Origin of the sequence: uncultured Kocuria sp., from assembly GCF_947500125.1 — a bacterium.
Taxonomy (GTDB): Bacteria; Actinomycetota; Actinomycetes; order Actinomycetales; family Micrococcaceae; genus Kocuria.
In genome coordinates this window covers 56507-113098 of the sequence record NZ_CANMRA010000010.1, presented here as the reverse complement: position 1 = coordinate 113098, position 56592 = coordinate 56507, and the positions used below count along the sequence as shown (strand labels likewise).

The following is a 56592-nucleotide window of genomic DNA, read 5'->3' as shown; positions in this document are numbered from 1 at the left end:
CGGTCAGGTAGCCCGGGGCGGTGCGCTCCGGGTCCCGGGCGACGGAGGAGCCCAGGCGCACGAGCATCCCGGGGACCGGGCCGAGCACGGTCCGCAGCACGCGCACGAGGCCGGCGGTGGCCCGGACGGTGCCCGCGGCGTTGCTGCGCCCGACCTGGCGGGGCGAGACCCCGGTGAGGACGAAGCCGACCGCGGCCATCACCACGGTGGCCAGCAGACCGGCCAGCCAGACGTCGTCGAGGCCGTCGAACATCGCCAGGGCGACCGCCACGGCGGAGGCCGTCTCGAACCACACGCTCCAGAAGCGCAGGGCCTGCAGGTGCGCCGTGGGCGTGGCCAGGATCCTCGCGGCGGAGGAGTCGGGGGCGTCCCGGGAGATGGCCTCGGCGTCCGCGCGGGGCAGATAGGTGAGGCCCGTCTCGGCGGCCGTGAGGACGAAGGCCGTGCCCAGGAACACGATCGCCGCGACGACCAGGACGGCAGTGGTCATCATGGGGCGCTACTCCATGGTCTCGACCGGCGCGGGCCGGCCGAGGAAATCGGTCAGCAGGTCCCGCTGGAGGGCGAACATGACCCGCCGCTCCTCGGGCTCGGCGTGGTCGTGACCCAGCAGGTGCAGGATGCCGTGGGTGGTGAGCAGGCACAGCTCGTCCGCGACGGAGTGCCCGGCGGCCTCGGCCTGCCGGCGTGCCACCGGGGGGCACAGCACGATGTCCCCCAGGGTGCCCTCCGCCGGCTCCTCCGGGGTCCCCGGCCGCAGCTCGTCCATGGGGAAGGACAGGACGTCCGTGGGGCCGGGCAGGTCCATCCACTCGACGTGCAGGCGCGCCATCTCGTCCTCGTCCACGACCGCGATCGACAGCTCCGCCTCGGGGTGCACGTGCAGCCGCTCCAGGACGTGGTCCGCGAGCCGGCCCAGCAGCTCGACGTCGACCGCGGCCCAGGCCGGGCGCTCCCCGGCGGGGACGTCCTGCGGGTCGACCTGGAGGTCGAACTCGACGGCCATCAGGCCTCCGCCCCGTCCTCGTCCGGACCGGCCGGCGCGGCGTCGCGGGCGGCGCGGGCGTCGTCCTTGCGCCGGCGCCGCTCGTTGCGGTGCCGGTTGGTCGTGTCGAAGGCGTCGTAGGCGCTGACGATCCGGCTCACCAGCTCGTGGCGCACCACGTCCTCCGCGGTCATCTCCGTGAACGCGACGTCCTCGACGCCGCCCAGCACGTGCTGGACCTGGCGCAGCCCGGAGGCGGCGCTGCCCGGCAGGTCCACCTGGGTGACGTCCCCGGTGACGACCATCCGGGAGCCGAAGCCGAGCCGGGTGAGGAACATCTTCATCTGCTCGGGCGTGGTGTTCTGCGCCTCGTCGAGGATGATGAACGCGTCGTTGAGGGTGCGGCCGCGCATGTAGGCGAGCGGAGCCACCTCGATGGTGCCGGCCTCCATGAGGCGCGGGATCGAGTCCGGGTCCATCATGTCGTGCAGCGCGTCGTAGAGCGGGCGCAGGTACGGGTCGATCTTCTCGCTGAGCGTCCCGGGCAGGAAGCCGAGCCGCTCCCCCGCCTCCACGGCCGGGCGGGTGAGGATGATCCGGGACACCTCCTTGGCCTGCAGGGCCTGGACGGCCTTGGCCATGGCCAGGTAGGTCTTGCCCGTGCCGGCGGGGCCGATGCCGAAGACCACGGTGTGCTCGTCGATGGCGTCGACGTAGGCCTTCTGGTGGAGCGTCTTGGGGCGGATCTTGCGGCCGCGGCTCGAGAGGATGTTCTGGGTCAGGGCGCCGCTGGGCCGGGCGGTGAGGTCCCGGCCGATCAGCTCGAGCAGCTGGGCGATGACCTGGGGGGTGATCGAGGTCTCGCGGCCGGCCAGGACCTTGAGCTCGTCGAAGAGGGTGGCGGCGATCTGCACGGGCCCGCTCGGGCCCTCGATGCCGAGCTCGAGACCGCGCGGGCTGGTCGCGAGGCCCGGGAACGCCGTCTCCACCTGGCGCAGGGTGTCGTCCCCGGATCCGAGGCAGCGGACCATCGTCTCGCGGTCGGGGAAGGTGATGACGGTGCGGGCCGTCAGTGGGTGCGTGGTGCCGGGCAGCGTCTCAGTCATGGGTCCGGCCGCGCGGGCCGTGCTCTCGCTCTCAAGTGGGTTGCCGTGGAAGGGTCGGCGGACGGTGCTCGTCCTCCGTCCAGGGTACCGCGCGGTTCCGGCGCCGAAGGGCGCGGAGGCCCACATTCCGATTTGGTATCGGTCACGGCCGCCGGGCCTCCTCGGCTGGGGGCGCCACCGGCCGCTGTGCTGGAATGGTCCGGTCCTCCGGCAGGGGGACAGGTGCGGCCTCCCCCCGGTGCCGGCACCGCCCCCAGCAGATCCCGGAAAGCCGAGGTGCGCGTCCCCCCATGTCCACTGCCCGTTCCCGGCACTCGCCCGCCCGCGGCCGGCTCCCCGTGCTCGCGCTGTCCGCCGTGGGCGTCCTCGTCCTCGGCGCGTGCGCCGCCGGTCCGGGGAGCTCCCTCGACGGCGCGGTCCCCGCGTCGGGCACGGCGCCGGCCGCGCCCGCCGCGACGAGCACCGCCGACGGGACGGTGGCCACCACGAAGCTGCCCGTCTACTGGGTGGGCCGTGTGGCCGGCGAGGAGCGGCTGTTCCGGGAGTTCCGGGACGCCTCGGAGGCGGCCGCGGCCGTGGACCCCATCGCGGCGGCGGCGGCGCTGATGACGGCGGCGAGCCCGGAGGACCCGGACTACCGGACGCTCTGGTCCCCGGTGGACCGGGTGGGCGCCTCGACGTCCCCGGAGGGGACCATCACGGTGGACCTGCCGTCCGAGGCCTTCCGCCCGGGACTGGACGAGCGCGAGGCCCGGCTGGCCCTCCAGCAGCTCGCGCACACGGTGACCGCCGCCGCCGGGACGGCGGGCCTGCTGCCCGAGGGCTCCGAGGCCGAGGTGGTGGTGCTCGTGGACGGGCGTCCCGACGAGGAGGTCTTCGGGTCCGTGCGCCTCGATGCCCCGCTGCGTCCCGACGAGGGAGTGGAGGCGCCGATCTGGCTCGACGAACCGCGGCAGGACGCACGCTCCGAGGGGTCCCTCACCGTCTCGGGCCGGGCGCTGGACGGGGTCCGGGGCGGGCGGTGGACCGTGGCCGCTCCGGACGGGGAGCGCGTCTCGAGCGGTGCGGCGGCCGTCGTCCCGCGCAGCGACGGGACCACCGGGTTCCGGGCGGAGCTCGAGCTGGAGCCGGGCGACTACGTGGTGACGGTCGTCGGCCGGGACGCCGAGGGCGGGACCGTGCGCGACGACAAGGACGTGGAGGTCCTGCCCGGCTGAACCGCCCGGCGCCGCCGGCCCGGACGGGCCCGGCTCAGCGCGGTCCGGACGACCAGCGGCCGAGGCCCGCGCTGAGCACCGCCAGCGCGGCCGGGCCGGCGGTCGAGCTGCGCAGCACCTCCGGGCCGAGCCGGACCGCGAGGGCCCCTGCACCGGCCAGGACGTCGAGCTCCGCGGGGGCGATGCCCCCTTCGGGGCCCACCACCAGGACGATCCGCTCGGCGCCCTCCCACGGCGCCCCGGGGACGCCGGTCAGCTCGGCGAGGGGCTCGCTCGCCTCCTCGTGCAGGACGAGGCCCCGGGTCCCCGGCTCCCCCAGCAGGCGGGCCAGCTCCCGGGTGCTGCACAGGGGCAGCACCTGGGGCCAGGCCGCCCGGCGGGACTGCTTCGCGGCGGCCGCGGCGGTGTGGACCCACTTCTCGTGGCTCTTGGCGGCGCGCTCCTTCTTCCACCGCACGATCGAGCGGTCCGCCTGCCAGGGCACCACGGCGTCGACGCCCAGCTCGGTGGCCGTCTCCACGGCCAGCAGGTCCCGGTCGCCCTTCGCGAGGGCCTGGGCGAGGACGAGCCGGGGCGTGCGGACGGGTTCGGTGGTCACCGAGACGACGCCGACCTCCATGCTGTCGCGGTCCGCCGCGCGCAGCTCCCCGGTGGCCCGGGCCCCCGCGCCGTCGACGAGCTCGAGGCGCTCGCCGGGCGCGAGACGGCGCACGGTGACGGCGTGCCGGGCCTCCGGGCCGGTGACGGTGAGCGCCGCGCCGGGGCCGAGGCCGGCGAGCCGGCCCGGCTCGACCTTGAAGACCGGCAGGCTCACAGGTCGGAGAACCTGTCCCGGAGCCGGGAGAAGAAGCTGCCGGAGCCGGCCGGGGAGTTCAGGGTCGTGCCGGTGGACTGGTCCTCGCCGCGCAGCCGGGACAGCTGCTCGAGCAGCTCGCGCTGCTCGTCGTCGAGTGCTGTGGGGGTCTCGACCTCGAGGTGGACGAACAGCTCGCCCCGGCCGCCGCCGCGCAGCCGGGTGGCCCCGAGCTCGTGCAGGGTCACGGTGTGGCCGGTCTGCGTGCCGGGGGCCACGGGCACCTCGCGCTCGCCGTCGAAGGTCTCGAGGGTCACGGTGGTGCCGAGGGCCGCGGAGGTCATGGGCACCCGGACGCGGGCGTGCAGGTCGTCGCCCTGGCGCTCGAACGTGGGGTCGGGGTCGACCTTGAGCTCGACGTAGAGGTCGCCGTTGGGCCCGCCGGCGGTGCCGGCCTCGCCCTGGCCGGAGAGGCGGATCCGGTTGCCGGTCGAGACGCCGGCGGGGATCTTGACGGTCAGCGGACGGCGGTCGCGCACGCGGCCCTCGCCGTAGCACTCGTGGCAGGGGTGCTTGATGACGGTCCCGAAGCCCTGGCAGGTGGCGCACGGCGCCGCCGTGACCACGGTGCCGAGGATCGACTGGACCTGGCGCTGGACCTGGCCGGACCCGTGGCAGACGTCGCAGGTCTGGGGCTGGGTCCCCGCCTGGCAGCAGCTGCCCTCGCAGGTGGGGCAGACCACGGCAGTGTCCACGGTGATCTTCTTCTCGGTCCCGAAGACCGCGTCCTGGAGGGAGACCCGGACGTTGATCAGGGCGTCCTGGCCCTGCCGGGTGCGGGACGCGGGACCGCGCCGGCCGGAGCCGGCGCCGCCGGCGCCCTGGAAGAACGTGTCGAAGATGTCGGCGAAGCCGAAGCCCGAGCCGGGGAAGCCCCCGCCGAACCCGGTGTCGGTGCCGTTCTCGTTGCCGGTGGCGTCGTAGACGCGGCGCTTCTCGGGGTCGGAGAGGACGTCGTTGGCGTGGGAGAGGCGCTTGAAGTCCTCGGCGGCCTCGGGGCCGGGGTTGACGTCGGGGTGCAGCCGGCGGGCCTTTTTGCGGTAGGCCTTCTTGATCTCTTCCTGGCTGGCGTCCCGGGACACGCCCAGGGTCTCGTAGTGATCGCTCACCGTGGTCCGTTCTGTCGAGAGGTCTGTGGTGGGTTTCGCTGGAGGGCCCCGGGGGACGGGGCCCGTGGGGGCTCAGCCCCCGAGGATACGGGAGAGGTAGCGGGCGACGGCGCGCACGGCGGCCATCGTGGACGGGTAGTCCATGCGCATCGGGCCCACGACCCCCACCTTCGACTGCGGCCCGTAGCCGGTGGCCACGACCGCGGCCTCGGACAGGGGGCCCTCGGCGTTCTCCGTGCCGATCCGCACGGCGACGCCGCGGGCGTCCTGCTCCATCTCGGAGAGCAGCCGGAGCATCACCACCTGCTCCTCGAGGGCCTCGAGGACCGGGCCGATGCTCAGGTGGAAGTCACCCGTGGCGCGGGCGAGGTTGGCGGTGCCGGCCATGACCATGCGGTGCTCGGCCCCGCCCGCCGCGAGGGCGCCGACGGCCTCCCCCACGGCCGCCGCGGCCGGCTGGAGCGGCGGGGCGGTGCCCGCCACCATCACCGCGAGGGCGTCCGGCACCGCGGTCAGGGAGCGTCCGACGACGGCGGCCAGCACCCGGGCGCGCAGCTCGAGCAGCTGGGACTCCTCGAGGGGCGACCGCAGCACGGCCACGCGCTGGGCCACCCGGCCGTTGGTCGGGATGAGCACCACGAGCACCCGTCCGGCCCCGAGGTCCACGACCTCGACGTGACGCACGGTCACCCCGGACGCGTGCGGGTACTGCACGACCGCGACCTGCTGGGTGAGCTGCGCGAGCAGCCGCACGGTGCGCTCCATGACGTCGTCGATGTCCGCGGCGTCGTCGAGCAGCCGCTGGATGGCCCGCCGTTCCGGGCCTGAGAGCGGCTTGACGGCCGCGATCTGGTCGACGAACGTGCGGTAGCCCTTGTCCGTGGGGATCCGGCCCGAGCTCGTGTGGGGGGCCGTGATCAGGCCCTCCTCCTCGAGCGCGGCCATGTCGTTGCGCACGGTGGCCGAGGAGACGCCGAGCCGGTACCGGTCCACCAGGGCCTTGGAGCCCACGGGCTCCCGGAAGTGCACGTAGTCCTCCACGATGGCCTGCAGGATCTGCAGTCGTCTCGGATGGTTCACGTCGCTCCTCCCGGGTGAGTTCTCGCCGCCCGGCCTCCCTGGCACTCGGGCGGCCACAGTGCTAACGCCGTCCAGTGTAGCCCCCGTGTCCGACGGCCGGTCCGCCGCCCTCGGTTTGGTACGCTTCCGGCTGATCCGCGCCGGACGCGCGGCACGGCGACCCGGGAGGACGACCATGAGCGACCACGGCTGGGGGCCGCGCAGCCTCGACGACGACGCCCTCGCCCGCCGCCGGCCGGTCTCCGCGGAGGTCCCGGTCGCCCCCGGGATGCTCCTGGAGGACGTCACGACCGGCTGGGTGGGCGCGGTCGTGTCCCTGGAGACCATCGGCGGCATGCGCGTGATGGGCCTGGAGGACCGGAGAGGGCGGGTCAAGGCGTTCCCCCTGGGGCCGGGCTTCCTGCTCGAGGGCGAGCCCGTGGTCGTCGTCGAGCCCCGCCGGGCCCCGGCGGCGAAGCGGCCGGCCCGCACGCGGTCGGGGTCCGTGGCCGTCGAGGGGCTGCGCGCGAGCACCGCGAAGGCCTCCCGCGTCTGGGTCGAGGGCTACCACGACGCCGAGCTCGTGGCCAAGGTGTGGGGCCACGACCTGGCTGTGGAGGGCATCGTCGTGGAGCCGCTGCACGGCATCGACGACCTGCCCGCCGCCGTGCGGGAGTTCGGCCCGGGGCCCGGGCGGCGGCTCGGGATCCTCGTGGACCACCTCGTGGCCGGCTCCAAGGAGTCCCGGATCGCGGCCGAGACCATGCGCCTGCCCGGCGCCGCGGGCAACGTCCTGGTGCTGGGCCACCCGTACGTCGACATCTGGCAGGCGGTCAAGCCGCGCACGCTCGGCGTCGACGCCTGGCCCGTGGTCCCGCGGGGCACCGACTGGAAGACCGGCACCGCCGCCGCCCTCGGCTGGCCGCACCGCACCCCCGGGGACCTGGGGCGGGCCTGGCAGCACATCCTCTCCCGCGTGGACAGCTACGCCGATCTGGAGCCGTCCCTGCTGGGCCGGGTCGAGGAGCTCATCGACTTCCTCACGGCCCCCGGGGCCTGATCCGGCGGGCTCCGCCGGCCCCCGCGCACCCGGTCCGGCGTCACAAAGGCACACGTGCGCGGGCGCGATCCGCCGCCGTCCGGACCGGTCGGTAGGATGGTGGTGTCCCACCCACCGGCCGCGGCTCCGCCGCGGTCCCACCGCCGAAGGACTTCCGTGCCCGTGCAGACCGACCCCCGATCGAGCCGCGAGAACGCCGGGGCCCCGTTCGAGGGCCTCTCCCCCGTGGCCCAGCCGCTGACCGTCACCGAGGACCACCAGTGGGCGACCCTGGCGCACTTCGGCGGAGTCATCGGCTTCGTCCCGTCGTTCCTCGTCCACCGCGTCTTCCGCGGCCGGGGGCCCTTCACGGAGCAGGAGTCCATGGAGGCCATGAACTTCACCCTGCTGCCGACCCTGGTGGTGGTGGCGGGGATCCTGCTCGCACCGGTGCCGTTCATCGGCTGGTTCTTCGCGCTCGCGGCCACCGCCGCGTGGCTGCTGCTCGCCGTCGGCTCCCTGATCGGCGGGGTCCGCGTCAACCGCGGTGAGCCGCACCAGTACCGCTTCAACGCCCGGCTCTACGACCGGCTCGCCGAGAAGCTCCGCGAGCGGTCCCGGGAGCGCGCCCAGCGCGGCTGACACCGTTCCCCGTGCCGGGGCGCTGCTCCTCCGCCGTCCCCGCTCCGGGGCCCGTGGTCAGGCGAGCAGCCGCCGCACCACGGCGTCGCCGAGGAGCCGGCCCCGCAGGGTCAGCACCACCGAGCCGCGCAGCGCCGCCGCGGGCTCCACCAGCCCGTCGGCGATCAGCCCGGCCACCGCGGCGCGCCCGTCCTCGGCCAGGGCGGCCGTGGGCAGCCCGTCGCGGATCCGGGCCTCCAGCATCACCCGCTCGAGGTGCCGGGTGCCCTCGTCGAGGTTCTCGCGCCCGGCCGCGGGCGACTGCCCCGCGCGCACCCGGTTCGTGTAGGGCACGGGGTGCTTGAGGTTCCACCAACGGGTCCCGCCCACGTGCGAGTGCGCGCCGGGGCCGATCCCCCACCAGTCCTGGTTGCGCCAGTACGCGAGGTTGTGCCGGCTGCGGTGGGCCCCGGCGTCCGCGCCGCCGGCGGGCCGGGCCCAGTTGCTCACCTCGTACCACTCGAAGCCGGCCTCCCCGAGGACCCGGTCCGCGAGCTCGTACTTGTCGGCCTGGTCGTCCTCGTCGATCGGCGGGACCTCCCCGCGCCGCATCCGCGCCGCGAGTCTCGTGCCGTCCTCGATGATCAGCGAGTACGCGGAGACGTGGTCCGGCTCGTAGCCCACGGCCGTGCGCACGGAGCGCTCCCAGTCGGCCAGGGACTCCCCCGGGGTGCCGTAGATGAGGTCCACACTGACGCCCAGGCCCGCCTCGCGCGCCCACCGGACGGCGCGCGGCACGTTGTCCGGGTCGTGCGTGCGGTCCAGGACGGCGAGCACGTGCGGGACGGCCGACTGCATCCCGAAGGACACCCGGGTCACCCCGGCCGCCGCGAGCACCGCGAGGGACTCGGGCGTCACGGAGTCCGGATTGGCCTCGGTGGTCACCTCCGCGCCGTCGGCGAGCCCGAAGCTCTCCCGGGCCTGGGCCAGGATCGCGGCGAGGTCCTCGGCGGGCAGCAGGGTGGGGGTGCCGCCGCCGAAGAACACGCTGTGCAGCGGGCGGGGGGCCGCGCCGGAGTCCTCCAGCACCCGGCGCGCCCAGCGGACCTCCGCCGCGGCGTCGCCGGCGTAGGCGTCCTGGGACACCCCGGGGCCCAGCTCCACGGCCGTGTAGGTGTTGAAGTCGCAGTACCCGCACCGGACCGCGCAGAACGGCACGTGCACGTAGAGGCTGAGCGTGCGCTCGGCGGAGCCCGCCGCGGCGGAGGCCGGCAGCAGGCCGTCGAGGGGGCCGGGCAGGCCCTCCGGCTGTGCGGGGGCCACTACTTCTTCTTGTCCTTCGCCCCGGCCTCGTCGGAGGACAGCGCCGCGACGAACGCCTCCTGGGGGACCTCCACGCGGCCCACCATCTTCATCCGCTTCTTGCCCTCCTTCTGCTTCTCGAGCAGCTTGCGCTTGCGCGAGATGTCGCCGCCGTAGCACTTGGAGAGCACGTCCTTGCGGATCGCCCGGATGTTCTCGCGGGCGATCACCCGGGAGCCGATGGCCGCCTGGATGGGGACCTCGAACTGCTGGCGCGGGATGAGCTCGCGCAGCTTCCCGGTCATCATCACCCCGTAGGCGTAGGCCTTGTCCCGGTGGGTGATCGCGCTGAAGGCGTCCACCGGCTCGCCCTGCAGGAGGATGTCCACCTTGACGAGGTCGGCGGCCTCCTCCCCCTCGGCCTTCCAGTCCAGGGACGCGTAGCCCTTGGTGCGCGACTTCAGCTGGTCGAAGAAGTCGAAGACGATCTCGGCCAGGGGCAGCCGGTAGCGCAGCTCCACCCGGTCCTCGGAGAGGTAGTCCATGCCCTTGAGCTGACCGCGCTTGGACTGGCACAGCTCCATGATCGCGCCGATGAACTCGGACGGCGCCAGCACCGTCGCGGCGACCATGGGCTCGCGGATCTCGGCGATCTTCCCCTCGGGGAACTCGGACGGGTTGGTGACCACGCGCTCGGAGTGGTCCTCGAGGGTGACGTTGTAGCTCACGGAGGGCGCCGTGGAGATCAGGTCGAGGTCGAACTCCCGCTCCAGCCGGTCCCGGGTGATCTCCAGGTGGAGCAGGCCCAGGAACCCGCAGCGGAAGCCGAAGCCCAGGGCCGCGGAGTTCTCGGGCTCGTAGACCAGGGCGGCGTCGTTGAGCTGCAGCTTGTCGAGGGCGTCGCGCAGCACCGGGTAGTCGGAGCCGTCGATGGGGAACAGCCCCGAGAAGACCATGGGCTTGGGGTCCTCGTAGCCGCCCAGGTTCTCGGCCGCCGGCCGCTGGTGGTTGGTCACGGTGTCGCCCACCCGGGACTGGCGGACGTCCTTGACCCCGGTGATGAGATAGCCGACCTCGCCCACGCCCAGTCCCTGCGTGGGCTTCGGCTCGGGCGAGATGACGCCGATCTCCAGCAGTTCGTGCTGGGCGCCGGTGGACATCATCCGGATCCGCTCGCGCGGGGTCAGCTTGCCGTCGACCACGCGGATGTAGGTGACCACGCCGCGGTAGGTGTCGTAGACGGAGTCGAAGATCATGGCCCGCGACGGCGCGTCGGCCCGGCCCTCCGGGGGCGGGACCTCCCGGACGATCCGGTCCAGGAGCGCCTCCACGCCCTCACCGGTCTTGCCCGAGACCCGCAGCACGTCGTCGGGGTCCACGCCGATGAGGTTGCCCAGCTCCTGGGCGTACTTCTCCGGCTGGGCCGCGGGCAGGTCGATCTTGTTCAGCACCGGGATGATCGTGAGGTCGTTCTCCATGGCCAGGTAGAGGTTGGCCAGGGTCTGCGCCTCGATGCCCTGCGCGGCGTCCACCAGCAGCAGGGCCCCCTCGCACGCGGCCAGGGAGCGGGAGACCTCGTAGGTGAAGTCGACGTGGCCCGGGGTGTCGATCATGTTCAGGGCGTAGTCGGTGCCCGCCACGTTCCAGGGCATGCGCACCGCCTGGGACTTGATGGTGATCCCGCGCTCGCGCTCGATGTCCATCCGGTCCAGGTACTGGGCCTTCATCTCCCGGGGCGTCACCACGCCGGTGGCCTGCAGCATCCGGTCCGCGAGCGTGGACTTCCCGTGGTCGATGTGGGCGATGATGCAGAAGTTGCGGAGGATCGACGGGTCGGTCGAGGCGGGAACCGGGGCATTGACGGCCAGCGGTGACACGGGCGGTCCTTTCTCCGGGAGATCGTCGCTTCCGGCAGGTCCTGGGGCTACCGGCGGGTGGACCGCGCCGGGGATTCAACTGTCCAGTTTCCCACGTTTGGACGAGGGGGGCCATTTCGCCCCGCGGGGCCCCGACGACGCCGGGCGGCCGCTGGCTAGAGTGGGCGCATGAAGCTGAACCTCGGCGGCCTGGCCCGGCTCGCCGCCCGCGCCGTGGACGTCTACCAGCGCTCCGGACGGCGTCGGCCGGAGCACCGCCGCCCGCACGGACGTGTCGCCTCCCGCACCGCCCGGCCCACCGTGCCGTCCCGGGCCGGCGACGGCCGCCCCGAGGGGCTCTCCAGGCCCTACCCCGGGGACTGGACCGGACCGGTCCGGCCCGTCTACCGCCCGCTGTCCGACGGCGAGGCCGATCCCGGCGAGATCGTGTGGACCTGGGTGCCGTTCGAGGAGGACCACCGCCGCGGCAAGGACCGGCCGGTGCTGGTCGTGGACCGGGCCGGGGACCACCTGCTGTGCCTGATGCTCACCTCCCGGGACCGCAACAACGGGCTGGAGCAGGACCCCGCCTACGTGGACGTCGGGACGGGACCGTGGGACTCCCGCGGCCGGCCCTCCGAGGTCAAGCTCGACCGCGTGGTCCAGGTGCTGCCCGCGGACGTCCGGCGCGAGGGCGCGGTCCTGCCCGAGCACCTCTTCGACCGGGTGGCCGGACGCCTCCACCGTCTGCGCGGCTGAGCGCGCCGCCCCGCGGCGCGGCGCGTGTCGGGTCCGCCCGGCGGCGGGGCGCGGTCTGCTAGACTTTTCTGCTGTGTGTCCGCGCTGGTCGTCGGGCACTGCAGGGCGGTCGCCACACGGGCGTCCCCACTCCCACTCAGTCACATGACTGTCCTGTTTGCCCTCACTGACCGAATTCCGCACCCATCGCCAAGGAGTTATACGTGGCCAACATCAAGTCCCAGAAGAAGCGCAACCTCACCAACGAGAAGGCGCGTCTGCGCAACAACGCCTACAAGTCCGAGCTGAAGACGCTGGTCCGCCGCGTCGACGAGGCCGTCGGCGCCTCCGACAAGGAGACCGCCCAGGACGCCCTGCGTGTCGTCTCCCGCAAGCTCGACAAGGCCGTCAGCAAGGGCGTCCTGCACAAGAACAACGCGGCCAACAAGAAGTCCGGTCTGGCCAAGCTGGTCGCCAAGATCTGATCCCGGTTCCCCGCGAACCGCGCCCGCCGCACCGGCGGGCCGCACGGAGGCCCCGTCCCGCTCAGGGACGGGGCCTCCGTCGTGCCCGCGGCGTCCCGGCTCAGCGCCGGCCGGACAGGGCGATCGTGGTGATGGCCCGTTCCACCGCGTAGGCGGGGGCCCGGCCCTCGCCCTTGACCTGCGCGTCGGCCTCGGCCAGCGCCCGCAGCGCCTGCACGAGGTCCTCCTCCGAGAAGCGCCGGGACTCCTCCTGCGCCCGCTCCACCTGCCACGGGGCCGCCCCGATGCGCTGGGCGAGCTGGCCCGCGCCGCCGCGGGTCCCGTGCACCTGGGCGATCGTGCGCAGTTTGGCGGCCAGCGCCCCGACCATCGGGACGGGGTCCACCCCGGTGTCGAGGGCCTGGCGCCACAGCTTGAGGGCGCTCTCGGCGCGCCCGGCCAGGGCGGCGTCCGCGACCTTGAACGCGGTGGCCTCCACGCGCCCGCCGTAGTACTTCTCGACGTCGTCGAAGCTGATGCTCTCGGGCCCGTCGGAGAGCAGCTGGGCGCACGCGGCGGCCAGCTCCGCCGTACTGCTGCCCACGGCGGCCGCGAGCGCACGGGCGGCGTCGGGATCGATGCGGCGCCGGTGGGTGCGGAACTCGGTGACGATGAAGTCGGTCTTGTCGCGGTCGTTCTTCAGCGGCTTGCACTCGACGACGGCGGCGCCGGCGGCCTTGAGGGCGTCGAGGAGCTTCTTGCCGCGATTGCCGCCGCTGTGCTCCCACAGCACGACGACGTCCGGGTCGGGGGCCTGGACGTAGGCGAGGCCGTCGGCGAGGCAGTCGTCGTTCATGGCCGCGAGATTGGTGACGTGGATGAGCTTGGCGTCGTCGAACAGGGAGGGGCTGGCGAGCGCGGCGAGCTGTCCGGGGGCGTAGGCGGCGGCGTCGACGGTGGAGAGCTCGACGGGTCCGCGCTGGTCCTTGAGGGCGGTGCGGACGCGGTCCCGGGCGCGGGCGGCGAGGTAGTCCTCGGGGCCGGTGAGCAGGATGAGCGGGGTGGGCTCGACGTCGCGCCAGGTGGGTCCGGCGGTGGGTGCGGGGCGCCTCGGTGGGGTCATGGCCGCGTCCTCCTGTGGTGGCGGCCGGGAGGGGCCGCGTGCTGGGGTGGGGTGGTCTCCAGCTTCCCACGTCCGGGCGACATGTGGTGGCGTGGCGCCGGGCGGTGGGGTCATGATCGTGGCATGAGGCGGGGTCGCGGGGAACGGGTGTCCGGCCGGGTGCTGACCGCGGCCGCCGTCGTCTTCCTGCTGGCGTGGGCGTGGCCCGTCCTCGACCCGGGGCTGGACCCCCGGGTGGTGCTGGCGTGCCGGGTGGTGCTGGGGACGGTGTGGGCGCTGTTCGTCGTGGACTACGTGGTGCGCCTGCTGGGGGCGGAGGACCGGCGGGCGTTCGTCGCCCGCCATCTGCTGGACCTGGTGGTGCTGATCTTCCCGGTGTTCCGGCAGCTGGAGCTGCTGCGGCTGGTCGCCCTCGTGCTCGTCGTCAACCGCCGGGCCTCGGCGGATCTGCGGGGGCGGGTGGCCGTGCACCTGGCCGGCGGGGCGCTCCTGCTCGGGCTGGTCGGGTCGCTGGCCGTGCTGGACGCGGAGCGGGGCGCCCCCGGGGCGAGCATCACGAGCTTCGGGGAGGCCGTCTGGTGGACGGTGACGACCATGAGCACGGTGGGCTACGGGGACCTGTACCCGGTCACTGTCCTGGGGCGCGGTGTCGCGGTGGTCCTGATGCTGGCCGGGGTGGCGGTGCTGGGCCTGGTCACGGCCCTGCTGGCCTCCTGGCTGGTGGAGGCGGTGGCCGTCCGCGCGGGCCGTGACCTCTCCGCGGAGGTGTCGGCGCTGCGGGCCCAGGTGGCGGAGCTCTCCGAGCAGCTGCGCCGGCGCGACGGTCGCGGACCCGGTCCGCGGGACTAGAGCTCGCACAGGACCGGGGCTCGCGCGGGGCTGGGGTCCCACGGGCTGGGATCCCACGGGCTGGGGTCCCACGGGCTGGGGTCCCATGAGCTGGGACGCGCGGGTCCGGTGCGCGTGCGGGGCTAGGGGTCGGCGGGGACCGCTCGCAGGTGCCCGCCCTCGCGCAGGAGGTAGGCGCCGCCGTGCTCGTCGGTGCGCACGAGCGGGACGCCCCGGCCGCGCAGGTGGGAGACGATTCGGGGGTGGGGGTGGCCGTAGTCGTTGTCCCGGCCGGCCGAGACGACGGCCAGCCCGGGGCTGGCGGCGTCGATGATGGCGGTGCCCCCGTTGCGGGCGCCGTGGTGGGAGACCTTGAGGACGTCGACGTCCAGGAGCGGGCCGGCGGTGCGCACGAGGGCGCGGGCGCCCTCCTCCTCGAGATCCCCCGCGAGCAGCCAGGAGGTGGTCCCGCTGTCCGGGCCGGTGAGCTCGGCGCGCAGCACGAGGGAGGCGTTGTTCTCGTCGGAGGAGGACGGGTCGCTCCAGCGCCCCGGTGCGGTCGGCTCGGGGGCGAGGACGGTCAGGCGCAGCCCGCCCAGCGTCCGGGTCTCCCCCGGAGGCGGGCGGCGGGCAGGCGTCCCGGGCAGGCTCCGGGTCAGCTCCTCCGGCGGCCCGGCGGCCGCGGTGGCGTACCAGACCTCGTCGATCCGCCCGTGCCGGGCGAGGGCGGGCAGGCCGCCGGTGTGGTCGGCGTGGGCGTGGCTGAGGACCACGAGGTCCAGGTGCTCGACCCCGCTGCGGCGCAGGCACCGTTCCAGGGCCCTCGGCTCGGGGCCGGTGTCCACGAGGACGGCCCGTCCGGGCCCGGTGCGCAGGAGCACGGCGTCGCCCTGGCCGACGTCGCACACTACGGCCTCCCACGCCGGCGGGGGGCGGCGGGCATCCACGGCGGCGCGGACGGCGAGCAGCACGACCAGGAGCAGCACGGCCGCGGAGGCGGCCGTGCGTCGTCTGCGGCGCCGGCGGGCCTGTGCCCGCCAGTGCTCCTCCGGGACCGGGGCCGGGGCGGGGTCCGCGCGCAGGGTCCCGGCGGTCGGTGCGGGGCGTCGGCGGCGCACGTCCAGGGCGTGCACGGTGAGCAGGGCCGCCGCGCTCGCCAGGACCATCAGGAGCACGCCCGGCGGGCCCTCGGGCCACGGGGCCAGCGCCCCGGGGGCCCCGGCCAGCGACCGGGCGGTCCCGGCCACGAGCCGCGCCGCCATCGCCCCCGCCCCCAGGGGCAGCACGGCCGCCGCGGCTCCGGTCCCGTCGGGCAGGCTCAGCAGCAGCAGGCCCGCGAGGCCGCACACGGTCACCGCCGGCACCAGCGGGGCGGCGAGCACGTTGGCCGGCAGGGAGTACACGGGCACGGCCGGCTGGAGGAGCACCAGCACCGGGGCGCACCACAGCTGGGCCGCCGCCGGGATCGCGACCGCCACGGCGAGCACGTCCGGGACCCGGGTGCCCAGCCACCGGGTCAGGGGCCGTCCGCTGACCACGATCCCCGCGGTCGCCAGCACCGACAGGACGAAGCCGTACTCGGCGGCGAGCGCCGGACGGACGACGACGAGGACGATCACGGCGCCCGAGAGGGTGGCCAGGGACACGGCCGTGCGCCCCGTGAGGAGGCTCAGGGCGGCGAGTCCGCCCATCACGGCGGCGCGCAGCACGGAGGGGTCGGGGCCCACGAGGAGCACGAACGCCGCCAGCGCACCGAGTCCGACGGTCAGGCAGCTGCGCCGCCCGGCGCCGAGGGACAGGGCCGCGTGCCCGGCCAGGGCCGTGACGAGGGCGCAGTTGGCGCCGGAGACGGCCGTCAGGTGGGTCAGTCCGGTGTCCCGCATGGCCTGGTCGAGCTCGGGGCCGATCCCGGAGCGCTCGCCGAAGGTCATCCCGGGCAGCAGTCCCGCGGCGTCGGGGCCGAGGCCGGCCGTGGCGAGCACGAAGCGCTCCCGGACCTGCTCCCGGCGGCCGGGCTCCTCCGCCGGCAGGTGCGCGGGTGGCGCGGCGGCGCGCAGCACCGGGGGTCCGGGTTCCGGCGGGCCGGCGGTGAGCAGCGCAGTGATCCGCTGTCCCGGGACCAGCGCGGCCCACGCGGGCCCGTCCGCGAAGACCGTGGCCGTGACGTCGACGGATCCGCCGCGGCCCCGGTGGGTGACGTGGTCGAGGCGCAGCTGGAGGACCACGCCGGCGCGGTCCTCGTCCTCGTGGGCGGCGCCGGGGGCGGGGGCCGCCCACCGGCGCGGCGGCTCGGCCACCTCCGCGGTGACGGCCAGCGTCCCACCCCGGGCGAGGGCCTCCCCGAGCGGGCCGTGGGTGGTGTCGTGCCGGGCGGCGGTGCTGCTCAGCAGCACGGCCGCGACGGCCAGCGTGCTCAGGGCCACGGCCGACCACGGCACGGCCCGCCACGCCCCGGGGGCGCCGTGCCGCCCGAGTGGGGGCTCCTCGCGCCGGAGGCCGCGGGCCGCGGCGAGGACCAGGGCGGGGCCGAGCACCAGCGCCATCAGGTAGAGCGCGCCGCCGGCCGCAGCCCGTTCCGGGGACAGCCGGCCGGCGAGCAGCCCCGTGAGCCACGCGCCCAGGGCGGCGGGGACGAGCCGCAGGTCCCACGTGCGCCCCGGGGCCCGGGCGTCACGGTGCTCCTGGTGCTCCAGGGCGCCGGCCCACCAGGCGGCGGGGTGCTTCACACGCTCACCAGCGGCGCGAGAGCCTCCATCAGGGCGGGGCCGATCCCCGGCACGGCGTCGAGGTCGGTGACGGCGGCGAACCCGCCGTGCTGCTGCCGGAACTCCACGATCCGTCCGGCCAGCACCGGGCCGACCCGTGGGAGGGTCTCCAGCTCCGCCGCGGTGGCCGTGTTGAGGTTCATCGTCCCGCCCGGGGCCGCGGCGCTCGGTTCCGACGGCCCGGGCGGCGCCCCCGGGGTGCCGGACGCGGCTGCGGCCCCGGGGGCGGCGGGGACTGCCGGGACCGGCGCCGCGTCCGCGCCGGGGACGAGGACCTGCTGGCCGTCCGTCACCGGGGCGGCCAGGTTCACGGTGTGCGTCACGGCGGCGTCCGTGAGCCCTCCGGCGGCCTCGACCGCGTCGACGACCCGAGCGCCGGCCTCGACGGACACGACGCCGGGGCGGGCCACCTCCCCGGTCACGTGCACGTACAGCGTCTGTTCCTGGGAGGGCGCCGGAGCGGAGGTGGGCGCCGGTGGGACCGTCCCGGGTCCGGGCCCGGTGTCCGCAGCCGTGTCCGCACTTGTGTCCGCGCCGGCCGCGTCGCCGTGCTCCTCCTCCTGGCCGGTGCCGGTGCCCAGCTCCGCCTCGGCGAGGACGGGACGCCCGGCGGCGTCCGGGGTCCCGGCGCCGTCCCGCCCTGGCCCCAGCACCGTCCAGGCGAGCCCGGTGAGCGCGGCCAGGGCGATCAGCAGCAGCGATGCCGGCACCCGGGTCCGGGCGGCGGTCTGACGGCGGTGGGCGGGGACCGTCCCGGACACTGCGGCCTCGGGGGACGTGGCCTCAGGGGACGGCGGCCGGGCAGGCGCCGTGGGGCCGGTCTCGGCCAGCAGCGCCGCCAGCCGTTCGGCCGGCGGGGCGCCGGGCGCCGCCGTGCTCCCGGTGCCGGGCTCCGTGGCGGATGGGGGTGGGGCGGGGGTCGCCCGCCGTCGGGCGGGCGGCACGGTACCGGTCATGCCCCCAGCTCACCCCGGCCGGGCGGGCAGGCGTCCCGGCCGGGGCCCCGTTGGGGACGCGCGCGGACCCGGGGGCGGCTGTGCAGCCCGGACACCGGCACGGCCCGCCGACGGGACGCCCCCGAACGCGGCACGGCCGTCGCAGCTCCGCGGTGTCCGAGGTGCTGCGACGGCCGCCGGCCCCCGCGCCCGGGAGGGCGAGGGCTGTCCGTGGTCGTGCTCCCTGGCGCGGGAGCCCGGGCTCAGGCCACGATGTTGACGAGCTTGGGCGCGCGCACGATCACCTTGCGGATCTCGGCGTCGCCGAGCTGGCGGCGGATCGTCTCCGAGCCCAGGGCCAGCTCGCGCAGGGCGTCCTCGCCGATGTCGGCGGGCACCTCGAGCCGGTCCCGGACCTTGCCCTTGATCTGCACCACGGCGGTGACGGTGTCGTCCACGAGCAGCTCCGGGTCGACCTCGGGCCAGCCCGCGACGACGACGGAGCCCTCGTGGCCCAGCGCGTGCCACATGTCCTCGGCCGTGTACGGGGCGACCAGCGACAGCAGGACCGCCACGGCCTCCGCCGCCTCGCGCACGGCCGGGTCTGCGGGCCCGCAGCCGGAGTCGATGGCCTTGCGGACCACGTTGACCAGCTCCATGGTCTTGGCGATCACCACGTTGAACTTCGCGGCGTCGAGCAGCTGGGCGGCGTCGTCGACGGCCCGGTGGGTCGCCCGCCGCACGGACGGGTCACCGGCGGCCGGGTCCGCCCCCGGTGCGGAGTCCACGTCCTGGGCCAGGCGCCAGGCGCGGGCCAGGAACTTCTGGGAGCCCTGCGGGGAGACGTCGGCCCAGTCCACGTCGTCCTCGGGCGGGGAGGCGAAGACCATGGTCAGGCGCACGGCGTCCACGCCGAACCGGTCCAGCTGCTCGCCCAGGTCCACGCCGTTGCCGAGGGACTTGGACATCGCCCGGCCCCCGTTGAGCACCTGGCCCTGGTTCAGCAGCGCCTTGAACGGCTCGGTGAAGTCCACGAGCCCCAGGTCGAAGAGCACCTTGGTGAAGAACCGCGAGTAGAGCAGGTGCAGGATCGCGTGCTCCACGCCGCCCACGTACTGGTCCACGGGCATCCACTTGCGGGTCTCCTCCAGGTCGAACGCGGCGTTCTCGTCGTTCGGGGAGACGAAGCGCAGGTAGTACCAGGAGGAGTCCACGAAGGTGTCCATGGTGTCGGTGTCGCGCTGGGCGGGGCCGCCGCAGGCGGGGCACTCGACGTTGACCCAGTCCTCGACCGCCGCGAGCGGGGACCGGCCCTTGGGCGCGAGCTGCTCGCCGCGCAGGTCGTCGGGCAGCCGCACGGGCAGCTGCTCCTCGGGCACGGGCACCTCGCCGCACGCGGGGCAGTGCACGATCGGGATGGGCGCCCCCCAGAACCGCTGGCGGGACAGCAGCCAGTCGCGCAGCCGGAAGTTGACCTGGCGGTTGCCCGTCCCGGCGGCCTCGACCAGGCCGATGGCGCGCTCGACGGCCTCGTCCTTCGCCAGCCCGGACAGCTCGCCCGAGTTGATCAGGGTGCCCTCGCCCGTGGTGGCGGTCCCGGTCTCGGCGGGGTCCTCCTCCCCGGTGTCCAGGACCGCGCGCACGGGCAGGTCGAAGGTGCGCGCGAAGTCGAGGTCGCGCTGGTCGTGGGCGGGCACGGCCATGATCGCGCCGGTGCCGTAGTCGGCCAGCACGTAGTCCGCGGCCCACACGGGCAGCTTCTCGCCGTTGAGCGGGTTGACGGCGTGGCGGCCCAGGAACACCCCGGTCTTCTGCCGGTCGGTGGCCTGGCGCTCGATGTCGGACAGCGCCTTGACCTGCTCGCGGTAGGCGGCCAGCTCCGCGGCGTGCTCGGGGGCGACGATCTCCCCGGCCAGCTCCGCGTCCGCGGCGACCACGAAGAACGTGGCGCCGTAGAGGGTGTCGGGGCGGGTCGTGAACACGGTGACCTCCCGGTCCGTCCCGCCCTCGCCGGCGCCCTCGATGGCGAAGCGCACGTGGGCGCCCTCGGAGCGCCCGATCCAGTTGCGCTGCATGGCCAGCACGCGCTCGGGCCAGTGGCCCTCGAGCGCGGCCATGTCCTCGAGCAGCCGGTCGGCGTAGTCGGTGATCCTGAAGTACCACTGGTTCAGGGCCTTCTTGGTCACCGGGGTGTGGCAGCGCTCGCACGCCCCGTTGACGACCTGCTCGTTGGCGAGCACCGTCTGGTCCTTGGGGCACCAGTTGACCGGCGAGTTCTTCCGGTACGCCAGGCCCTTGGCGTGGAACTGCAGGAACAGCCACTGCGTCCACCGGTAGTACTCCGGGTCGGAGGTGTGGATCTCCCGGGACCAGTCCGCGCTGATCGCGTAGCGCTGGAAGGAGGCCTTCTGCGTCTCGATGTTGGCGTAGGTCCACTCCGCCGGGTGGGCGTCACGCTTGATCGCCGCGTTCTCCGCGGGCAGCCCGAAGGAGTCCCAGCCGATCGGGTGCAGCACGTCGTAGCCGCGCTGGCGCCAGTACCGGGCGACCACGTCGCCCATCGCGAAGGCCTCCGCGTGCCCCATGTGCAGGTCGCCCGAGGGGTACGGGAACATGTCCAGGACGTAGCGGCGCTCCCGCGAGCCGTCGTCGACGGGCGCGTAGACCTGCTGCTCCGCCCAGAACGACGGCCACGCCGCCTCCATGGCGCGGAAGTCGTACCCGGTGCTCTCGGTCGTGTGCTGCTGTTCGGTCACGGTCCTCGCCTTCGCGGTCGTGGACCGCCGCCGGCCTTCGGAACGGGCGGCGCGCGGTCGCGTGGGCGGCACCCGGGCATCACGGATGCCCGGCGGTGCGCCGACGGTGGTGGAATCCGTCCCATCCTAGCCCAGGGCCGCCCGGCGTCCCGGTCCGCAGCCGATAGCATCGACAGCGGGCCGGGACGCACCGGGCGTCCGGCGGGCCCGCAGGGAGGAACCATGACGGCAGCGGCCGGCGCGCGGCACGGAGCACCGGACGGCGGCGAGCGCCCCGCAGCGGGGCGGCAGGCCGAGGTGCCGGGCAGCGCCGTGCAGAACCCCTGGGCCGAGCGGCGCAGCATGGTCCTGGACGGGCACAAGGTGCGCTACTGGTTCTACGACGTCGACCGGACCCCCAAGCCGCTGCTCGTGCTGGTCCACGGCTTCCGCGGCGACCACCACGGCCTGCAGCTGATCGCCGACCGGCTGCGCGAGCGCTACCACGTCGTCGTCCCCGACCTGCCCGGCTTCGGCCGCTCCGAGCCCTTCCCCGACCGCCCCCACGACATCGCCGGGTACGCGGACTTCCTGCGCGGCTTCGTCGAGGCCCTCACCGACGGCGCGGTGCACGACGGCGCCCGGCACGGCGTCGCCGTCCTGGGCCACTCCTTCGGCTCCGTGGTCGCCGCGCACTTCGCCGCCGCCCACCCGGCGATGGTCGAGCGGCTGGTGCTCGTCAACCCGATCTGCGAGCCCGCCCTGGAGGGCGGACCGGCGCTGCTGAGCCGTCTGACGACGACCTACTACCGGGTGGGCCGGGTCCTGCCGCGGCGGCTGGGCCACCGGCTGCTCTCCAGCTGGCTCGTCACGGACGCGATGAGCGGGGTCATGACCACGTCGCAGGACCCCCGGGTCCGCGGCTACGTGCGCCACCAGCACCGGGCGTACTTCTCGGCCTTCGCGGACCGGGACGTGCTGCTGGAGGCCTACGAGGCCTCCGTCTCGCACACGGTCGCGGAGGTCGCCATGCAGCTGTCCATGCCGACCCTGCTGGTCGTGGGCGCGCAGGACCAGCTGGGCTCGGTCGCCGCGCAGCGGACGATGGCGTCCTGGATCCCCCGGCACCGTCTCGAGGTCCTGGACGGGGTGGGCCACCTCATCCACTACGAGGCTCCCGGGCGCACGGCCGAGCTGGTCCACGACTTCCTCTCCTCCCCCGCTCCCGAGCCGGCTCCCGCGCCGGAGGGCGAGCCGTCCGCGCTGCACGCCCAGGCGCCCCCCGCCGACGTCGCGGCGCCCGACACCGCACCGTTCACCGGGCTGCAGCGCATCGTGCGCCGAGGGGCCCGAGGGCCCCGGGGGCGGCGTCGGCGCCGAGGACGCGGCCGGTGAGACTGCTCCTGGACGCCCGCTACACCCGTCTCGGCCGCCACGACGGGATCAGCCGCTACGGGGCGAGCCTGGCCGAGTCCGTGGCCGGTCTCGCCGGCGGGACCCCCGGGCTGGACGTGGCCCTGCTCGTCAGCGACCCCCGTCAGCTCACCATGCTGCCGGACCTCCCCCACGTCACCGGTCCCTCCCCCGTCTCGGCCGCCGAGGCCGCCACGGCGCTGGTGCTTAACCGGTACGCGCCCGACGTCGTGTTCTCCCCGATGCAGACCATGGGCTCCGCGGGCCGCCGGCACGGGCTGATCCTCACCCTGCACGACCTCATCTACTACGACCACCCCCAGCCGCCCGCGGACCTGCCCGCCGCCGTGCGCGCGGGCTGGCGGCTCTACCACCGGGCCTGGTGGCCCCAGCGGGTCCTGCTGGACCGCGCCGACGCCGTGGTGACCGTCTCGCACACCACCCGCGAGCTCATCGCCGCCCACCGGCTCACCCGCCGCCCCGTGCACGTGGTGCCCAACGCCCCCCAGCCCGGCTCCGTGCTCTCCGCCGGGACGGCGCTGGAGCGGCTGCCCCGGCGCGGGCGGAAGCTGCTCTACATGGGCTCCTTCCTGCCCTACAAGAACGTGGAGACCCTGCTGCGCGCGGCCGGGCGGCTCCCGGACCACGAGCTGCACCTGCTCTCCCGGATCTCCCCCGCCCGCCGGGCCCAGCTGGAGGCCCTCGTCCCGGCCGGGGCGCGGGTCGTCTTCCACGACGGGGTGGACGAGGCCGAGTACACGGCCCTGCTCGCCGAGGCCGCCGCCCTGGTGCACGCCTCGCGGGCCGAGGGCTACGGTCTGCCGCTCGTGGAGGCGCTCGCGGCGGGCACGCCCGTGGTGTGCAGCGACCTGCCGATCTTCCGGGAGGTCGCTGGGGACGCCGCGGCCTTCGCGGCGCCCGACGACGACGCCGGGTTCGCCGCCGCGGTGCGCGCCCTCGAGGACCCGGCCCGGGCCCGCACCCGGGTGCTGGCCGGCCTCGACCGCGCCCGGGGCCACTCGTGGGAGGACTCGGCGCGGGAGCTGCTGGCGGTCGCCCGCGGGGTCCACGAGCGCCGCACCCACCGATGAATCCGCCTTCCGCGACGGGTTCAGTTCTCACATTCGGTCGACAGCGCGGACAGGAGTTGAACAGATGTGAGAGATCCCGTGGCTTGGATCGCCGACGGGCAGCCATATGTCAAGCGGTCCCTGCCCATCAACGGTGCCGTTCAGCAACCACCTTCGCGGCAGACTTCAAGGGCCGATCTCCTCGCGGTGTGACCCGGGTGAGGCGAACTGCTGCCGGTCGGCTCGCGCCCCCATCATGTAGCTGAAGCTCATCAGGAAGAACGCCAGGAAAGCCCCCAGCGACTGCCAGTCCCGCCCGACCGCGGAGAGCACACCGAAAGCGCCGAAGAGCACGGAGCCAGCCACACCGATACCGATCATGGCCTGCGCCCGGTGCGGACGGGTAGCGATGAGCTGGGCGTACCGCTGCTGTTGCCGCGGTTGCTCGAACAGCGCCGCCACGGGGAACGCCACCAGGAAGGGGAACAGCGCGACACCGGCCATGGTGGGCTCATCCCAGCTGCTGAGCAGCATCAGCACCCCGGCGATCGGCCACCACACCAGCATGATCCAGGTGGACCGTCGACGGCTCAGCTGCCGGGGAGCCCGGCGAAGAACACCACCGATGAGCAGGACCCCCAGAACGACCGCCATCGCCCCGGTCAGCACGCCCAGCCAGGGGGCGAAGAACTCCGAGGTCGCCGACGAGGTCAGGTGCCCGATGCTCCACCACAGGGGCACTGCTCCTACGGCGATCATGAACAACCCACCCAAGAGCGTGAGTTGCGCCCACCGTCGCTGTTGCACCCACCACCCCCAGGTCTGGGCAGTCTTTCGTCTTACCGCCCGGTACAAACATCCATCATATGTGCATACGTGAACGGTTGTTGTGGTGGCGGAGAGAAAGCCACCGCCAGCCATCGGGGCACGTCAACAGCCCCTGCTGCAGTACTGAGTCCCGGCTTTCGACAGGAGTCCAACGGGCCCATCGGGTTGCGGATCACTCTTTCTCCTTCGCTGCATCACCGGGCACCGAGGTCGACGCCCTCTCCTCCACAGACACAGCCCTCAAGACCCGGATGGCCAACACCGCTGTGAATGCCATCCCGAAAAGGCCCGAGCCGACAAAGGTCTCAGCGAACCAGGGATGAACCCAATGCTCGAGAGCCAATCCCATCAGCACGAGAAACACGCTGGCCCCACCCAGGAGGAGAAGTATCCGGTGTGCCTTCTTCCGTCCCGCATGGGTGAAGCGCAACGGCCCCTTCCGCCGCGGCGCCTCGGATCCTGCCGGCACGAACAGCATGCACACAGCAAGACCCACCAACCACGCGGCACACCCGGGCAGGACCAGCGGACCCACGTCCTCGCCCTCACCGGCCACGGGTCGGGCGAACACCACGAAGGACGCGAAGTAGAGCACCGCCATGACTGCCCAGAGCCCCAAGCGCCACGGGTGGTCCGAGAACACGAGAGGCTTTCCGCGCCACCGGCCCACCACCAGCCAGACACCCATGAGCGCAGTCACCGCCCCCAGGGCCGGGAAGATCCATCCCCAGCCCTGATCGGCAGGTGCCAGGGCACGGAAGGCCGGCCAGGTGAAAGCCACCGCGACGCCGCCCAGCCCGAGGACGAAGCAGCCCAACAGGACCCGCAACCGGATGCCCGTGCGCTGCGAGATGGCGGCCATGTGCGCTACCGCCCGTCTGCTGAAGGAGTCCTGCAGGATGTTCGGATGCAAACGGGACTCGTGTACTGCACGTCTACCGGACCGAACAACTCGTGGCCAGACGCTCTTGCACCGACACGCTGTGAGGCACCCCCAAGACCATGACATCAGTCCCCACTTCAAGGTCGAGCAGCAGGCATGTCCCGGGCGCCGGCGATCGCCGCGGAGTACTCGTGCGGGGACCCCTGTTGCACCGCTCCAGGTCCGAAGCCACTCGGCGCCCCATCTACCCCATGGGTCCGGCCGCAGACGATCCGGGAAGTCAGTCGCTGTTCCCCGGCGGAGTAGAGCCGGTGGCCGGGGGCCGCTTCTCTCTGTGGTCGTAGGTCCTGATGATGTTCCCGGGCTCCTGAGCCTGTCCGCGCTTGTAGAGGCGGCGGCCCACCACGAACGACGGGATCACAACAGCAAGGAGCAGCACACCGTAGAGCGTGAGCCCGGCGCGAAAAGCCTGGAACGCGGGGTAGACCATCGAACATGCAAGCAGCTGCAGCAGCTGTCCCCCGGTCAGGTTCCAGTTCGTCTTGTCCGCGGCCATAGCTCCTCTTCCCCGGCGGTTCCGATTCCTGTCCTCAGGCAAGCACGCACTGTGACAGAAGCGAACGTCGCACATGTGGTCTCTTTGGCGGCCTCACGCCAAGACCTGCACCCGCGGGCGGCATCGCGTGGCCGTTGCGGCGCCGTCGAGCCGGAAGAGCGGACGGACTCGAGGCCGTCCGTCGTGGAAGGATCCAGGTTGATGGAGACCGAGGCGCAGACCCGTCCCGCCGTGGCGCATACGACGAAAGGATGTGCCCCGTGAGCACAGGTGATCACCGCGGCAGTCCGTTCTCCGGTCCGGCCTCAGGCTGGGACGCCATGCCCCCGAAGCGGCGATGCTTCTACCTGTGGGTGCTGCTGTGGTGGGTACTGGGCGGCTTCATCGGCATCTTGCTCCAGCTGCTGGGAGTCCACTACTTCGTAGCCTCGTTAATCGTCCTCGTCCTGGCAACCCTGCATCTGGCGCCGCTGGGTCGCGCCGCGTTGGAAGAACTGCGGCAACGCCGTGCCAGCGGAGAGGAACCCCGTCAGCCGGTCACCACCGGGGCCGTGGTGGGCTGGGCTGTGGCAACCGTCTTCTTCTGGGCGCTGGTAGCCGTGCTGGTGCTGACCTCTGAGGCACTGTTCGTTCCCCTGTTGCCGCTCATCGTGACCGTGATCGCCATCATCAGACGCCGTCAGTGGCTCGCCCAGAAAGCCACGCCTGAACACAATGGCTCCCTCGGCACATAGGTCCCTCGGTGCAACACTGCAGTCCGCTTCGACAAAGGACAGCCGATGAAGCTTTCTGCGCAAGCCCGGCGATTCCTACGCCTCCCGTTGCTCGTGATCACCCTGGGCGCCGTCATCGGGCCGGCGCCTGGATCTGGAACATCGCCTCGTGCTGCGAAGGCGGGGCGAACATCGGCGCCGGAGCGCTGTTCGCGATCGGGCTCGCCATGCTCGCCGGGGGTTCCTCTGGGCTCTCCTCATCGTGCTGGTCGGGCTTCAGCGCAAAAAGTAGCTCAGCCCTGCCTGAACCGAGAACCGGGACTGCCGCAACAGGAACCCTCACCGCAACGCAATCCGCTCATAGCCGGTCATATGTGAAGCGGAGGGGGATGGACTTCGCGTTCACCCCATGCTCATGGCCTCATCAGCACCAGCTTGATCGGTCCTGAAGAGGCGATCCCACCCAGAACCCAGGTCGCCGACTGGGCCGTCTCGACCGCAATACCGAGTTCATCAGGGGTCTCCTCGTGATGACCGGCCGATGGTCAGCTGCTGTCGGTGGTGGTCGTAGTGCTGGGTGCCGTAGTGATAGATCTCGGCCAGGCTCATCCAGTCCCGGAAGTACGGGTCCCAGGACACGGGCATGTGCATCCCGCGGGCCAGTCCGGCCGCGGGCTCGGTCTCCAGCCGGGCCTGCAGGACGTCGAGGGTGCGGTCGAACCACCGGAGGAGCCGCGGGCCGTGGAACATCCGAGCGGCCCCGCGGTCGCTCTGGTAATTGATGATGTGGAAGGGCCGGGTGCCGACCTCCAGTGTCCGGGCGAAGGTACGGCTGACCGGTTCGGGGAGGCGACCCATCAGGCGCGCCAGCGGCAGCAGGCGCCGGACGATCAAGTAGCCGAAGAACATGTGGAACAGCAGCTGTCCGTTGGTCCATCGGGTGCCGGACGAGGACCGGCGCAGATCCGCTGGAGTCGCAGTTGCCACGAGGGCGTGGAAGTCCGTCCGAGAACGTTCGAGCTCGTCGTGGATCTCTTCACGGGTGGGTGAGGTGCCGCTCATCGTGGTCATCCCCTCGTGTGGTGTGCTGGATCAGGAAGGGCCCCAGCTGGAGGAATCTGGCGCCAGGCTCAGATGAGGTCGATGACGTCGGCGATCGAGTCCAGCACCCGTCCGGGGCGGTACGGGTATTTGGTGATGTCCGCGGCGTGGGTGGACCCGCTGAGCACCAGGATCGTCTCCAGCCCGGCTTCGATGCCCGCGACGACGTCGGTGTCCATCCGGTCGCCGATCATCACCGTGGTCTCGGAGTGAGCCTCGATGCGGTTCATCGCGCTGCGGAACATCATCGGGTTGGGCTTGCCGACGAAGTACGGACGGGCCCCGGTGGCCCGGGTGATCAGAGCCGCGACCGCCCCGGTCGCCGGCAGCGGCCCCTCCGCCGAGGGCCCGGTGGCGTCGGGGTTGGTCGCGATGAAGCGTGACCCGGACTCGATCAGCCGGATCGCCTTGGTGATGGCCTCGAAGGAGTACGTCCGGGTCTCCCCCAGGACCACGTAGTCGGGGGTGACATCGGTGAGGGTGTAACCCACTTCGTACAGCGCGGTGGTCAGACCCGCCTCACCGACCACGTACGCCGAGCCACCAGGAACCTGGTCAGCGAGGAACCCGGCGGTGGCCAGCGCCGAGGTCCAGATCGACTCCTCCGGCACGGTCAGCCCGCTCTTGGCCAGCCGAGCCGCGAGATCTCGGGGAGTGTAGATCGAGTTGTTGGTGAGCACCAGGAACCGGCGTTCCTGGTCGACGAGGCGCTGCAGGAAGTCCGCAGCACCCGGCAGGGCTTCGCCCTCACGGACGAGCACACCGTCCATGTCCGTCAACCAGCACTCCGGGCGACAGCGGTCCATCACAAGACCTCCTGAGCTTCGTTCTCGACTCTCAACGATGCTACTGCCAGCACCTCATTCTCTTCCTGGGTCCTGGTGCCGGGCGCTGAGAATACTCGCGTTCCGCAGGAGCAAGTTCGACTGCACCGTCATTTTCGATGAAAGTGGCCGGTAGCCCGTCATATGTAAAGCCGCCCGCTACCGCGACCGGTCAACACGACGACAGTTCCTAAAGCTTCATTTATTGCGTCTGCTCGCCCGCAGGAAGAGCAACGAAGTCACCGCACTGTAGATGAGCAGAAACAACAGGATGGGCAATTCGAACTGATCTTCAAACATTCCTTGAGTTTGCCAGGCATGTTGTCTCAGGCAGGCATAGGGTGGCGTGTGTTGAGGGACCGTTGCGGAACCCTCCCTGGCACCTGCCGGTGCGGCAGTTCCATGGGCGGGACTGGCCCGGTGTACCCGGCGGCACCTGTCCCCTCCATGGGGAACACCGCCCCGCCCCTCCGCGGTGACGGTAGCGCGCGGCCACTGCCCCTCACCAGTGCTTCCGCCGTGCACCCGGAGTGGGCGCCTACCGTGGGTGGATGGAGCCTGCACCGAATCCCACCGCCAGAAACCGTACCCGGCCCCGCCACACGGTGGTGCAGGTGCTGATCCGCGTGGTGCCAATCGTGGTCGTGCTGCAGGGCAGCTTCGAGGTGTTCCTGCGCAACGACTGGTTCGCCACCACCCCCAACGCACCCGGACTCGTTGCCGGGCTGCTGAGCTTCGTGCCGGCCGGGATCTGGGCGGCCGTCGACGGATACCGCTGGGCGTCCACCCGGTACGCCGTGGCCCTGTGGGCGGTGGTCGCCGCCCTGGTCGCCGTCGTGAGCCAGGTCTACGGCTACCTGCTCGGCCTCTGGCAGTACGCACTGCAGATGCCGCTGGAGCAGCTGGCCCAAATGCTGGAACCGACACCGCTGCTCATGGTCATCCACGCCGTACCCGCCGTGCTCCTGGTCCTGCTGGGCGCCGGGCTCTCCCGCCTCCAAAGCAGGCTGGCAGCACCCGCAGCCGAGGGCTCCGCCGAGCCCGCCAGGTGACCCCAATTGCACGTGCCGACGCCTATGGACCCGCGAAAATTAGGAGCGTGAGCGGTCTCTGTCGTTGCGGGACCGCCCAGGTGTGAGCATCCCGGACTCGTTCAACAAGAGTGCACCTCCTGCTGCGGGGAGAAAGAGGAGGGCGGGCAACCATTCAGTGATGGCGAACAGGCCTAGTGCAAAAAGGAGAACGACGATCGCTGCGACTCGGACTTTGGTGTGCATGACATCACTTCCGTTGAGTTCGCGAAGCCAAACATCGGCCTCCAGGACCCCTTGCCACCCGACTCGCCGGTCGGACTCCCAGCGCAAGGGGGAACCCCAGCTGCAACATCGCCCTCGTGGGATCGGCGCCCATGGAGGTCGCAAGTAGAGTCGCCCCACGGTATGGCCGACCTGTCGGTAAGGAGTACTCGCGGGTCTCGTCTGAGAGGGCGAGAGAAGGGCAGGAAGTAGACCCCGGAGTCTCGCCATACCCCCCAACTGCACCCAGCGGAAAAGCCCCGGCCGCAACGATGCGGGCTCGATGGTTCATGACCCATGACCGCTCGCCCTGCGATGCTAGGCGGCATGGACTTCCCCCGCCTGCCGGTGCGCCAGGTCCGCGAACACCCGGCCGCCCCACTGGACCGCCGCACCTGGCCGGCCACGCTGGCCCCGGTACGCCACCTACTTGACCATGGCCTCGAGCTGGGGGCGGCCACGGTGCTGATCGGAGAGAATGGCTCCGGCAAGTCCACCCTCGTGGAAGCCATCGCCGGGGCCTACGGGCTCTCCCCCGAAGGCGGATCCACCGGCGCCCGCCACTCCACCCGCCCCACCGAGTCGGACCTGCACGAGCATCTGCAACTAGTGCGCAATCCGGCCACGACCCGCCACGGCTATTTCCTGCGCGCTGAGACCATGCACGGTTTCTTCACGTACCTGGAGAACAATCCCAGCACCAGGCGACCCGATCCGTCCTTCCACGAGATGTCCCACGGGGAGTCCTTCCTGGACCTGGTCCGCGACCGCATCCACGGGCCGGGACTGTGGGTGCTCGACGAACCGGAGTCCGCGCTGTCCTTCACTGGCTGCCTGGGTTCGCTCTCGATCCTGATGGACCGGATGGCCGGCGGAACATCCCAGATCGTGCTCGCCACCCACTCCCCGCTGCTGGCCTCCCTGCCCGGAGCCGATGTCCTCGAGGTCGGCCCCTGGGGGCTACGCCCCACACTCTGGGAGGACCTGGAGCTGGTGCACCACTGGAGAACCTTCCTGCAGGACCCTCGCCGATACCACCGCCACCTCTGACCACAAACCAACCCCTAATTCAATGTCCGAATGGCCTGTCCCCGGTAGCCCGGACGCCGAGGAAGGGTTAGCGATGCCCTTGGGAGGGATTCTGGGCGACCGAGGACAGCTCGCCGGCACAAACGCCGTGCCGCCGGCGGCGGTCACAGGGCGTTTCTCCTGACTGCCGGCACTCCACGTGCCACCCATGACGGCCGGACCATTGGCCTCTCATCCGGCTAACCCATGCCAACTTCCCGGCGACTCGGCTCCACCCTGAATGCCGAGCACGTTGATGACCCGGTGGTTAATGGGCCTGTTGCTTTCGCGACGCCCCGGTAATGTGGCGTGGACCACGATGAAGTAAGCACGCGAGAACGCACTGAGCAGGAGGCGGCCACCCGGGGCAGCCCCAAGGCTCGGTAGAGCAGAGGAGACGTCTCATGATGAGCACGAAGAGCTTCCGCGTGGCAGGTATGACGCTCGGGGTCGTCCTGGCGGCCTCGGCCTGTGGCTCCACCAGTCACGATCTCGCTGTTCTCGACTCCGAGTCCTCCACCCAACCGGTGCCGGAAGTCATCCAGTCCAACGAGCAGTTCGCCGACGACTCCGCCCGCTACCTGGGCGAGATCGACAGCTATTCCTACTTCGCGGCGCGACCGGCCTCGGACGGCGACCATGAGGCGTGCCTGATCCAGGTCGGTGCCACCTCCGACGACTGGCTCAGCGGATGCTCCACCATCCAGAGCGACATTGTCGTCGGGCTCTCCGGTGGAGTCCCCCAGCAGGAGGTCGCCCTCGTCAGCGACGACCCATCGACCGACACTCTCGAAGAGAACGGCTGGGAGCACCAGGCCGAGAACCTCTGGCAACGCCCCAACTAATCACCACCAGCACCGATCACGGCCGGCCCCCCACCGGGGAACCACAACTGCGCTGTCGGCTCAGGGTCCGACTGAGGACAATGAGCCCATGATCCGCACCGCCCCCAGCCGCCCGACCAGGTCCCCGTGAACCGCATTCTGCTCGCTGTCCTTGCGGGACTGATCGGTCTCGCGACGTCGGCAGCCCTGTACCTCAGCCTGGTGCATGCGGTTCCATTGGTGAGCTGGGGCACCGACGAGGAAGAGCTCCTGCGCGTCGAAGGTGCACACGACGTGCGAATCGCATCCCTGCTCGCCGCGCTGGCCGGCGTCCTGCTCCTGACCGCCCGTGCCCGGTGGACAGGTAGCATCGCGGTGGCAGCCGCCTGCCTGGTGGCTGCGCTGGCCCATGGGAACACAGTCGCGTCTTGGGTCCTGCTGCTGGTCTACGTGCTCGTCTTGCTAGTGGGTTGTGGGGCCGTCGTCAGACAGGCCAGGAACCTGCGGAGTATGGCACCGTCACGAGGGGCGCGCGGTCGTCTCGGGTGAGCGGGCTACTCTCACATCGCTACACCGGCCGGATATGCTCACGGCCTCGACTACATCCTGGATTGGGATGAGTCGTTAAGAGGACCTCGAGCGGGCCCGGATGCGCCCACGTAGAGCTCAGGCAACCAAGCGTGGTTGTCATGCCCGTTTACCCCGCGCAATGAAGCCCGCTAGGCCGCGTCAGACGCACCACGACGTCCACCGGCAACGACGGACTCAGATGCTCGTCACCTGCGGCAGCTCGCGGATCCGACGATAGAGAGTGGCCCGCGACATCCCGAGATCTCGTGCCACCTGGGTGGCCGGCTCTCCGCCCTCGATCAGGCGGACGGCGTTGCGGATCTGTGAGTCGGTGAAGGTCTGCCGGCGTCCGCCAAGGTCCTTGCCGGCAGCCCGGCGCTTGGCCACCGAGTCGGTGATCCGCTCCCGTTTGATCTCCAACTCCATCTGCGCCAGAGCCGCCAGGACGGTGAACACCATCGAGCCCATCGGGGTGGCGGTGTCCACCCCCCCCCCGAGGTTGAGCACACGCAACTCGGCGCCCCTCCCCCGCACCGCCTTGGCAAAGACCAACATGTTCTGCGTCGACCGTCCCAACCGGTCCAGTGTGGTGATCACCAGCGTGTCGCCCTCCTCGAGCGCGGCCACGGCCTTGGCGAACTTTGGACGCGATGCACGCCCTCCAGACACTCCACTGTCCACATAAAGGTCATCGCGCCGCACACCGGCATGCAGGAGGTCAGACACTTGACGGTTCGCATCCTGTTGCCGTGTCGACACCCTGGCGTACCCGATCAACTTCCCCATGTCCACCTCATCTGTCTCGCAGCTAAGGTTGAGTATCCGATTCTAGGGGTACGGATAAAGCACATAGCTGCGAGACAGGCCGAACCGCGGAAACATGCGGACGAGAATCCTCCGGACGAGACGTCTCGCATCCCATTCCGTGGAAGAGTCGGCGGCATCAGGAGCCTGTCGTAGTGAGTGCCGTGAACCAGCGTTCACGTCGAGATGCACCTGTCCGGCTGCTGCCGACCTCGGTGGCCGGCCACGCTCCGGTCTGTCAGGGCTCCTTCACGGCCGTCCTCACCGTCGCATTCGGCCCGGCCGTGGGCGTCGTCGCCTCCCGGATCCTGCCTCCCCCTGCGGCACTCGGCGAAACCCGCCCGCGGCGGAGCTTCCCGGCAGAAGGGTCAGGGCACCGGCCAGGTGTGCACCGGCTCGTTCTCGTCCATGTGCTCGACATAGGCCTGCAGCATCCGGCGCAGGGCGGTGGGCCGGTCCGCGCCGTGGCGCTCGAAGTGCTCGACCGCCCGGGTCTGCCACACGGCGCCGTTGACCCCGGAGACGCACCGGCCCTCGATGATCCCCAGGTATCGCTCGCGCACCTCCGGGGCCACCCCCCACTCCTCGAGGCCCTGGTGGGCCAGCGGCAGGAGGTGGCGCAGCACGAGCTCGTCGGCGCTGACCTCCCCGAAGCCCGGCCAGTAGAACCGGGCGTCGAGGCCGTGGCGGGCGGCGCGGTCGAAGTTCTCGGCGCAGGCGGGGAAGCTCATCCGGGTCCACACCGGCCGCTCCTGCCGGGCCAGCACCCGCGCGGCCCCGTAGTAGAACGCGGCGTTGGCCATCACGTCGGCGATCGTCGGGCCCGCGGGCAGCACCCGGTTCTCGACCCGCAGGTGCGGACGGCCGCCGACCACGTCGTAGATCGGCCGGTTCCAGCGGTAGACCGTCCCGTTGTGCAGCCGCAGCTCCGAGAGGGCCGGGGCCAGCCCGGCCCGCAGCTTCGCGGCCGGGTCCTCCTCGGAGCACTCGGCCAGCAGCGCCGGGAACCAGCGGACGTTCTCCTCGAAGAGGTCGAAGATCGAGGTGATCCAGCGCTCGCCGAAGAACACCCGCGGGCGCACCCCCTGGTTCTTCAGCTCGATCGGGCGGGTGTCCGTGGCCTGGGCGAACAGCGCGATCCGGGTCTCGGCGTGCAGCCGCCGGCCGTAGAAGTACGGACTGTTCGCGCCGAGGGCGATCTGCGGGGCGGCCAGCGCCTGGGCGGCGTTCCAGTGCGCGGCGAACTCGGCCGGGGCGACCTGCAGGTGCAGCTGGACGCTCGTGCACGCCGACTCGGGGGCGATCGAGTCGCACCAGGTGTCGATCCGCTCGCCGCCGGGCCCGTCGATCTCGAGACGGATGTCCTCGCCGCGGGCCACGAAGATCGAGTCGTTGAGCGCCGTGTAGCGGTTGTTGTCGCTGATCCACTCCTGCTCGTAGTGCTCGGGCCGCAGGGTGGGCAGGATCCCGATCGTCACGATCCTCGAGCCGACCCCGCGGGCCGCGGCGTCCGCGGCGTTGAGCGAGGCGCGCAGGTCCTCCTCGAGGTCGAGGGCGGCCCGCCCGGGCAGCGGGCGCGGGGGCACGTTGAGCTCGATGTTGTACCGCGCCAGCTCCGTCTGGTACCCGGGATCGGCGATCGCGGCCAGCACCTCGTCGTTGTGGAAGTGCGGGTCGAACCGCCCGTTGACGAGGTTGAGCTCGATCTCCAGCCCCGTCATGGGCCGGTCGAACTCGAACGAGGCGCGGGCGAGCATCTGCTCGAACACGTCGAGGTCAGCGCGGACCTTCTCCCGGTAGCGCTGGCGCTGCTCGCGCGTGTAGCTGCGGGAACTGACCTCTTCGCCCACGGTGGCCTCCGAATCCCGGCCGCGGTGCGGCCCCAGGACACCAACCAACCACACCGCGGCCCGTGCGCCAACACCCGGGTGCGCCCGGGGCGGGGCTCAGAGCAGGTCGGTGACGTCGCAGCGCACGTGCACCGGCGGGTGCCTGCGCAGCGCGGAGGCCTTCGAGCGGGCGGCGCGCAGGCGGCGGGTGACCTCGCCGGCCACGCCGTAGCCGAAGAACAGCAGCGCCCGGTGCGGGGCCGGCTCCCCGTCCGGGCCGGGCTCGTGGTCCTCGAGGGGCGTGGGCCCGATGACCCGCACGGCGGGGGGCAGCTCGAGGTCGGCCAGGAACGCCGCGACCGCCGCGGCCGGGCCCGTCACCGCCGCCGAGCGCACGGCCGGGGGCAGGCCGAGGGACTGGCGCTCCACGAGCTCGCGCTCGGCGTACCCGGCCGGGTCCCACCGCACGAGCGCGCCCACGGCGGCCTCGTGCTCCGCGGTGACCACCACGATCCCGCCGTCCCGGGCCCGGCGCACCAGCGCGGCCGCGTTGAACCACCGGCGCAGCGTCTGCTCCGCGGCGCGCAGGGCGGGGCGCATGAGCATCTGGTTGCCGTCCAGCAGCAGCGCCGCGGCGTAGCCGCCCTCCGCGACCGGCTCGGCGCCCGGGGTGGCCACGACGAGGGCGGGGGCGCCGGCGACGTCCGCGCGCACCGCGTCGCCCGAGGAGGCCACGACGGGCACCTGCGGGAACGCCCGCCCGAGCTCCTCGGCGGTGCGCAGCGCCCCGACGGTGACCAGGCGCATCCGCGGGGACCCGCAGGCGGCGCAGGACCAGGAGTGCGCCGAGCGCCCGCACCACCCGCACCGGGGCACCCCGCGCCGGGACACGACCCCCAGGGGCCCGTCACAGGCGGTGCAGCGGGCGGGCTCCCGGCAGCGCTCGCACGCGAGGTGCGGGGCGTAGCCGGCGCGGGCGACCTGGACCAGGACGGGGCCCCGCTCGAGAGCCTCGCGGGCGGCGCGGTAGGCGGTCTCGGGCAGCCGGGCCCGGGAGGCGAACGGGTCCCGGGCGGCGTGGAAGGAGTCGGCGGTGGAGACGATCCGGGGCGTGTGGAGCCGAAGCACGTCCCGGGCGGGGGCGATCCGGCGGGCCCACCCGGAGCCGACGAGCCGCTGGGCCTCGGGGCTCACGGCGTGCCCGGCGAACAGGGCCGCGCACCGGCTGCGCCCGGCGCGCAGCAGCAGCACGTCCCGGACGTGCTGGTAGGGGGCGCGCTGCTCCACGAGGTTCTCGTCGCCGTCGTCGAAGCAGGCCACGAGGCCGAGGTCGTCCACGGGGGCGTAGGCGGCGGAGCGGGTGCCCAGGACCACCCGCACCTGGCCGGTGGCCGCGGCGAGGAACGCCCGGTAGCGGGGCGTGGGGCCGTCCTCGGCGTGCAGGCGCACGAGGTGCTCCCCGCCGATCTCGTCCACGACCGAGCGCTCCAGACGCGCCAGGGCCTTCTGGTCCGGCACGACGGCGACCGCCCCGCGCCCGGCCCGCCAGGCCGCGCCGATCGCCGCGGCCAGCACGTCCGTCCAGTCGTGGGCCGGATGGGACGGCAGCACCTCGACGACGGCCCGCGGGGAGGCCCCCGCCGCCAGCTCCGCCAGGAACGCCGGACCGCCGGCGTAGTCCGCCAGTGCCGCGTCGTGGGAGGGGCCCGGGGCCTGCGGGGACAGCCCGGTGGAGTGGCCCGGGGCCTCGGCCAGCCGCTGCTCGATCTCCTTCTCGACCCGGGCGACCCGGGGCGGGACGGCCACCCGGACGACGTCCGCGACGGTGCCGGCCGAGCGGGCGGCGACGTCCTCGGCCAGCTGCGCGATCTCCGGGGCGAGGACCGGCAGCGGGGACATGACCCGGCGCAGGGGCTGGATCCGGGGCATCACCTCGGAGTCGGCGGTGCGCTCGAGGACGTAGCCCGTCAGCTCCTGGCCGCCGAAGCCGACCTTGACGCGGGCGCCCGGCACGGCCGTCGCGGCCATCTCGGCCGGGACGAGGTAGTCGAACGGGCGGTCCAGGTGCGGGACGTGGGTGTCCAGCAGCACCCGGGCCACGGGGTCGTGCTCGGCCGGCAGGACCGCGCCCACGCCCTTCGCGTCGTCCCGCGGCGGCCGGGGCGGGAATCCCGAGAGGAGCGACAGCTGCCGCGGGCCCTCCGCGGCGGCCCCGGGGTCCTCCGGGTCCACGGTCAGAGCCCGGCGGCCGACCGCAGGTCCGCGACGCGGTCGGTGCGCTCCCAGGTGAACTCGGGCTCGGAGCGGCCGAAGTGCCCGTGCGCGGCGGTCCGCGCGTAGATGGGGCGCTTGAGGTCGAGGTCCTCGATGATGGCCAGCGGCCGCAGGTCGAAGACCTCGCGGATGGCGCGCTCGATCCGGGCGGGGTCGACCTTCTCGGTGCCGAAGGTCTCGACGTAGAGGCCGACCGGGGCGGCGCGCCCGATCGCGTAGGCGACCTGGACCTCCACGCGGTCGGCCAGGCCGGCCGCCACCACGTTCTTGGCCACCCAGCGCATCGCGTAGGCCGCGGAGCGGTCGACCTTCGAGGGGTCCTTGCCGGAGAAGGCGCCCCCGCCGTGGCGGGCCATCCCGCCGTAGGTGTCCACGATGATCTTGCGCCCGGTCAGGCCGGCGTCCCCGACGGGGCCGCCGCGCACGAAGTTGCCGGCCGGGTTGATGATGACCTGGGTCCCGGACAGGTCCAGCCCGGTCTCCTCGAGCACGGGGGTGATCACGCACTGGCGCAGGTCGGAGGCCAGCTGGTCGAGGTCGTAGCCCTCGGCGTGCTGGGAGGAGACCACCACGGTGTCCACGGCCACCGGCCGGTGGCCGTCGTAGCCGAGGGTGACCTGGGTCTTGCCGTCGGGGCGCAGTCCGGGCAGCACGGCGGTCTTGCGGACCCGGGTGAGCTGCTCGGAGAGGCGGTGGGCGATGTGGATCGGCGCCGGCATCAGCACCTCGGTCTCGTCGGACGCGTAGCCGAACATGATGCCCTGGTCCCCGGCGCCCTGGGCATCGCGGGCGTCGCGGGCGGTGCCCTCGCGGACCTCGAGGGACTGGAACACGCCCTCGTAGATCTCCGGGGACTGCTCGCCCACGCTGATCGACACCCCGCAGAACTCCCCGTCGAAGCCGTGCACCGAGGAGTTGTAGCCGATGTCGAGCAGCGTCTTGCGCACCACGTTGGGGATCTCCACGTACCCGCGGGTCTTCACCTCGCCGGCGACGTGGACCAGGCCCGTGGTCACCATGGTCTCGACCGCCACGGAGGACTCGGGGTCCTGGCGCAGGAGGTCGTCCAGGATGGAGTCGCTGATCTGGTCGCAGATCTTGTCGGGGTGTCCCTCCGTGACGGACTCGGAGGTGAACAGTCTCAGGTGCTGGGTCGTCTCGCTCACGGGAGACCACACTACCGGGCGCCCCGGACGGCGCAGCGCCGCCCGGCCCGCGCCCGCCGCGGACCGGGCCGTGGGCGCCGGTTCAGGCGCGGACGCCGGCCAGTTCCCGGGCGATCCGCGCCACGAGACCGCGCGCCACGTCCGTCTTCGACCCCTCCAGGGCCTGCTCCGGGGCGCCGGCCGCGCTGAGCACGGTCAGGGCGGTGCTGTCCTGGCCGAACACCAGGTTCTCCCCCACGTGGTTGACGGCCAGCAGGTCGCACCCCTTGCGCAGGAGCTTCTCGCGCCCGAACGTCAGCGGGTCGGTGTCGGCGTCACCGGTCTCGGCGGCGAAGCCCACGAGGAGCTGGCGGCGCCGGGCGGTGTTGCGCAGGTCCACGAGCTCCCGCAGGACGTCGGGGTTGCGCACCAGCTCGATCACGGGGTTGGACCCGTCCTCGGCCTTCTTCAGCTTCGCGTCGGCGATCCGGGCCGGGCGGTAGTCGGCCACCGCGGCGGCCATCACCACGACGTCGGCCCGGGCCGCGGCGCGCACGCAGGCCCGGCGCAGCTGCTCGGCCGTGCCGGCGTGCACGACCTCGACCCCGTCGGGCACCGGGGTCTCCAGGTGGGCGGCCACGAGGGTCACCGCGGCGCCGGCGTCCCGGGCGGCGGCGGCGATCGCCACCCCCTGCTTGCCGGAGGAGCGGTTGCCCAGGTACCGGACGGGGTCCAGGGGCTCGCGGGTGCCGCCCGCGCTGACGAGCACCCGCGTGCCGGCCAGCGGGCCGTCGGCGGCCTCGCCCCGTCCGGCCAGGGCCAGCGCGGCGTCCCGGACGACCTCGGGCTCAGGGAGCCGGCCGGGGCCGGAGTCGGGGCCGGTGAGCCGGCCGTCGGCGGGCTCCAGGACGGTGTGCCCGTGGGCGCGCAGCGTCGCGACGTTGGCCTGCACGGCGGGGTTGAGCCACATCTCGGTGTGCATCGCCGGGGCGAACAGCACCGGGGCGCGGGTGGCGAGCAGCGTGGTGGTCAGCAGGTCGTCGGCGTGCCCGTGGGCGGCGCGCGCCAGCAGGTCGGCGGTCGCCGGGGCGACAACGACGAGGTCCGCGGCCTGGCCCTGGTGGACGTGGTTGACCTCGTCCACCCGGTCGAAGACGTCCGTGCTGACCCGCTGGCCGGAGAGCGCCTCCCAGGTGGGAGCGCCCACGAACCGCAGCGCGGCCTCGGTGGGCACGGGCACCACGGTGTGGCCGCTCTCGGTGAACAGGCGCAGGAGCAGCGCCGCCTTGTACGCGGCGATGCCCCCGCCGATGCCGAGGACGATCCTCATGCCGCCGCGCCCCGCCGCAGGGGTGCCGGCCGGCTCACAGGTCCTGGAGGTCCCCGGGCTCCCGCCCCGGCTCCTCCGGAGCGGCGTCCGCGGCGTCACCGGCGCCGTCGGAGGCGCTGTCGGCGGCGATGGCCGCGCCGCTGCCGGGCAGGTCGCCCAGCGGCTCGGCCGGGGTCTCGGCGCCCGAGGAGAAGTCCACCGAGGTGCCGCCGGAGAAGGCGGCGTCCGCGGAGAGGTCCACGGCGTCCTCCTCGGTGCCCTGGGCGAAGAAGTCGGCGCCGAAGACGTCGGCGGCGAGGTCGGCCTCGGTGGTGAGCTGGCCGTTCTCGGCGAAGCCGGCGTGCTCGACGGGGCGGCCCTCGATGAGGCCCTCGTCGATCTCGCGGAACGCGATCGACAGCGGCTTCTCGTTGAGCTGGGTGTCCACGAGGGGACCGACGTACTCGAAGAGGCCCTCGTGCAGCTGCGAGTAGTAGGCATTGATCTGCCGGGCCCGCCGGGCGCCGAAGATCACGAGCCCGTACTTGGAGTCGGACTTCTTCAGCAGGGCGTCGATCGGCGGGTTGATGATGCCTTCGGTGTGGGTAGACAAGCGATTGCTCCAGACGGGGTGGACGGTTCTCAGGATGCCGGCTCGGGGTCGACCCCCATGAGCTGCACGAGTTCGGCGGCGGCACGCTCGACCCGGTCGTTGATCACGGTGTGGTCGAACTCCGGCTCGGCCGCGAGCTCCAGTTTAGCGGTTTCCAGCCGGACCCGCTGTTCCGCGGCCGTCTCGGTGCCCCGGCCGACCAGCCGGGCGACCATCTCGTCCCAGCTGGGCGGGGCGAGGAACACGAAGTTGGCCTCCGGCATGGTGTTGCGGATCTGGCGGGCGCCCTGCAGGTCGATCTCGAGCAGGACGCTGCGCCCGCGCTCGAGGGCCTGCTCCACGGTAGAGCGCAGCGTGCCGTAGCGGTGCGAGTTGTGCACCACGGCCCACTCGAGCAGCCGGCCGTCGCGGGCCATCGCGTCGAATTCCTCGTCGGAGACGAAGAAGTAGTGGGTGCCGTCGACCTCCCCCGGCCGGGGGTCCCGGGTGGTCGCGGACACGGACAGCCACACCTGGGGGTAGTGGTCCCGGACGTAGGTCGAGACCGTGCCCTTGCCCACGGCCGTGGGTCCGGCGAGCACGGTCAGGGACGGGCGCGCGGCGCGGGGCGCGTCGGGGCTCACGGGCATCCTCCTGGGAGTGGGGTGTTTCCCCCAATCTAGCGGATCGCGCCCGGGCCCCTCGCGCCCCGTCCGGCTCAGCGGTCGAGGTGCTCGATGAGCGCCTTGCGCTGGTGCACGCCGAGCCCGCGCAGCCGCCGGGTGCGGGCGATGCCGATCTCGTCCATGATGGCCGCGGAGCGGACCTTGCCGATGCCGGGGGTCGCCTCGAGCAGGTCCGAGACCTTCAGCCGGCTCACGGCCTCGTCCCGGTCCGCCCGGTCGAGGATCTCGGCGACCGTCATGCGGCGTTCGCGCAGCCCCTTCTTCACGTCGGCGCGCGCCGTCCGTGCCCTGGTGGCCTTCTCCCTCGCGGCGGCTCGCTCCTCGTCGGTCAACGGACGCAGTGCCATGTGGTTCCTCCTCGTCGCCACGGACTGCAGCCCCCGTCCCGCGGAGGGACGGACAGCCCGTTTGCTAAAGAAACTACATGAATATGGATGCTCTGCAAGGCGACACGACCGTGGCGTGACCAGGGGTGTCGTCGCCGGGGACCGGGTCGTCGCGTGCGCCAGGACGGATCCGGGGCTCAGCCCAGCGCGGCCGACAGCTCCCCGGAGGAGCGGCGGACCGCCTCCCGCAGCGCCGCGACGTCCGGTCCGCGGCGCAGGATCGCCCGGCTCGAGGCCGCGAGCACCTGGCCGGCCGCGGCGCCGAACACGGCCGGGAGCTCCTCGGCGCGGGCGCCCTGCGCACCGTAGCCGGGGGCGAGCAGCGGGCCGCGCACGGCCGTCAGGTCGATGCCCAGCTCGGTCAGGGCGTTCCCGACCGTGGCGCCCACCACGAGCCCGCACGAGCCCAGGCCGCCCCGGGCGGCGGGCTCGGCCGCGGCCGCGAGGAGCCGGGCGTTCTCGGCCGCGGCCGCGGCGCACACGGAGCCCGCGACCGACTCCCGGCCCCCGGCGTGCTGGACGGAGCGGCCCTCGGGGTTGGAGGTGAGCGCCAGCACGAACGTGCCGCGGCCGGTGCGAGCGGCCAGGTCCAGGGCCGGGCGCAGGGACTCGAAGCCGAGGTACGGGCTCAGGGTCACGGCGTCCGCCGCGAGCGGGGACCCCTCCCCCAGCCACGCCGCCGCGTAGGCCTCCATCGTGGAGCCGATGTCGCCGCGCTTGGCGTCGGCGACGGTCAGCAGGCCCGCCGAGCGCGCCTCGGCGAGCAGCTCCTCGAGCACGGCGAAGCCGGCCGCGCCGTAGGGCTCGTACAGCGCCACCTGGGGCTTGAGCGCGGCGGCGTGGCCGGCGGCCGCCTCCAGGACCGTCAGCGTGAACCGGCGCAGGCCCTCGGCGGAGCGGGGCAGGCCCCACGCGTCCAGCAGGCCCGGGTGCGGGTCGACGCCCACGCACAGGGGTCCGTGCTCGTCCATCGCCGCACCCAGCCGCGCGCCGAAGGGCGCGCGGCCGGGTGCGGGGGTCTCCGGGGCGGGGGTCTCCGGGGCGGTGGGCTCAGGCACGCACGGCCTCGGGCTCCTCGGCGCGCAGGAGGGCCTCCAGGCGCTGCTCGTGCTCCTGCAGGCTCGTCACGTCCCAGGTGTAGGAGCGCAGCGCGGTGACGGCCTGCAGGGCGGCGCCCAGCACGGAGACCGTGGTCATCAGGGGCACCCCCACGCTGGTGGCCGCGGCCCGGATCTCGTAGCCGTCCCCGCGGGCGGCGCCGCCAGCCGGCGTGTTGAAGATCAGGTCGATCTCCCCGTCGGCGATGAGGTCCACGATGGTTCGCTCGCCGGGTGCCGTCTCCCGGATCTTGCGGACCACGGTCGACTCGATGCCGTTGCGGCGCAGCACCTCGGCGGTCCCGCCGGTGGCGAGGATCTCGAAGCCGAGGTCGCGGAACATCCGCACGTAGACGATCGAGGAGCGCTTGTCCTTGTTGGCCACGGAGACGAACATCCGCCCCGACGTGGGCAGGGAGACGTTCGCGGCGGCCTGGGCCTTGGCGAAGGCGGTGTCGAAGTACTTGTCCAGGCCCATGACCTCGCCGGTGGAGCGCATCTCCGGGCCGAGCAGGGAGTCGACCACGGCCCCCTCGGCGGTGCGGAAGCGCGCGAAGGGCAGGACGGCCTCCTTCACGGCCACGGGGGCCGAGGCCGGCAGCGTGCTCCCGTCGATCCGCTGGGGCAGGTGCCCCTGGGTCCGCAGCTGGGCGATGGTCGTGCCGGTGCCGATGAGGGCGGCGGCCTTGGCCAGCTGCACGCCCGTGGCCTTGGACACGAACGGCACGGTGCGGGAGGCCCGCGGGTTCGCCTCGATGACGTAGAGGATGTCGGAGGCGATGGCGAACTGTATGTTGATGAGCCCGCACACGCCCACGCCGCGGGCGATGGCCAGGGTGGCCTCGCGCACGCGCTCGAGCACGTCCGGGCCGAGGGTGATGGAGGGAAGGGTGCACGCGGAGTCCCCGGAGTGGATGCCGGCCTCCTCGAGGTGCTCCATGACCCCGCCCACGTAGAGCTCCCGGCCGTCGTAGAGGGCGTCCACGTCGATCTCGATGGCGTCCTCGAGGAACTTGTCGATCAGCGCGGGCCGCGCGGCGGAGACCTCGGTGGCGTTCTGCAGGTAGCGGGCCAGGGCCGGCTCGTCGTAGACGATCTCCATGCCGCGGCCGCCGAGCACGTAGGAGGGGCGCACGAGCACGGGGTAGCCGATGTCGTCCGCGATCCGCTTGGCGTCCTCGAAGGTGGAGGCCGTGCCGTTCTTGGGCTGGCGCAGGCCGGCCTCGCCGAGCACCCGGGCGAACTCCCCGCGGTCCTCGGCGAGGTCGATGGCCTCCGGGGTGGTGCCGAGGATCGGCACCCCGGCGGCCTTGAGCTGCGCGGCGAGCTTGAGCGGGGTCTGCCCGCCCAGCTGCACGAACACCCCGAGCAGCCCGCCGGTGCGCCGCTCGATCTCGACGACCTCCATGACGTCCTCGAAGGTCAGCGGTTCGAAGTACAGCCGCGTGGAGATGTCGTAGTCGGTGGAGACGGTCTCCGGGTTGCAGTTGACCATGACGGTCTCGTACCCGGCCTCGCGCAGCACCATGGACGCGTGCACGCACGAGTAGTCGAACTCGATGCCCTGCCCGATCCGGTTCGGCCCGGAGCCCAGGATCATGATCGAGGGACGCTCGTGCCGGCCCACCTCGCTCTCCTCGTCGTAGGAGGAGTAGTGGTACGGGGTGAAGGCCTCGAACTCCGCCGCGCACGTGTCGACGGTCTTGAACACGGGGCGGATGCCCAGCGCGTGGCGCACGCCGCGGACCACGTCCTCGGTCAGGTGGGCCAGCTCGCCGATCTGGGCGTCGGAGAAGCCGTGCCGCTTGGCCAGGCGCAGGGTGCGGACCGTGAGGTCGGCGTCCTGGCGCACGACGTCCGCGACCTCGTTGAGCAGCACCAGCTGGTCCAGGAACCAGGGGTCGATGCCCGTGGCCTCGTAGAGACGCTCCACGCCCGCCCCGGCCAGCAGGGCCTGCTGGACCTGCCGGAGGCGCTCCGTGGTGGGCGTCCGGGTGGCGTCGACGAGCCGCGCCAGGGCGTCGTCGTCGAGCTCGGGGCGCACGAAGGAGAAGCTGGAGTCCTTCTGCTCGAGGGAGCGCATGGCCTTCTGCAGCGCCTCGGTGAAGTTGCGCCCGATCGCCATGGCCTCGCCGACCGACTTCATGGTGGTGGTCAGCGTGGGGTCCGCGGCCGGGAACTTCTCGAACGCGAAGCGCGGGATCTTCACGACGACGTAGTCCAGCGTCGGCTCGAAGGACGCCGGCGTCTTGCGGGTGATGTCGTTGGGGATCTCGTCGAGGGTGTAGCCCAGCGACAGCTTCGTGGCGATCTTGGCGATCGGGAAGCCCGTGGCCTTCGAGGCGAGGGCCGAGGACCGGGAGACGCGCGGGTTCATCTCGATGACGACGACGCGTCCGGTGTCGGGCTCGACCGCGAACTGGACGTTGCACCCGCCGGTGTCCACCCCGACCTCGCGGATCACGGCGATCGCGATGTCGCGCAGCTTCTGGTACTCGCGGTCGGTGAGCGTCATGGCCGGGGCCACGGTGATCGAGTCCCCGGTGTGCACGCCCACGGGGTCGAAGTTCTCGATGGAGCACACGACCACGACGTTGTCGTGCTTGTCGCGCATCATCTCCAGCTCGTACTCCTTCCAGCCCAGGATGGACTCCTCGAGGAGCACCTCGGAGGTGGGGCTGTACTGGATGCCGGCGCCGGCGATGCGGTGCAGGTCCTCCTCGTCGTAGGCCATGCCCGAGCCGAGCCCGCCCATGGTGAAGGACGGGCGCACGACCATGGGGTAGCCCAGCTCCTCGGCGGCGGCGAGGGCCTCGGGCATGGAGTGCACGATCACGGAGCGGGCGGACTCGGCGCCGCAGCGCTCCACGACGCCCTTGAACGCCTCCCGGTCCTCGGCGAGGTTGATCGCCTCGACGTCCGCCCCGATGAGCTCGACGCCGTACTTCTCGAGCACGCCGTTGGCGTCGAGGGCGATGGCCGTGGTGAGGGCCGTCTGCCCGCCCAGGGTGGGCAGCAGGGCGTCGGGCCGCTCCTTGGCGATGATCTTCTCCACGACCTCGGGGGTGATGGGCTCCACGTAGGTCGCGTCGGCGAACTCGGGGTCGGTCATGATGGTCGCCGGGTTGGAGTTCACGAGGATGACCCGCAGGCCCTCCTCCTTGAGCACCCGCAGGGCCTGCGTGCCCGAGTAGTCGAACTCCGCGGCCTGCCCGATGACGATCGGCCCGGAGCCGATGACCAGAACGCTGGTGAGATCTGTCCTGCGCGGCATGTCAGTTCTGCCCTTCTTCCTGTGCGTCCTGCGCGCCCTGGGCGCCGCCGGGGACGGCGTTGTCGATGGTCGGGTCGGCGGAGCCGTCCCGGTGGCTGTCCATCAGCTCGATGAACCGGCCGAAGAGGTAGGAGGCGTCGTGCGGGCCGGCGGCGGCCTCCGGGTGGTACTGCACCGAGAACGCGGGCAGGTCGAGGCAGTTGAGCCCCTCCACCACGTCGTCGTTGAGGCACACGTGGCTGACCTCGACACGCCCGAACTCCCCCAGGGGCGCGTCCACCGGGCCGTCCAGGGGCGCGTCGACGGCGAAGCCGTGGTTGTGAGCGGTGATCTCCACGCGCCCCGTCCGCCGGTCCAGCACCGGCTGGTTGATCCCCCGGTGGCCGAAGACGAGCTTGTAGGTGCCGAAGCCCAGCGCCCGGCCCAGCAGCTGGTTGCCGAAGCAGATCCCGAAGAACGGGATGCCGGCGCGCAGCACCTCGCGCAGCGTCCCGACCTGCCGCTCGGCGGTGGCGGGGTCGCCCGGCCCGTTGGAGAAGAACACCCCGCGCGGGGCCAGGGCCCGGATCTGCTCGAAGTCCGTGTCGGCGGGCACGACGTGCACGCGCACCCCGCGCTCGGCGAAGCGGTGGGGGGTCATCGACTTGATCCCCAGGTCCACGGCCACGAGCTCGTGCAGCACCTCGCCGGACCAGCCGTGCTCGGCGGGCTCGACGACGTAGGCCTCGGTGACGGAGACGGTCTCGGCGAGCCGGCGCCCCTCCATCCGCTCGGCGGCGCCGACCTCGGCCACGAGCTCGGCGTCGGGGCGCAGCGCGGCGTCCCCGGAGAAGATCCCGCCGCGCATCGCGCCGCGGTCCCGCAGGTGGCGGGTGATGGCCCGGGTGTCGACGTCCTGGATGCCGACGACGCCCTGCGCGGCCAGCTGCTCGTCGAGGGATCCCTCGGAGCGCCAGTTGGACGGGCGGCGGGCCGCGTCGCGCACGACGTAGCCGGACACCCAGATCCGGCGGGACTCGGCGTCGGCGGCGTTGACGCCGGTGTTGCCGATGTGCGGGGCCGTCTGCACGACGAGCTGGCCGGCGTAGGAGGGGTCGGTGATGGTCTCCTGGTAGCCGGTCATGCCGGTGGAGAACACGGCCTCGCCGAGGGCGGTGCCGAGCGCGCCGTAGGCGCGGCCGCGGAAGACGCGGCCGTCCTCCAGCACGAGCACGGCGGGGTCAGTGGTGATCGAGCTCAAGGTCGTCCTCACGTTCAGGTCTGGGGTCGGGAAGGCGGGGCGGCGGGGTGCCGCCGGCGGGTCAGGAGTGCGGCGCCGGGACGATCGCCTCCACGGCGGCGAGGAGGCGCTGCTTGTCCTCGGCCCGCTGGGTGCGGAAGCCGGTGTCCACCACGGTGGAGCCCAGCGACCAGGTGAGCACGGCGAGCCCGTCCTTCTCCACGAACTTGCCGACCATCCCGGAGCTCGTGCCCACGGCCACGACGTCCGCGGCGGGGACGAACAGGGCCGGGGCGCCCTGCCGGTCGAAGAGCACGCCGTCGTCGAGGACCAGGACCGTCGCCCGGGCGCGGACGCCCAGTCCGTGGGCGGCGATCCGCTCGAGCGGGGCGCCGGTCTCCGTGGTGCTCACGTACATGCCCGGGACGGCGAGCCGGGGCTCGCGCTCCTCGATCCCCGCGGGCGGCTCGGGCGGCGCGGCGATCCCGGCCTGGCGCCGCACGCGCGTGCGCCAGCCCCGGCGGAGCAGGGCGAAGAGCACGGCGAGGACGATGACCGTGACGAGCACGGTGGTGAGCTGGTCCATGGGACGGGGGCCTCCGGGCGGTGGAAGGGGTCGGAGCGGTCAGGCGGCGGGGGTCGGGACGGGGGTGTTGAGCGCCCCGTCGAGGACGGTGGGGTGGCCGCGGAAGAAGGTGGCCCGGACCGCGCCGGGCAGCTCCATGCCGCGGTAGGGGCTGTTGCGTCCCTTGGAGGCGTGCCGGGCGGGGTCCACCACGGTGGTCGCGGCCGGGTCCCAGAGGGTGATGTTCGCCGGCTCGCCCTCCGCGAGCGGCCGGCCCTGGGTGGCCAGGCGGCCGATCCGGGCGGGGGTCTCCGAGGTGATCCGCGCGACGTCGCGCCAGGTCAGGAGGCCGGTGTCGACGAGGCTCAGCTGGACCACGGACAGCGCGGTCTCGAGCCCCGTCATCCCGTTGGCCGCGCACGACCACTCGCACTCCTTGTCCTCGGCCGGGTGCGGCGCGTGGTCGGTGCCGATGACGTCGATGGTGCCGTCGGCCACGGCCTCGCGCAGGGCGTGCACGTCCTCGTCAGTGCGCAGCGGCGGGTTGACCTTGAACACCGGGTCGAAGCTGCGGACCCGCTCGTCGGTGAGCAGCAGGTGGTGCGGGGTGGCCTCGGCGGTGACGTCGATGCCGCGCTGCTTCGCCCAGCGGACGATGTCCACGGAGCCCCTGGTGGAGAGGTGGCAGATGTGCACGCGGGAGCCGACGTGCTCGGCGAGCAGCACGTCGCGGGCGATGACGGCCTCCTCCGCGACGGCGGGCCAGCCCGTCAGCCCGAGCTCGGCGGACACGGAGCCCTCGTTCATCTGGGCGCCCTCCGTCAGGCGCGGCTCCTGCGCGTGCTGGGCCACGACGCCGTCGAAGCCCTTGACGTACTCGAGGGCCCGGCGCATGAGCACCGGGTCGTGCACGCACATGCCGTCGTCGGAGAACATCCGTACGCCGGCGCGGGACTCGGCCATCGCCATGATCTCGGACAGCCGCTCGCCCTTCAGGCCCACGGTCACGGCGCCCACGGGACGGACGTCGACCCAGCCCGCGGAGCGGCCCAGCTCGTGGACCTGCTCCACGACACCGGCCGTGTCCGCCACGGGATCCGAGTTGGCCATCGCGAAGACGGCGGTGTAGCCGCCGAGCGCTGCCGCCCGGGTGCCCGTCTCGACGGTCTCGGCGTCCTCCCGGCCCGGCTCGCGCAGGTGCGTGTGGATGTCCACGAGACCGGGCAGGGCCACGAGCCCGGCGGCGTCGACGACGCGGGCGCCGTCCGCCGCCGCGGCGAGATCGGGGCCGATGCGCCGGATCACGCCGTCCTCGACGAGGATGTCGGCGGTCTGCTCGCCGAGCAGCTGGGCGCCCTGGATGAGGTACGAGGTCACGAGAGGTCAGCGCTCCTGGGGGTGCGGGGTGGAGGTGGGGTCGAGGTCGTCGCCGGACAGCAGCAGGTAGAGCACCGACATCCGCACGGAGACGCCGTTGCGCACCTGGTCCAGGACCGTGGAGCGCGGGGAGTCCGCCGCGGCCGAGGAGATCTCCAGGCCGCGGTTCATGGGTCCCGGGTGCATGATCGCCGTGGTCGCCCCGGCGTCGTCGAGGGCCGCGACCCGCTCGGGGGTCAGCCCCCACTCCCGGGCGTACTCCTGGGCGGTCGGGAAGAACGCGGCGTGCATGCGCTCGCGCTGCACGCGCAGCATCATCACGGCGTCCGGGGCGGGATCCAGCGCCTCGTCGAGCGAGAAGACCACACGGCACGGCCAGTCCGCGATGCCGACCGGCAGCAGCGTGGGCGGGGCCACGAAGGTGACGCGGGCGCCCAGGGTGGTGAACAGCCACAGGTCCGAGCGCGCCACCCGGGAGTGCAGGACGTCACCGACGATCACCACGTGCATGCCCTCGAGGTCGAGCCCGCGGGTGCTCTCGCGGCCCTCGGTGCGGGCGCGGTGCTGGCGCAGCGTCATGGCGTCGAGCAGGGCCTGGGTGGGGTGCTCGTGGGTGCCGTCGCCGGCGTTGACCACGGGGGCGTCGATCCAGCCGGACTCGGCGAGCTGCTGCGGGGAGCCCGAGGCCGAGTGCCGGATCACCACGGCGTCGGCGCTCATCGCCGCGAGGGTCTGGGCGGTGTCCTTGAGCGACTCCCCCTTCGAGACCGAGGAGCCCTTGGCGGAGAAGTTGATGACGTCCGCGGAGAGCCGCTTGGCGGCCGTCTCGAAGGAGATCCGGGTGCGGGTCGAGTCCTCGAAGAAGAGGTTGACCACGGTGCGGCCCCGCAGGGCGGGGAGCTTCTTGACGGAGCGCTCGCCCACGGCGGCCATCTGGTCCGCCGTGTCGAGGACCGTCAGGGCGGCGTCGTAGGAGAGGTCCTTCGTGGACAGCAGGTGCCTCATGCGCCGGCCCCCGGCACGGTGGTCTCGATGACCACGCAGTCGGCGTTCTCGGCCGGGCGGGGCTCCGGGTCGGTCTCGGCCAGGCGGACCCGGACCTTCTCCTGGGAGGACGTGGGCAGGTTCTTGCCCACGTGGTCGGCGCGGATGGGCAGCTCCCGGTGGCCGCGGTCGACGAGGACGGCGAGGCGGACCACACGGGGGCGGCCGACGTCCACGAGGGCGTCGAGGGCGGCGCGCACGGTGCGCCCGGAGTACAGGACGTCGTCGACGAGGACCACGGTGCGCCCGTCGATGCCCTGCACCGGGATTCGGGTCGGCCGGGGGGCGCGGGCGGGGTTCTTGCGCAGGTCGTCGCGGAACATCGTGACGTCGAGCTGGCCGAGGCTCGCGGCGGCGTCGAAGCCGCTGTCGGTCGCGGCGATCTTGGCGGCGATCCGCTGGGCCAGCGGATAGCCGCGGCGCGGGATGCCGAGCAGGACGAGGTCCGAGCTGCCCTTGTTGGCCTCGAGGATCTCGTGGGCGATGCGCGTCAGCGCGCGGTCGATGTCGGCTGCCGAGAGGATGACGCGCGCGGCCGCGGGTCCCGTCGAGGGACCGGCCGCGGAGGTGTCGTCGATCATGGGTGCCGCCTCCTTCCCCGCCTCACAGGACGGACTTAAAGGTTGCTTGCTCGCCCCAAGTTAGCACAGCGTCCCGCCCGCCCCGGACCGGACGTGACCTGCGCCTCCTCCGGCGGCCCGGCCCCGTCAGGCGCTGTGGTCGGCCCGCTCCCACCAGAGCGCGGTGGCCGCGGCCGAGCCGAGGGCGACGAGCACGACGCCCGCGGGCCCGGTCCAGCCGGTGTCCGCGGAAGCCGGGCCGGCGGTCCCGGCAAGCAGGGCGGGCACGGCCCAGGGGAACCACGCGCCGTGCCCGACGGCCGCGAGCACCTGGGCCACGAGGACGGTGAGGAACAGCACCGCCACCGCGGGCAGGTAGCCCCGCCCCACGCTCGCGGCCAGCCCGTACGGCACGGCCAGGCCCGCCGTCAGCAGCCCGGTGCCGAGGACGCCGCCGGCACCGCGCAGGGCGGCGCCGCCCGACCAGCCGGGCAGGCCGAGGGCCGCGCCGAGGACGAGCGCGAGCAGCACGAGGAGCACGGTGAGCACGGAGCACCAGCCGAGCAGCAGCAGCAGCTTGGCCAGGACCACGGCGGTGCGGGAGGTGGGCAGGGCCAACAGGTCCGTCGCGGTCCGGTCGGAGAACTCCCGCCCGAAGAGCCAGATCGCCGCGGTCCCGAAGATGACGAGTCCGCCCACGGAGACGGTCTGGGCGGTGAGGGCGAAGTAGCCCGGCCAGTCCGCGGTGCCGCCGGTGAGCTGGGCCTTGGTCCCCAGCAGCCCCAGCGACCGGGCGCGGTCGACGTCCTGCAGCACGAACATGAAGAACGCCCCGACGGCCCCGGCGAGGAGGACGGCCCCGGCGGTGGCCCACGGCACCCGGGAGCGGCGCAGCTTCAGCGCCTCCGCGTGCACGGCGGCCGCGAGCTCACCGGTCATCGGAGCCCTCCCGCGGTCCCGGGGCCTGCGCGCCCACCAGGCGCAGGAAGTGGGCCTCGAGGTCCTCCCGGACCACCGCGAGGCCCGTGGGCGGCACGCCGCCGTGCACCAGGACGGCGGCCACGGCGTCCGGCCGGTCCGTGGCGCGGTCCTCCTCGAGCACGACCGCACGGGGCCCGCGGCGGGCCGTGTAGCCGGCGGCGGCCAGGACCCGCACCGCACGGGCGTCGTCGCGCGTGGTCAGCTCCAGGCGGCGGCGGACCCGGTCGGGCAGGTCCGCCGTGGCGAACTCGTCGAGCAGCCCGCCCCGGTGCAGGACCCCGATCCGGGTGGCGACGCGGGCGACCTCCCCGAGGATGTGGCTGGAGAGCAGCACGGCGGTGCCGTGCTCGCGGGCGAGGCGCTCGAGCAGCGTGCGCACCTCGACGACGCCGGCCGGGTCCAGGCCGTTGACCGGCTCGTCCAGGACCAGCAGGGACGGGCGGTGCAGCACGGCCCGGGCCAGGGCCAGCCGCTGCAGGTTGCCCTGGGACAGGACGCGGGCGCGGCGGTCGGCGTGCTCGCGCAGCCCGAGGAGCTCCACGACGTCCTCGACCGCGGTCGGCGACCGCAGCCGGCGCAGCCGGCGGGCGACCTCCAGGTTCTCGCGCACGGTCAGCTCCGGGTAGGCGGAGGCGGCCTCCACGAGGTAGCCGACCTCCGCCCAGACCGACCGGTCGCCGCGCCCGCGGCCGAGCACCGTGACGGAGCCGGCCGCGGGCCGGACCATGCCGAGGACCATCCGCATCACCGTGGTCTTCCCGGCGCCGTTGAGCCCCAGCAGCGCGTAGAGCTCCCCCGGGGCGACCTCGAGGCAGACGCGGTCGACGGCGCACACGGTCCCGTAGTGCTTCGAGACGCCCTGCAGGCGCAGCGCGGGAGCTGTCATCCGGACCTCCCCGGAACGGCCGGTCGTGGTCCCGGAATGGTAGCGCTCCGGGCGGGGTCCGTGCGGTCCGCTCAGCCCAGCAGGGTCGGCTTCATCTTCTGGAGCCGGCCCAGCAGGCCGTTGACGAAGCGCGGGGAGTCGTCCCCCGCGAGCTCCTTGGCGAGGGTCACGGCCTCGGCCACGGCGACCCCGTCCGGGACGTCGTCGTTGAACAGCAGCTCCCAGGCGCCCACGCGCAGCACGTTGCGGTCCACGGCCGGCATCCGCTCGAGGGTCCAGCCCTGGGAGTACGTCTCCAGGTACTCGTCGAGCTCACCGCGCCGCGTCGTCACACCGAGCACGAGCTCCTCGGCGTACGGGGAGACGAGCGAGTCGCTGTGCAGCCGGCGCCGCTCCATGACCTCGCGCGCGTCCTCGGAGCGCTGCTCGGCCTCGAAGAGGATCTCCACGGCGCGCCGGCGCGCCTTGCCCCGGGCGCTCACTCGTTGACGCGGCCCAGGTAGTCACCCGTGCGGGTGTCGACCTTGACCTTGGTGCCCTGCTCGAGGAACAGCGGCACCTGGATCTGGTAGCCGGTCTCCACGGTGGCGGGCTTGGTGCCGCCCGTGGAGCGGTCGCCCTGCAGGCCCGGCTCGGTGTAGGTGATCTCGAGGACCACGGACGCGGGCAGCTCGATGTAGAGCGGGGCGCCCTCGTACATCGCGATGGTCGCGTTGAGGTTCTCGAGCATGAAGTTGGCGGCGTCGCCCACCACCTCACCGGGGACGGTGATCTGGTCGTAGGTCTTGTTGTCCATGAAGACGTAGTCGGCGCCGTCCTGGTACAGGTACTGGTACTCGCTGCGGTCCACCGTGGCGGTCTCGATCTTGGCGCCGGCGTTGAAGGTCTTGTCGACCACCTTCCCGGACGTGATGTTGCGCATCTTGGTGCGCACGAACGCCCCGCCCTTGCCCGGCTTGACGTGCTGGAACTCGATGACGTTCCAGAGGTTGCCCTCCAGCTTCAGGACGGTGCCGTTCTTGATGTCGTTCGTGGTAGCCACAGGTTCTCTCTCTGTCTGTCTGCGAAGTCGGCAGGTCGGTGCGGAAGGCGGGTGTCGTCCCGGACCGCGGACCAGTCTAGCTGGGCGCGCCCTCGGCGATCTCCTGGTAGCTCGCGAACAGGATCGCGGGGTCGGGGACCTCGAGCACGCGGGGCCGGCCGACGGCGTCGAGGACGACGAAGCGCAGGAGGTTCCCGCGGGTCTTCTTGTCCCGCTTCATGACCTCCAGCAGCCGCGGCCACTGGTCCCACCGGTACGTGGTCGGCAGGCCCAGGGAGGCGAGGACGCTGCGGTGGCGCTCGACGACGTCGTCGGCCAGGTTCCCGGCGGTGCGGGCGAGCTCCGCGGCGAAGACCAGCCCCACGGAGACCGCGGCGCCGTGGCGCCACTGGTAGCGCTCGTTGTGCTCGATGGCGTGGCCCAGGGTGTGCCCGTAGTTGAGGACCTCCCGGCGGCCGGCCTCGCGCAGGTCGCCGGAGACGATCTCGGCCTTGACCCGGATGCTGCGCTCCACGAGCTCGCGCACCACCTCGGACTGCGAGTCGCGCACCGCCTCGGGGTGGGCCTCGATGAGCTCGAGGATCCGCTCGTCGGCGATGAAGCCGCACTTGACGACCTCGGCCATGCCGGTGAGCAGCTCGTTCTCGGGCAGCGTCCGCAGCGTGTCGAGGTCGCACAGCACGGCCGCGGGCGGGTGGAAAGCGCCCACGAGGTTCTTGCCCTCGGCGGTGTTGATCCCGGTCTTGCCGCCCACGGCGGCGTCCACCATCCCGAGCAGGGTCGTGGGCACGTGCACCACGCGCACGCCGCGCAGCCAGGTGGCGGCCACGAAGCCCGCGAGGTCGGAGACCGCTCCCCCGCCCACGGAGACGATGGCGTCCGAGCGGGTGAAGTCGTTCTGCCCGAGGACCTGCCAGCAGAAGGACGCCACCTGGACGTGCTTGCCCTCCTCGGCGTCCGGGATCTCGGCGGTGAACGCCTGGTAGCCCTGGCCGCGCAGCTCCTCCATGACCACGTCGCCGGTGCTGCGCAGCGCCCTCGGGTGGATGACCAGCACGCGCTGGACCCGGTCGCCGAGCACGCGGGGGACCTCCCCGAGCAGCCCGTGGCCCACGAGGACGTCGTAGTTCTCGGCCGGGCGGTCCCCGGTGACGGGGATGGTCGTGACGGTGCGGGGAGCGGACTCGCTCATGCCTGGACCTCCTGGGTGCTGTCGGTGGTGCCGCCGGCGGCCCGCAGGGCCCGCAGGCGGACGAGCTCCGCCTCGAGGTCGGCGCCGATCTCGGCGACGGGGCGGTTGCGGGTGCCGTCGAGGGTGATGTCGGCGAGCTCCTCGTAGCAGGCGCGCCGGGACTCGTAGAGCTCCTGCCAGCGCCGCTCCGGGTCCGGCTGGAGCAGGGGCCGGGTCCGGTTGCCGCTGATCCGGGGCAGCACGGTCTCGGCGTCCACCTCGAGGTAGGCGACGAGCTCGTGGCGCAGCAGCTCGCGGGTGGACGGGGTCATGGGGGCGCCCCCGCCCACGGAGAAGATCGCGTTGGCGTGGTCGGGGTCCCGGAGGATCTCGGCGACGGTGTCCGCCTCGAGGTCCCGGAAGTACTTCTCGCCGTGCTCCGCGAAGATCGCGGAGATCACGCCGTACCGGGAGACGATCACCTGGTCGGCGTCCACGAAGTCGTAGCCGTAGAACTTGGACATGTGGAGGGCCAGGAAGGACTTGCCGGCGGCCATGGGCCCGATGAGCACCACGGGCCGCTGCGGGGCCGCGGCGGCGTCGGCCGGGGCGGGGAACTGCGCGTTCACGCCTGGCCCTCCCCGGTCTCGGCGGGCGCCGTGAGCGGGTCGCCCATGTGGTCGTCGCGCGCCGCGGCGGCGTCCTCCTCGAACTCCCCGAGCTCGCCGGAGGAGTGCAGGGTCTCCGGGATGGCGGCGAGGTAGGCGTCCTTGTTGCGGGCGGTCTCGGCGATCGAGTCCCCGCCGAACTTCTCCGTGACGGCGTCCGCGAGCACGAGGGCCACCATCGCCTCGGCGACCACGCCCGCGGCGGGCACGGCGCAGACGTCCGAGCGCTGGTGGTGGGCGCGGGCGGCCTCGCCGGTGGCGACGTCGACGGTGCGCAGGGCCTTGGGCACGGTGGCGATGGGCTTCATGGCCGCGCGCACGCGCAGGACGTCCCCGATGGACATGCCGCCCTCGATCCCCCCGGCCCGGTTGCTCACCCGGCGCACGACGCCGTCGGCGCCGCGGGAGATCTCGTCGTGCGCCTCGGACCCCGGCCGGGCCGCGGTCAGGAAGCCGTCCCCGACCTCCACGCCCTTGATCGCCTGGATGCCCATCAGCGCCCCGGCGAGGCGGGAGTCCAGCCGGCGGTCCCAGTGCACGTAGGAGCCCAGCCCGGGCGGCAGCCCGTAGGCGAGGACCTCCACGACGCCCCCGAGGGTCTCCCCGTCCTTGTGCGCGGCGTCCACCGCCGCGACCATGGACTCCGCCGTGGCGGGGTCGAAGCAGCGCAGGGGGTCGGCGTCGAGGGCGGCGACGTCGGAGGGCAGCGGGCGCGCGGCGTCCACGGGTGCGCTCACGGCGCCCACGGCGGTCGTGTGGGAGACGAGCCGCACGCCCACGGCCTCGAGGATCTTCGCGGCGACGGCGCCGAGGGCCACCCGCGTGGCGGTCTCGCGGGCGCTGGCCCGCTCCAGCACGGGCCGGGCCTCGTCGAAGCCGTACTTCTGCATGCCGGTGAGGTCGGCGTGGCCGGGACGGGGACGGGTCAGGGGGGCGTTGCGGGCGCGGCCCTCGAGCACCTCCGTGTCCACGGGGTCCGCGGACATCACCTCGCGCCATTTGGGCCACTCGGTGTTGGCGATCTCGATCGCCACCGGACCGCCCTGGGTCACGCCGTGGCGCACGCCGCCGAGCAGGCGCACCTGGTCCTGCTCGAACTTCATCCGCGCGCCGCGCCCGTAGCCGAGCCGGCGGCGGGCCAGGGCGTCGCGGACGTCCTGGCTGGTCAGGTTCACCCCCGCCGGGACGCCCTCGATGATCCCGACGAGCGCCTCGCCGTGGGACTCGCCGGCCGTGAGCCAACGCAACATAACAACTCTTTCCGTTCGGGGTCTCGGCGGCAGGGCCCGGAGGGCGCGGCCGCCGACAGGTCTCAGGTGCGGGGCAGGGGCGGGGCTGCGAGGATGGGCCGCCCCACCGCCGTGCACATCGCGGCGATCACGTCCTGCTCGCGGGGCAGGGGTGCGCCCGGACTGCGGCCGGTGAACAGACGGATCTGGTCCACCGCCTGGAAGATCAGCATATCGAGTCCTGGGGCCACCGCTCCCCCGGCCCGGGCCCAGACCCCCGCGATCGCCGACGGCCAGGGGTCGTAGGCGGCGTCCAGGAGGACGCCCGTGGTCGCCGGGGAACCGGCCTCCAGCTGCGCCGCCAGCTCGTCCGCGCCGTGCGGCGGCAGGGTCGAGACGACCACGTCGTAGCCGGCCAGGAGGCCCGGTGCCTCGTCCCACGTCCGCAGCCGCACGGGGATCCCGAGCCGGCGCCCCGCCTCGACGGCGCGCCCGGCGCGGGCGGCGGAGCGCACGAAGACGTCCACGGAGGCGGCCCCGAGCAGCTGCGCGGCGGCGACCGCGGCCGTGGCCG

53 protein-coding genes (2 of these 53 only partly in view) are annotated in these 56592 nt (G+C 73.1%); 12 read left to right on the top strand and 41 right to left on the bottom strand.

Annotated features, from left to right (window positions below):
• The 3 genes in view from Q0817_RS08925 to Q0817_RS08915 are tightly spaced (at most 6 nt apart) and all read right to left on the bottom strand, a layout consistent with a single transcriptional unit that may run on beyond the window.
• Positions 1 to 493 carry the 5' end (the start) of a hemolysin family protein gene (locus Q0817_RS08925; RefSeq protein ID WP_298585949.1) on the bottom strand. It extends 839 nt beyond the left edge of the window, so the window shows 493 of its 1332 coding nt (coding positions 1-493); the start codon lies at positions 491 to 493; its stop codon lies beyond the left edge, outside the window.
• A 6-nt stretch (positions 494 to 499) separates the two neighbouring features.
• Entirely contained in the window at positions 500 to 1006 is a 507-nt protein-coding gene (gene ybeY / locus Q0817_RS08920) for an rRNA maturation RNase YbeY (protein WP_298585945.1), read from the bottom strand.
• Entirely contained in the window at positions 1006 to 2091 is a 1086-nt protein-coding gene (locus Q0817_RS08915) for a PhoH family protein (protein WP_298585942.1), read from the bottom strand. The genes ybeY and Q0817_RS08915 overlap by 1 nt, the downstream gene beginning before the upstream one ends.
• A gap of 290 nt (positions 2092 to 2381) precedes the next feature.
• On the opposite strand from Q0817_RS08915, the gene Q0817_RS08910 reads away from it, so the two are divergent.
• Positions 2382 to 3308 carry a GerMN domain-containing protein gene (locus Q0817_RS08910; RefSeq protein WP_298585938.1) on the top strand — a complete coding sequence of 309 codons (927 nt, stop codon included), beginning with the start codon at positions 2382 to 2384 and terminating at the stop codon, positions 3306 to 3308.
• A 34-nt stretch (positions 3309 to 3342) separates the two neighbouring features.
• Here Q0817_RS08910 and Q0817_RS08905 read toward each other — a convergent pair whose 3' ends face one another.
• From Q0817_RS08905 to hrcA, 3 genes are all read right to left on the bottom strand, one after another.
• Complete coding sequence (locus tag Q0817_RS08905; protein ID WP_298585935.1) at positions 3343 to 4122, bottom strand: 16S rRNA (uracil(1498)-N(3))-methyltransferase; 780 nt, start codon at positions 4120 to 4122, stop codon at positions 3343 to 3345.
• Positions 4119 to 5270, bottom strand: coding sequence for a molecular chaperone DnaJ (dnaJ, locus tag Q0817_RS08900; RefSeq protein WP_298585932.1), 1152 nt, complete (start codon positions 5268 to 5270; stop codon positions 4119 to 4121). Before dnaJ ends, Q0817_RS08905 begins: the two co-directional genes overlap by 4 nt.
• A gap of 72 nt (positions 5271 to 5342) precedes the next feature.
• Positions 5343 to 6350 carry a heat-inducible transcriptional repressor HrcA gene (gene hrcA, locus Q0817_RS08895; RefSeq protein WP_298585929.1) on the bottom strand — a complete coding sequence of 336 codons (1008 nt, stop codon included), beginning with the start codon at positions 6348 to 6350 and terminating at the stop codon, positions 5343 to 5345.
• Between the two features lie 175 nt (positions 6351 to 6525).
• Between hrcA and Q0817_RS08890 the strand changes: the two genes are divergently transcribed.
• Positions 6526 to 7389, top strand: coding sequence for a DUF3097 domain-containing protein (locus Q0817_RS08890; RefSeq protein WP_298585926.1), 864 nt, complete (start codon positions 6526 to 6528; stop codon positions 7387 to 7389).
• A 156-nt stretch (positions 7390 to 7545) separates the two neighbouring features.
• Positions 7546 to 8010, top strand: a complete 465-nt coding sequence (locus Q0817_RS08885; protein ID WP_298585923.1) for a DUF4870 domain-containing protein — start codon at positions 7546 to 7548, stop codon at positions 8008 to 8010.
• A 57-nt stretch (positions 8011 to 8067) separates the two neighbouring features.
• Here Q0817_RS08885 and hemW read toward each other — a convergent pair whose 3' ends face one another.
• Entirely contained in the window at positions 8068 to 9312 is a 1245-nt protein-coding gene (gene hemW / locus Q0817_RS08880) for a radical SAM family heme chaperone HemW (protein WP_298585920.1), read from the bottom strand.
• Complete coding sequence (lepA, locus tag Q0817_RS08875) at positions 9312 to 11168, bottom strand: translation elongation factor 4 (protein ID WP_298585917.1); 1857 nt, start codon at positions 11166 to 11168, stop codon at positions 9312 to 9314. The genes hemW and lepA overlap by 1 nt, the downstream gene beginning before the upstream one ends.
• Positions 11169 to 11336: 168 nt before the next feature.
• Here lepA and Q0817_RS08870 point away from each other — a divergent pair, with 168 nt between their 5' ends.
• On the top strand, positions 11337 to 11906 hold the full coding sequence (locus Q0817_RS08870) for a type II toxin-antitoxin system PemK/MazF family toxin (protein WP_298585913.1): 570 nt from the start codon (positions 11337 to 11339) through the stop codon (positions 11904 to 11906).
• A 203-nt stretch (positions 11907 to 12109) separates the two neighbouring features.
• The gene (gene rpsT / locus Q0817_RS08865) at positions 12110 to 12370 is read left to right on the top strand and encodes a 30S ribosomal protein S20 (RefSeq protein WP_058873591.1); all 261 of its coding nucleotides are present in this window, start codon (positions 12110 to 12112) and stop codon (positions 12368 to 12370) included.
• A gap of 100 nt (positions 12371 to 12470) precedes the next feature.
• Here rpsT and holA read toward each other — a convergent pair whose 3' ends face one another.
• Entirely contained in the window at positions 12471 to 13472 is a 1002-nt protein-coding gene (holA, locus tag Q0817_RS08860) for a DNA polymerase III subunit delta (RefSeq protein ID WP_298585903.1), read from the bottom strand.
• A 123-nt stretch (positions 13473 to 13595) separates the two neighbouring features.
• Here holA and Q0817_RS08855 point away from each other — a divergent pair, with 123 nt between their 5' ends.
• Positions 13596 to 14321 carry a potassium channel family protein gene (locus tag Q0817_RS08855; RefSeq protein WP_298585900.1) on the top strand — a complete coding sequence of 242 codons (726 nt, stop codon included), beginning with the start codon at positions 13596 to 13598 and terminating at the stop codon, positions 14319 to 14321.
• 122 nt (positions 14322 to 14443) lie between these two features.
• Here Q0817_RS08855 and Q0817_RS08850 read toward each other — a convergent pair whose 3' ends face one another.
• From Q0817_RS08850 to leuS, 3 genes are all read right to left on the bottom strand, one after another.
• A complete protein-coding gene (locus Q0817_RS08850; protein WP_298585897.1) occupies positions 14444 to 17026 on the bottom strand; it encodes a ComEC/Rec2 family competence protein in 2583 nt (860 codons plus the stop codon).
• Positions 17023 to 18021 (bottom strand): helix-hairpin-helix domain-containing protein, encoded by a 999-nt coding sequence (locus Q0817_RS08845; RefSeq protein WP_298585894.1) that lies wholly within the window; start codon positions 18019 to 18021, stop codon positions 17023 to 17025. The genes Q0817_RS08850 and Q0817_RS08845 overlap by 4 nt, the downstream gene beginning before the upstream one ends.
• Before the next feature lie 242 nt (positions 18022 to 18263).
• On the bottom strand, positions 18264 to 20756 hold the full coding sequence (gene leuS / locus Q0817_RS08840) for a leucine--tRNA ligase (protein WP_298585891.1): 2493 nt from the start codon (positions 20754 to 20756) through the stop codon (positions 18264 to 18266).
• A gap of 222 nt (positions 20757 to 20978) precedes the next feature.
• Here leuS and Q0817_RS08835 point away from each other — a divergent pair, with 222 nt between their 5' ends.
• Together Q0817_RS08835 and Q0817_RS08830 are read left to right on the top strand one after the other, a co-directional pair.
• The gene (locus Q0817_RS08835) at positions 20979 to 22130 is read left to right on the top strand and encodes an alpha/beta fold hydrolase (protein WP_298585888.1); all 1152 of its coding nucleotides are present in this window, start codon (positions 20979 to 20981) and stop codon (positions 22128 to 22130) included.
• Positions 22127 to 23239, top strand: a complete 1113-nt coding sequence (locus Q0817_RS08830) for a glycosyltransferase (RefSeq protein WP_298585885.1) — start codon at positions 22127 to 22129, stop codon at positions 23237 to 23239. Before Q0817_RS08835 ends, Q0817_RS08830 begins: the two co-directional genes overlap by 4 nt.
• 165 nt (positions 23240 to 23404) lie before the next feature.
• Here the strand turns inward: Q0817_RS08830 and Q0817_RS08825 are convergent, their stop codons facing one another.
• From Q0817_RS08825 to Q0817_RS08815, 3 genes are all read right to left on the bottom strand, one after another.
• Positions 23405 to 23959 carry a hypothetical protein gene (locus tag Q0817_RS08825; protein WP_298585882.1) on the bottom strand — a complete coding sequence of 185 codons (555 nt, stop codon included), beginning with the start codon at positions 23957 to 23959 and terminating at the stop codon, positions 23405 to 23407.
• Between the two features lie 259 nt (positions 23960 to 24218).
• A complete protein-coding gene (locus tag Q0817_RS08820) occupies positions 24219 to 24908 on the bottom strand; it encodes a hypothetical protein (RefSeq protein WP_298585880.1) in 690 nt (229 codons plus the stop codon).
• A gap of 301 nt (positions 24909 to 25209) precedes the next feature.
• Complete coding sequence (locus Q0817_RS08815; protein ID WP_298585877.1) at positions 25210 to 25485, bottom strand: hypothetical protein; 276 nt, start codon at positions 25483 to 25485, stop codon at positions 25210 to 25212.
• Positions 25486 to 25745: 260 nt separating this feature from the next.
• On the opposite strand from Q0817_RS08815, the gene Q0817_RS08810 reads away from it, so the two are divergent.
• A complete protein-coding gene (locus tag Q0817_RS08810) occupies positions 25746 to 26219 on the top strand; it encodes a hypothetical protein (protein ID WP_298585875.1) in 474 nt (157 codons plus the stop codon).
• 492 nt (positions 26220 to 26711) lie between these two features.
• Here Q0817_RS08810 and Q0817_RS08805 read toward each other — a convergent pair whose 3' ends face one another.
• On the bottom strand, positions 26712 to 27260 hold the full coding sequence (locus tag Q0817_RS08805) for a DinB family protein (protein WP_298585872.1): 549 nt from the start codon (positions 27258 to 27260) through the stop codon (positions 26712 to 26714).
• A gap of 68 nt (positions 27261 to 27328) precedes the next feature.
• Positions 27329 to 28105 carry an HAD-IIA family hydrolase gene (locus Q0817_RS08800; RefSeq protein ID WP_298585869.1) on the bottom strand — a complete coding sequence of 259 codons (777 nt, stop codon included), beginning with the start codon at positions 28103 to 28105 and terminating at the stop codon, positions 27329 to 27331.
• A 569-nt stretch (positions 28106 to 28674) separates the two neighbouring features.
• Here Q0817_RS08800 and Q0817_RS08795 point away from each other — a divergent pair.
• The 3 genes from Q0817_RS08795 (at position 28675) to Q0817_RS08785 (ending at position 31331) form a co-directional block, all read left to right on the top strand.
• A complete protein-coding gene (locus tag Q0817_RS08795) occupies positions 28675 to 29175 on the top strand; it encodes a hypothetical protein (protein ID WP_298585866.1) in 501 nt (166 codons plus the stop codon).
• A 570-nt stretch (positions 29176 to 29745) separates the two neighbouring features.
• Positions 29746 to 30468 (top strand): ATP-binding cassette domain-containing protein, encoded by a 723-nt coding sequence (locus Q0817_RS08790; protein WP_298585863.1) that lies wholly within the window; start codon positions 29746 to 29748, stop codon positions 30466 to 30468.
• A 425-nt stretch (positions 30469 to 30893) separates the two neighbouring features.
• Positions 30894 to 31331 (top strand): hypothetical protein, encoded by a 438-nt coding sequence (locus Q0817_RS08785; protein WP_298585860.1) that lies wholly within the window; start codon positions 30894 to 30896, stop codon positions 31329 to 31331.
• Positions 31332 to 31391: 60 nt separating this feature from the next.
• Here Q0817_RS08785 and Q0817_RS08780 read toward each other — a convergent pair whose 3' ends face one another.
• The 24 genes from Q0817_RS08780 to Q0817_RS08665 form a co-directional block, all read right to left on the bottom strand.
• Positions 31392 to 31721, bottom strand: a complete 330-nt coding sequence (locus Q0817_RS08780; protein ID WP_298585857.1) for a hypothetical protein — start codon at positions 31719 to 31721, stop codon at positions 31392 to 31394.
• 354 nt (positions 31722 to 32075) lie between these two features.
• A complete protein-coding gene (locus tag Q0817_RS08775) occupies positions 32076 to 32666 on the bottom strand; it encodes a recombinase family protein (RefSeq protein WP_298585854.1) in 591 nt (196 codons plus the stop codon).
• Positions 32667 to 33052: 386 nt separating this feature from the next.
• Positions 33053 to 34534 carry a glutamate--cysteine ligase gene (locus tag Q0817_RS08770; protein WP_298585851.1) on the bottom strand — a complete coding sequence of 494 codons (1482 nt, stop codon included), beginning with the start codon at positions 34532 to 34534 and terminating at the stop codon, positions 33053 to 33055.
• Between the two features lie 96 nt (positions 34535 to 34630).
• Positions 34631 to 36745: a primosomal protein N' gene (locus Q0817_RS08765; RefSeq protein WP_298585848.1), complete on the bottom strand. Its 2115-nt coding sequence runs from the start codon at positions 36743 to 36745 to the stop codon at positions 34631 to 34633.
• Positions 36746 to 36747: 2 nt separating this feature from the next.
• The gene (gene metK, locus Q0817_RS08760; RefSeq protein ID WP_298585846.1) at positions 36748 to 37953 is read right to left on the bottom strand and encodes a methionine adenosyltransferase; all 1206 of its coding nucleotides are present in this window, start codon (positions 37951 to 37953) and stop codon (positions 36748 to 36750) included.
• 82 nt (positions 37954 to 38035) lie between these two features.
• Complete coding sequence (coaBC, locus tag Q0817_RS08755) at positions 38036 to 39262, bottom strand: bifunctional phosphopantothenoylcysteine decarboxylase/phosphopantothenate--cysteine ligase CoaBC (protein ID WP_298585843.1); 1227 nt, start codon at positions 39260 to 39262, stop codon at positions 38036 to 38038.
• A 34-nt stretch (positions 39263 to 39296) separates the two neighbouring features.
• A complete protein-coding gene (gene rpoZ, locus Q0817_RS08750; RefSeq protein WP_298585840.1) occupies positions 39297 to 39854 on the bottom strand; it encodes a DNA-directed RNA polymerase subunit omega in 558 nt (185 codons plus the stop codon).
• Between the two features lie 29 nt (positions 39855 to 39883).
• Positions 39884 to 40483: a guanylate kinase gene (gene gmk, locus Q0817_RS08745; RefSeq protein ID WP_298585838.1), complete on the bottom strand. Its 600-nt coding sequence runs from the start codon at positions 40481 to 40483 to the stop codon at positions 39884 to 39886.
• A 68-nt stretch (positions 40484 to 40551) separates the two neighbouring features.
• Complete coding sequence (gene mihF / locus Q0817_RS08740) at positions 40552 to 40866, bottom strand: integration host factor, actinobacterial type (protein ID WP_298585835.1); 315 nt, start codon at positions 40864 to 40866, stop codon at positions 40552 to 40554.
• A gap of 176 nt (positions 40867 to 41042) precedes the next feature.
• Positions 41043 to 41963 (bottom strand): orotidine-5'-phosphate decarboxylase, encoded by a 921-nt coding sequence (pyrF, locus tag Q0817_RS08735; RefSeq protein WP_298585833.1) that lies wholly within the window; start codon positions 41961 to 41963, stop codon positions 41043 to 41045.
• On the bottom strand, positions 41956 to 45276 hold the full coding sequence (carB, locus tag Q0817_RS08730) for a carbamoyl-phosphate synthase large subunit (RefSeq protein WP_298585830.1): 3321 nt from the start codon (positions 45274 to 45276) through the stop codon (positions 41956 to 41958). The genes pyrF and carB overlap by 8 nt, the downstream gene beginning before the upstream one ends.
• 1 nt (position 45277) lies before the next feature.
• On the bottom strand, positions 45278 to 46516 hold the full coding sequence (gene carA / locus Q0817_RS08725; protein ID WP_298585827.1) for a glutamine-hydrolyzing carbamoyl-phosphate synthase small subunit: 1239 nt from the start codon (positions 46514 to 46516) through the stop codon (positions 45278 to 45280).
• Positions 46517 to 46577: 61 nt separating this feature from the next.
• Positions 46578 to 47081, bottom strand: coding sequence for an ABC transporter permease (locus Q0817_RS08720; RefSeq protein WP_298585823.1), 504 nt, complete (start codon positions 47079 to 47081; stop codon positions 46578 to 46580).
• 39 nt (positions 47082 to 47120) lie between these two features.
• The gene (locus Q0817_RS08715; RefSeq protein ID WP_298585820.1) at positions 47121 to 48437 is read right to left on the bottom strand and encodes a dihydroorotase; all 1317 of its coding nucleotides are present in this window, start codon (positions 48435 to 48437) and stop codon (positions 47121 to 47123) included.
• Positions 48438 to 48443: 6 nt separating this feature from the next.
• On the bottom strand, positions 48444 to 49442 hold the full coding sequence (locus tag Q0817_RS08710) for an aspartate carbamoyltransferase catalytic subunit (RefSeq protein ID WP_298585818.1): 999 nt from the start codon (positions 49440 to 49442) through the stop codon (positions 48444 to 48446).
• Positions 49439 to 50062, bottom strand: a complete 624-nt coding sequence (pyrR, locus tag Q0817_RS08705; RefSeq protein ID WP_298585815.1) for a bifunctional pyr operon transcriptional regulator/uracil phosphoribosyltransferase PyrR — start codon at positions 50060 to 50062, stop codon at positions 49439 to 49441. Before pyrR ends, Q0817_RS08710 begins: the two co-directional genes overlap by 4 nt.
• 126 nt (positions 50063 to 50188) lie before the next feature.
• Positions 50189 to 50980, bottom strand: coding sequence for an ABC transporter permease (locus Q0817_RS08700; protein WP_298585811.1), 792 nt, complete (start codon positions 50978 to 50980; stop codon positions 50189 to 50191).
• On the bottom strand, positions 50970 to 51908 hold the full coding sequence (locus Q0817_RS08695) for an ABC transporter ATP-binding protein (RefSeq protein ID WP_298585808.1): 939 nt from the start codon (positions 51906 to 51908) through the stop codon (positions 50970 to 50972). Before Q0817_RS08695 ends, Q0817_RS08700 begins: the two co-directional genes overlap by 11 nt.
• Before the next feature lie 71 nt (positions 51909 to 51979).
• Positions 51980 to 52390, bottom strand: a complete 411-nt coding sequence (nusB, locus tag Q0817_RS08690) for a transcription antitermination factor NusB (protein ID WP_298585805.1) — start codon at positions 52388 to 52390, stop codon at positions 51980 to 51982.
• On the bottom strand, positions 52387 to 52950 hold the full coding sequence (gene efp, locus Q0817_RS08685; RefSeq protein ID WP_298585802.1) for an elongation factor P: 564 nt from the start codon (positions 52948 to 52950) through the stop codon (positions 52387 to 52389). The genes nusB and efp overlap by 4 nt, the downstream gene beginning before the upstream one ends.
• Positions 52951 to 53026: 76 nt before the next feature.
• Positions 53027 to 54142 (bottom strand): 3-dehydroquinate synthase, encoded by a 1116-nt coding sequence (aroB, locus tag Q0817_RS08680; protein WP_298585799.1) that lies wholly within the window; start codon positions 54140 to 54142, stop codon positions 53027 to 53029.
• Entirely contained in the window at positions 54139 to 54750 is a 612-nt protein-coding gene (locus Q0817_RS08675) for a shikimate kinase (protein WP_298585797.1), read from the bottom strand. Before Q0817_RS08675 ends, aroB begins: the two co-directional genes overlap by 4 nt.
• Positions 54747 to 56039 (bottom strand): chorismate synthase, encoded by a 1293-nt coding sequence (gene aroC, locus Q0817_RS08670; protein ID WP_298585795.1) that lies wholly within the window; start codon positions 56037 to 56039, stop codon positions 54747 to 54749. The genes Q0817_RS08675 and aroC overlap by 4 nt, the downstream gene beginning before the upstream one ends.
• Positions 56040 to 56101: 62 nt before the next feature.
• Positions 56102 to 56592, bottom strand: the 3' portion of a protein-coding gene (locus tag Q0817_RS08665; RefSeq protein WP_298585792.1) for a shikimate dehydrogenase. It continues 424 nt past the right edge of the window; only the last 491 of its 915 coding nucleotides appear in the window; its start codon lies beyond the right edge, outside the window; it ends in the stop codon at positions 56102 to 56104.

What these genes read in the sequence shown, in the direction of transcription:
- ybeY (WP_298585945.1), bottom strand. Translation starts at nt 1,006, where the DNA reads ATGGCCGTCGAGTTCGACCTCCAGGTCGACCCGCAGGACGTCCCCGCC.
- Q0817_RS08915 (WP_298585942.1), bottom strand. Translation starts at nt 2,091, where the DNA reads ATGACTGAGACGCTGCCCGGCACCACGCACCCACTGACGGCCCGCACC.
- Q0817_RS08910 (WP_298585938.1), top strand. Translation starts at nt 2,382, where the DNA reads ATGTCCACTGCCCGTTCCCGGCACTCGCCCGCCCGCGGCCGGCTCCCC.
- Q0817_RS08890 (WP_298585926.1), top strand. Translation starts at nt 6,526, where the DNA reads ATGAGCGACCACGGCTGGGGGCCGCGCAGCCTCGACGACGACGCCCTC.
- Q0817_RS08870 (WP_298585913.1), top strand. Translation starts at nt 11,337, where the DNA reads ATGAAGCTGAACCTCGGCGGCCTGGCCCGGCTCGCCGCCCGCGCCGTG.
- holA (WP_298585903.1), bottom strand. Translation starts at nt 13,472, where the DNA reads ATGACCCCACCGAGGCGCCCCGCACCCACCGCCGGACCCACCTGGCGC.
- Q0817_RS08855 (WP_298585900.1), top strand. Translation starts at nt 13,596, where the DNA reads ATGAGGCGGGGTCGCGGGGAACGGGTGTCCGGCCGGGTGCTGACCGCG.
- Q0817_RS08845 (WP_298585894.1), bottom strand. Translation starts at nt 18,021, where the DNA reads ATGACCGGTACCGTGCCGCCCGCCCGACGGCGGGCGACCCCCGCCCCA.
- Q0817_RS08835 (WP_298585888.1), top strand. Translation starts at nt 20,979, where the DNA reads ATGACGGCAGCGGCCGGCGCGCGGCACGGAGCACCGGACGGCGGCGAG.
- Q0817_RS08820 (WP_298585880.1), bottom strand. Translation starts at nt 24,908, where the DNA reads ATGGCCGCCATCTCGCAGCGCACGGGCATCCGGTTGCGGGTCCTGTTG.
- Q0817_RS08815 (WP_298585877.1), bottom strand. Translation starts at nt 25,485, where the DNA reads ATGGCCGCGGACAAGACGAACTGGAACCTGACCGGGGGACAGCTGCTG.
- Q0817_RS08805 (WP_298585872.1), bottom strand. Translation starts at nt 27,260, where the DNA reads ATGAGCGGCACCTCACCCACCCGTGAAGAGATCCACGACGAGCTCGAA.
- Q0817_RS08800 (WP_298585869.1), bottom strand. Translation starts at nt 28,105, where the DNA reads ATGGACCGCTGTCGCCCGGAGTGCTGGTTGACGGACATGGACGGTGTG.
- Q0817_RS08795 (WP_298585866.1), top strand. Translation starts at nt 28,675, where the DNA reads ATGGAGCCTGCACCGAATCCCACCGCCAGAAACCGTACCCGGCCCCGC.
- Q0817_RS08790 (WP_298585863.1), top strand. Translation starts at nt 29,746, where the DNA reads ATGGACTTCCCCCGCCTGCCGGTGCGCCAGGTCCGCGAACACCCGGCC.
- Q0817_RS08785 (WP_298585860.1), top strand. Translation starts at nt 30,894, where the DNA reads ATGAGCACGAAGAGCTTCCGCGTGGCAGGTATGACGCTCGGGGTCGTC.
- Q0817_RS08780 (WP_298585857.1), bottom strand. Translation starts at nt 31,721, where the DNA reads ATGGGCCAGCGCAGCCACCAGGCAGGCGGCTGCCACCGCGATGCTACC.
- Q0817_RS08775 (WP_298585854.1), bottom strand. Translation starts at nt 32,666, where the DNA reads ATGGGGAAGTTGATCGGGTACGCCAGGGTGTCGACACGGCAACAGGAT.
- coaBC (WP_298585843.1), bottom strand. Translation starts at nt 39,262, where the DNA reads ATGAGGATCGTCCTCGGCATCGGCGGGGGCATCGCCGCGTACAAGGCG.
- gmk (WP_298585838.1), bottom strand. Translation starts at nt 40,483, where the DNA reads ATGCCCGTGAGCCCCGACGCGCCCCGCGCCGCGCGCCCGTCCCTGACC.
- mihF (WP_298585835.1), bottom strand. Translation starts at nt 40,866, where the DNA reads ATGGCACTGCGTCCGTTGACCGACGAGGAGCGAGCCGCCGCGAGGGAG.
- carB (WP_298585830.1), bottom strand. Translation starts at nt 45,276, where the DNA reads ATGCCGCGCAGGACAGATCTCACCAGCGTTCTGGTCATCGGCTCCGGG.
- Q0817_RS08720 (WP_298585823.1), bottom strand. Translation starts at nt 47,081, where the DNA reads ATGGACCAGCTCACCACCGTGCTCGTCACGGTCATCGTCCTCGCCGTG.
- Q0817_RS08710 (WP_298585818.1), bottom strand. Translation starts at nt 49,442, where the DNA reads ATGAGGCACCTGCTGTCCACGAAGGACCTCTCCTACGACGCCGCCCTG.
- pyrR (WP_298585815.1), bottom strand. Translation starts at nt 50,062, where the DNA reads ATGATCGACGACACCTCCGCGGCCGGTCCCTCGACGGGACCCGCGGCC.
- Q0817_RS08700 (WP_298585811.1), bottom strand. Translation starts at nt 50,980, where the DNA reads ATGACCGGTGAGCTCGCGGCCGCCGTGCACGCGGAGGCGCTGAAGCTG.
- Q0817_RS08695 (WP_298585808.1), bottom strand. Translation starts at nt 51,908, where the DNA reads ATGACAGCTCCCGCGCTGCGCCTGCAGGGCGTCTCGAAGCACTACGGG.
- aroB (WP_298585799.1), bottom strand. Translation starts at nt 54,142, where the DNA reads ATGAGCGAGTCCGCTCCCCGCACCGTCACGACCATCCCCGTCACCGGG.
- aroC (WP_298585795.1), bottom strand. Translation starts at nt 56,039, where the DNA reads ATGTTGCGTTGGCTCACGGCCGGCGAGTCCCACGGCGAGGCGCTCGTC.